This is a genomic window from Blastococcus sp. VKM Ac-2987 (genome assembly GCF_026967805.1).
GTDB lineage: Bacteria > Actinomycetota > Actinomycetes > Mycobacteriales > Geodermatophilaceae > Blastococcus.
Genome location: NZ_JAPVBG010000002.1, coordinates 942,238 through 999,045, shown reverse-complemented (window position 1 = coordinate 999,045; position 56,808 = coordinate 942,238). Strand labels below are relative to the sequence as shown.

The window sequence follows — 56,808 nt, the reverse complement described above, 5'->3', positions numbered from 1 at the left end:
GGTGGTGCAGGCGCCGATGGGCGTCCGCTTGTTCGTGCCGTGGTAGTCGCTGGACCCCGTCGTCAGCAGGTCCAGGTCCGCGGCCAGGGCCCGCAGGTGGGCGCGCTGCTCCGCGGTGTGGTCGGGGTGGTCGACCTCCAGGCCGAGCAGCCCGGCCCCGGCCATGGCGGCGATCGCGTCGTCGTCCACCACCCGGCCCCGTGCGGTCGCCAGGCCGTGGGCGAAGACCGGCACGCCCCCCGCCGCCCGGACGAGGGCGATGCCCTCGCGGACGTCGGTGTCGGCCTTGGCGACGTAGTAGCCGCCGCGGTGGTGCAGCAGGTCGGCGAACGCCTGCTCGACGGTGTCGACGACGCCGCCGCGCACCAGCGCCGTGGCCACGTGCGGCCGGCCGACGACGCCGCCGCCGGCCTGCGCCACTATCTCGTCCCACCGCACCGGGTAGCCGTCGGCGGCCAGCGCCGTGACGATCCGCTCGGCCCGGCTCAGCCGCTCGTCGCGCAGCCGCGCCCGCTCCGCGGCGAAGGCCGGGTGCAGCGGGTCGAACAGGTACCCGAGCAGGTGCACGCTGACCGGCGGCTCGTCGTCGGGGAACCAGCGGCAGGACAGCTCCATGCCGGGGACGACGGTGAGGCCCGGCGGCCGGGCCGCCTCCGCCGCCGCCCAGCCCGCCGTCGTGTCGTGGTCGGTGAGCGCGACGACGTCGAGGCCGGCACCGCGGGCGGCGGCGAGCAGCTCGGCGGGGCCGTCGGTGCCGTCGGACACCGAGGAGTGGGTGTGCAGGTCGATCCGCATCACCGGTCAGCCTGCCCCAGACCGCCGCGGTCCACCCGGCGGCCGTTCCGGCTCACGGCTCGCGCGGCGGGAGACCCGGGATCGGCTCGGTGTCCCGTCGCCCCCCGGTCGCGACGGGCCCACCGGACGACGACTCGGGGTTGCCCTCGTCGTCACCCCCGGACGCGGCGCCCCAGTCGCTGCCGAACAGCAGGCCGCTGACCTGCCGGTACATCGCGCCGGCGTGCGGCAGGAAGGTGATCTCCGACAGCCCCTGCTGCTGCCCCGCGGACTCGAAGCGGAACGTGCCGTAGCCCAGGATCTGGCCGAAGAAGGTCTCTTTCCACGTCAGGTCGGTGATCCGGCGCAGCGGGAGCAGCGTGACGGTGCGGACGATCACCCCGGACGTGAGCAGCACCCGGCGCCGGCTGACGATGAAGTGCCGCATCCACCACTCGCCGAAGCGCAGCGCGTAGTACACCAGCGCCCCGAGCGCGACGAGCATCCCGACCGTGCTGGTGACCCGGTTCGCCGGGTCCAGCACCAGCAGCCAGCCGCCGGCCAGGAAGACCGGCAGGAACTTGGCCGTCGGCACGACGAGCACCGCCCAGTGCCGGCGCGTGGCCACCACCGCGTCCTCGTCGTCGAGCAGGTACTTCTCGACGTCCTTGGCGGCGCGGGCCGGCAGCCCGGCGGGGGCGACCACCGGGGATCAGACGAGCGAGCCGACGAACTCGGACAGCGACGACGCCGCGGAGCCCAGGGCCTCACCGGCGTTGCGCACCAGCTCGGCCGACTTCTCCGGCTGCTGGATCACGTAGAAGAGCACGAAGGCGACGACCACCCAGGTGAGGACCTTCTTGAGGTTCACCGCCACCTCCGTGGTGCGCGTTGGGGCAGGCCCGCTTCACGGGCATGCACGGAAGCCCGCCGGGGTGCGGCGGACGCGTTCGTCCCATGAGTAACACAGGCCCCAGGGGCTACCCCTCCGACGCGCCGACCGCGACGGAGCCGGTCGGGTTCCGCAGGGGGCCGGTCAGCGCCCGGGCAGCAGGTGCTCCCCCGGCGGGCCGAGCGGCAGGTCGGGGTAGATGCGCTCGCGCAGGTCCAGCAGCTCCAGCCGCTCGACCAGCAGCCACGCGGCGTTCATCGGCCACATCACCAGCCAGAGCCAGACGCCGTAGGCCTCCCCCACGAAGGCGGCGCGGTCGTCGCTGGTCGGCACCGCCCACAGCGGGGCGTGCTGGCCGGCCGCCTCGACCTCGACCGAGCTGGGGCCGGAGATCACGTCCCCGGGGTCCAGCCCCGGCAGGCCGGCGTAGCCGCACCCGACGCCGGTGCCGGGCTCCTCGGCGACCAGCACCAGCTCGGCGGACCCGCCGAGGGGGGCCGGTCCGGCGCAGTCGACGACGATCGCGCGGGCCCCCGGCTCGCCACCCCACGCCAGCCCGGTGACCGCCCACCCCGGCGGCATGGGGTCGGGGACCCACGCCGGGACCCGGGCGTCGGCGGTGACCGCCGCGATCGCGTCGTGGGCCACCAGGGCGGTGTGGTGCAGCGGCGTGACGGCGCCGTGCAGGTGGCACCAGGCCTGCGCCTCGGAACCGTGGCGGACGACCAGCGGCTCACCGCAGCGCGGGCAGACCGGCGACGCACTCATCGGGGACACGGTCGCGGGAGCGGCCGGAATCGTCAAGCGCAGCGCAGCGCAGCGGGGCGGCTCGGCCGGGTGGCGCGGCCGGCCCCGGGCGGGCGGGTCGCGCCGTGCGTAGCCTGCGGGCGTGACCGCTGCCGAGCCGCCGGTGGTGCCCTGCGTCGGCGCGATCGTCCTCGACGGCGCCCGGCGCCTGCTGCTGGTCCGCCGGCGCAACGACCCGGGGCGCGGGCTGTGGTCGGTGCCCGGCGGCCGGGTGGAACCCGGGGAGACGGTCGCGGCCGCGGTGGAGCGCGAGGTGCTCGAGGAGACCGGCCTGCGGGTGCGCGCCGGCGCCGAGGTGGGCCGGATCCGGATCGACGGCGGCACCGTCGTCTACGACGTCGTGGACCTCGCCTGCTCCCTGCTGGACGCCGGGGCGCGACCGGTCGCCGGCGACGACGCGGCCGAGGTGCTCTTCGCGGACGCGGCGACGCTGGCCGGGCTGACCTGCACCCCGCGGCTGGTGGAGACGCTCGGCGGCTGGGGCGTGCTGCCCGGCTGACCGGCCGGCACGCCCCGCCGCGCGCGGCTCAGCCCCGGGGCGTGGGCTCCGGGCGACCGGGCTGCTCGCCGCCGCGGGCCTCGCCGTAGGAGCGCTTGGGCACCATGACCTTGCGGCGGAAGATGCAGACGACCGTGCCGTCCTGCTTGTAGCCGATGGTCTCCACGTGGACCACGCCGCGGTCGTCCTTGGACTTCGACGGGGTCTTGTCGAGCACGGTCGTCTCGCCGTAGATCGTGTCGCCGTGGAAGGTCGGGGCGACGTGCCGCAGCGACTCGATCTCCAGGTTCGCGATCGCCTTGCCCGAGACGTCCGGGACGCTCATGCCGAGCAGCAGCGAGTAGATGTAGTTCCCGACGACGACGTTCTTGCCGAAGTCGGTCGTCTTCCCGGCGTAGTTCACGTCCAGGTGCAGCGGGTGGTGGTTCATCGTGAGCAGGCAGAACAGGTGGTCGTCGTACTCGGTGACGGTCTTCCCGGGCCAGTGCTTGTAGACGGCCCCGACCTCGAACTCCTCGTAGTACCGACCGAACTGCATGTGCTCGCTCCCGACGTCGACGCTGACAGACGGGTCGTGATCCTACGGACGCCCGTGCCGACGCCTCCGCGGGCGGCCGGGTTCAGAGCAGCTCGAGGGCCGGGCCGATCTCCTGGGTCGCGTACCAGCCCAGCTCGTGGCCCTCGGCCTGGTCGACGACGAACTGCGCGTCCTCGCTGCCGAGATCGGCCTCGAGCACCACGTTCACCGCGGCCCGGACGTCCTCCTCGGCCTCGGCGGCGTCGATGTGCGCGCTGGCCACGTCGGCGAGCGCGATCTCGTGCGCCACCCGGGCGGCGCCCCGCTCGACGTGCGGGTCGTCCATCGGGGTCACCGCGTCGTCGGGCACGTCGGCGGCCAGCACCACCCGCCGGCGGATGGCTGCTGGGTCGACGTCGAGCAGCCGCAGGCTCGCCCGCGCGGCACCCAGCAGCGCCGCGTACTCCAGCTCCTCGGTGTCGGCCCCGGCGTCGCTGAGCGCGTAGAAGTCGCGCAGCTGCGGCGTCACCGCGAAGACGGTCTGCGGAGCGGACAGCCGCCCCTCCTCCACGAGCGTCCGCAGCACGGTCGTCGTCGCCGGCAGGTACACGCGCACCCGGCTGACCTCCTTCGTCGGTGGGAGGACGACGGTAGCCGCCCGCCCCGGCGCCGGCTCAGGCCGAGGCCTCGACGAGCTGCGCGACCTCCTGCTCGATGAGGTCGGCGAGGACCACGACGTCGCCGACGCTGTCCCGGTCGGCGTTGAGACCGAAGAACACCGTGCCGTCGTAGGACGTCATGCCGATCGACAGCCCCTGTCCGCGGGCCAGCGGCACGACCGGGAAGACCTGGAGCATGCGCCCACCGGCCGCGTAGAGCGGGACCTGCGGGCCGGGCACGTTGGTGACGACGAGGTTGAACAACCGCCGGGAGAGCCCCCGCGCGGCGCGGGCGCCGAGCGCGTGCAACGTGGAGGGGGCGAACCCGGACAACGCGATGAGGCTGTCCGCGCCGACCGACCGGGCGTGCTGGGTGACCCCGCGCATGGCGTAGGTCAGCCGGGCCAGCCGCACCCGCGGGTTGGGTTCGCCGACGGGCAGGTCCACCAGGTGGGAGGTGACCTGGCTGCCGGCCGACCCGTCCTCGTCCTGCACCGACACCGGGACGAGGGCGCGCACCGACGTCCCGCCGACCACCGGTTCACCCCGCGACAGCAGCCACTCGCGCAGCGCACCGGTGACGACGGTGAGCAGCACGTCGTTCACCGTCCCGCCGTGCGCCTTCCGGATCCGCTTGAGGTCGTCGAGGTCGGCGCAGGCCACCGCGACCCGCCGCTGCCGCCCGACCGGGGCGTTGAGCGGGCTGTTCGGCGCGGGCAGGATCGCCGAGCGCGCGGTGCGCACCAGGCCGCCGGCCACGCCGCCGATCCGCGCGGCGGTGGTGCGGGCGTCGGTCACCGCCGACCGGGCCACCTCCGCCAGCAGCGAGGGTCGCTGCCGGTAGTCCTCGAGCGCCGACCACACCAGCTCCACGCCCGAGGGGGCCCGGCGCGGCCGCCACTCCCCCGGCTCGGGTGCCGGCGCGTCGGGGGAGACGTCCAGCAGCACCTGCCCGATGTCCACGGCACCGAGCCCGTCGACCAGGGCGGGATGGGTCTTGGTGATCACCGCGACGCGGTTCCCGCTGAGCCCCTCGACCAGGTAGGCCTCCCAGAGCGGGCGGGTCCGGTCCAGCGGCCGCGAGGTCAGCCGGGACACCAGGTCGAGCAGCTGCTCCTCCGTGCCCGGCCGGGGCAGCCCGTTCCGCCGCAGGTGGTAGTCGAGGGCGAAGTCGGGGTCGTCCACCCAGACCGGGTTCGCCAGGTGGCCCGGCACCTCGGCGACCCGCTGCCGGTACCGCGGTACCAGGGACAGCCGGCCCTCGATCAACGCCGCCAACGCGTCCAGGCCACCGGGCGGGGTCTCCAGGACCAGCACCCCGCCGACGTGCATGGGGGTGCCCGGTTCCTCCAGGTAGAGGAACGATGCCTCCAGGGTGCTGAGCCGCTCCACCATCGTTCTCCTCACGGACCGGGGCCTCACGCTACGACGGTGGAGGGGGGATCGGACAGTCGGGCGCTCAGCCCGCCCGGCGGTTCCGCCACGTGCTGCGCCGTCCCGCGGCGGGGACGCCGGTGCCGGTCAGCTCGGCGGCCAGCGCCCGCAGGTCCGTGCGCAGCGCCGAACCCGGCGCCACCTCCGCGAGGGTCCGCCCGGCCGCCAGCGCGGCGTCGGTCGCCCGCCGGTCGGCGGGGAGGAACCACCGCGGGCGCCGGCCGGTGAAGCGCTCCAGCGCGTCCCCGACCTCCTGGCGCGGATCCCCCGGGACGGGGCCCCGGCGCACCTGGTTGACGACCAGCTCGGGCTCGACGCCGGGCAGCACGTCGCGCAGCTGGTCCAGCGCCCGCACGCACCGCTGGAGCCCGACCGGGTCGGCCCCGGAGACGCACAGCACGGTGTCGGCGTGCTCGAGCACGGCGAGGGTGGCGCCGTTGCGGCGCGGGGCGGCGGTGTCGAAGGAGAGCTCCTCGTCGTCCTCCACGCTGAACGCGCAGTCGACCACGGTCAGCTCCGCGACCCGGCGGGCCTCCTCCAGCACCGTGCGGACCGCGCCCGGCCGCAGCTCGGGCCAGCGGTCGGCGCGGGCCGGGCCGGGCAGCACGCGCAGCTGCGGGCGCACCGCCCACGCCAGCGCGACCAGCGACGGGCCGTCCAGCGCGCCGGCCCCGGCCTGCCGGGCCGCACCGGCGAGGCCGGGCGACTCGTCGAGCAGCCCCAGCACCTGGGCCACCACGCCGCCGTAGACGTCGGCGTCCACGAGCAGGGCGGAGGTCCCCAGCCGGGCGGCCTCGTCGGCCAGGCCGACGGCGACGGTCGTCCGGCCGGGTGCGCCGGTCGCACCCCACACGGCCACCACCCGCCCCGGACCGCCGGGAGGCCGCTCGGGCTCTCCCGGCGCGCTGGGCAGCGGCAGCGCCGCCCGCGGGTCGGCGACGTCGTGACCGGCCGCCGGCACGCCCGAGACAGCGTCCCGCAGCGCACGGGCGATGACCTCGGGGTCGGCGTCGGCCGGGAGCACCTGGACGACCCCGAGCCGGCGCAACCGCTGGGCGGCGGTCTCGTCCCCCGGCTCGACCAGCCCGACGACCGCGACGCCGGCCGCGTGCAGCCGGGCCACCGCGTCGCCGTCGAGACGGCGCAGCTCCGCCGACAGCAGTGCCGCCTGCCCGGTGCCGGTCGCGGCGGCGGCCAGCAGGTCGGAGACGTCGACGCAGCGGCGCACGACGGTGACCCCGTGGTCGTCCCGGTCCAGCGCCCCGACCAGCGCCGACTCCCACCCCGCGCCCGTGACGGCGGTGAAGACCTGCAGCGCCATCAGCCGGCCGGCCCCGCCGGCTCGGGCGCGGTCTCCGGCGCAGGCGCTGGTGCCGGTGCGGGGGCGGGCGCGCGCGAGGGCGCCGGTCCGGTCGTCGCGGTCGGGGTCGTGGTGGCGGGCGCTGCGGGGGTCGCCGAGGGGGTGGTCCGGGGCGGGGTCGCCGTCCGCTCCCCCGCGCCGGCCCCGGCGGGGTGGACGACGACCACGAGCGGCCGCCCGGCGATCGCGGCGAGCACGTCGGCCGCCTCGTCGGCCGCCACCCCGATCACCACCTGCACCGTCGTCGTCGAGGTGGACAGCACGCCGTCGGAGCCGCCAGACAGGGCCTGCACGGTGGCCGCGCCGACGACGAGGGTGACGCTGCCGACGGCGGGCCCGGTGACACCGGCCGCCGGATCGGCCACGGCGTACACATCGATCACCTGGCCCCGCCGCAGGCCGGGCGGGACGTAGCCCGCCTGGACCGGCAGCGCCAGCTGCACCAGGTCCGCCGGCTCCTCGAGCGCCGAGGCGGGCAGGAGCTCGCCGGCCCGCACCCCCCGGGCGAGGGTGCGTCCCTCCGGCCGGGTGCTCCCGGAGAGGTACGCGCCCGCCGCCCCGTCGAGGCGGACGTCGACCACCACGAGGTCCTCGGCGGTGAGCTCCGTGCCGGCCGCCAGGTCGTCGGCGGCGCTCCAGACCGGCACCGTCGCGTCTGCCGCGCTCACCACCCGTGCGCCGAGCAGGACCGAGGCCAGGACCAGCAGGACCCCCAGAACCAGGCGCAGGTCCAGCCAGCCCGGCGCCCGGACGCGCCGGGGCGCGGGGCCGGCCGGCAGCTCGGTGGTCGCCGGGGCGGGGCCCGGGGTGCGCACGGCGGTCACGCCACCTCTTCTCCTCCAGCACGTCGGACGCCGGTTCGGCGCGACGGCCTCCCGTTGCGGGCCGCTGACGGCGATCGGATGCAGATGATGCGGGACGATCCTGTTCTCGCGCACTCGTCATCCACACGAACGTGTGTGGATGCGCGCTCGGACCACCGGCTCGGCTGACAGACTGGGCGGCGAACGGATGGAGGACCGATGCCCACACCGCGTTTCCTGACCCTCGACGACGTCGCGGAGATCCTCAACGTCTCCTGGTCGCAGGCCTACGCGCTGGTGCGCCGCAAGGACCTGATCGCCATCCAGATCGGTGGGCGCGGCCAGTGGCGCATCGAGGTCGACGAGTTGGAGCGCTTCATCCAGCAGAAGTACGCCGAGGCCCGCGCCGGCACGGTGCCGCCGGAGCCCGCGGCCGGAGCTCCCACCGACGCCCCGGCGGAGAGCCCCGAGCAGCGCGTCTGAACGCTCAGTCCCAGCCGGGTGCCAGGGTCCGGACCACCGCCACCGCGTCGATGACCACCGCGTGCACCTGCCGCACCGCTCCCGGGCGGCGCGGCTCGTCCGCGTGGTGCTCGGCCAGCTCGACGTAGTCGGCGCCCACCCGGTCGATCGTCCCGATCAGCACCGTCCCGTCGTCGAGCAGCACCTGGACGACGCTCCGGTCGCGCGCCAGCCCGCGCAGCGCGCGCCGCAGGTCCAGCCGCGCCCGCACGGCGCCGTCCTCCCGCGCGGGCGCGGTCCACCGACCCAGCCCGGCGACGGCCCGGACCGCACCGGCCGCCACGAGCTGCTCCCGGTCGCGCTCACCGGCGAGCAGGAGCCAGTCGGCGCCGAGCTCGGTGAGCACCCCGGTGATGCGGCCCGCTCCCCTGCAGGTCACGACCAGCTGCGCGCCGACCGATCCACCGAGGCGGTCGACCAGCCGGACCGCGCCCGTCTCCGCACGCGCCCGCGACGCCCACTCGGCCCGCGACTCCGCCTCCTCCGCGGCCTCGAACTGCGCCTGCAGGTCCGCGAAGAGCTGCTGCCACCGCATGCCCCACCTCCGTGGACAGCCTAGATGGTGCACATGCTTGCGTTTGGTTGCGTTTGCTTGCTTTAGTAACACAACATCAACAGCGAGGAGGGTGCGCATGTCACCGCGACGGCTGGTCGGGACGACGCTCGGCATGACCGGCGTCGCCGGCGTGCTGGCGGCGTTGACGCCCGCCCTCCCCGACTCCCTCGCCGCGCTCGGCGCGGCACAGCGCACGGCCGACGCCGCCGGGGCCGACGTCCTGGTCCTGCACCTCGTCGGCCTGCTGGCCTGGCTGGTGTGGAGCTGGGGGGCGCTCGGGCTGCTGCTGACCGCGCTCTCCGCGGTACCCGGCGCGGCCGGCGCGGTCGCGGGCGGAGCCCTCCGCACACTGCTGCCCCGCGGCGCCCGCCACGCCGCCGCGCTGGCGCTCGGGGTGGGCCTCGGGCTCGCCCCACCCGTCCTCGGCGCCGCGGTGACCGTGCTCGCCGCGACGCCGGCCGCCGCCTCGCCCGCCGCCCCGTCGACGGAGGACGCCGCGCCCGACTGGCCGGCCGCTCCCCCGGCGTCCCCGTCGGCGGCGGAGAACGGGCACCGGGCCGGGGACCTCCTCCCCGACTGGCCCGCTGCGCCGCAGGCCGGCGAGCACGTCGTCGTCCGGGGCGACTGCCTGTGGCGCATCGCCGAGCGCCGCCTGACCGCCGATGCCGGGCACGCCCCGTCCCCCGCCGAGGTGGCCACCGCCGTCCAGGCGTGGTGGTCGGCGAACGCCGACGTCATCGGGCCCGACCCCGACCGGCTGCTGCCCGGTCAGGTGCTGCGCCCGCCGCTCCTGCCGGAACCCGCCCCTTCCCCAACCGACCGCACGCACCGGGAGACCCGATGACCGCACCGTCCAGCACCGCTCCGACCACCGGGCAGCCGGCCCTGCGCCTGACCGTCGTCCCGACGCCGCAGCCGCCCCTCGAGCCGCGCCCGGCGCTGCGCCTGGTCCACCCCGGAGGCGAGGTCCCCCGGCCGGCGCCGCAGCCCGGCCCCCGGCCACGCCTGCTGTCGACCGCCGCTCCGCGCGACGAGTTCGGGCCGGTCCTGTCCGGGCGGGCGGAGCTCCCGCCGGCGGCGGAGACGGCGCGGCGGCTGGTGACCACCGCCCTGGAGGTGCTGGCCGGACGCCGGCCGCTCGCGCAGGTGCGCCCCCTCACCACGGCCGGGGTCTACGCCGCCCTCTCCGCCGGCCGCCGGCCACGGTGGTGCGCCGAGGGCAGCGCCCCGGTGGTGATCGGCCGGGTGCGCGTGTGCGAGCCGGTGGACGGGGTCGCCGAGATCAGCGCCGTCGCCCACCGCGGCGGGCGCGCGCACGCCGTGGCCGCCCGGCTGGAGGGCATCGACGGCTCCTGGCGGTGCACCGCCCTGCAGATCGGCTGACGTCACCGTCCGGGCCGGGACGCGCGACGCCCCGCCGACCGTCCGGTCGGCGGGGCGTCGTCGTCGGAGCCGTCAGGCGCCGGCCGCTCCGTGGCACTGCTTGTACTTCCGGCCCGAGCCGCACGGGCAGGGCGCGTTGCGCGGGGTCTCCCTGGTGCCGGACACCGTCGCGGTCTTCGCGGCCTTGGCCCGGCCGGTCTCGGCCGGCGAGGCGTCGAGGCTGGGAGCCGAGTAGGTGAGGTTTTCCGCCCGGCGCGGCTCGTCGAGCCCCTTGACGTCCAGCGTCGGCGCGGGGGCCTCGGCCGGGGTGGCGGCCGCGGGAACGGCCTCCGCCGGTGCCTCCGGGACCGCCACCGGTGCCTCTGCCCCCGCCGCCGGTGCCTCCGCGGCTGCCGCCGGTGCCGCCTCCGCTACCGGGGCCGCCGGGGCAGCGGGCGCCGCCTCCGCGACGGGAGCCGTCGGAGCCGCGTTCGAGCGGCGGGCCGTCGCAGCCGCCGCGGTGCCGGTCGCCGTCTTCGCCGCCGCTGCCTGGCGGGCCAGCACCTTGGCGGTCCCGGCCTGGGCCGCGGCCAGCGCCTTGGCCTCCGCCTCGCTCTGCTTGGCCCTCGTCTCGGCTGCCTGCTCCTCCTTGGTCTTCACCTCGAGGTTGAACAGGAAGCCGACCGACTCCTCCTTGATGCCGTCGAGCATCGCCACGAACATGTCGTAGCCCTCGCGCTGGTACTCCACGACCGGGTCGCGGTTGGCCATCGCGCGCAGGTGGATGCCGGCCCGCAGGTAGTCCATCTCGTAGAGGTGCTCGCGCCACTTGCGGTCCAGCACCGAGAGCAGCACCCGCCGCTCCAGCTCGCGCATGACCTCCGCGCCGAGCGTCGTCTCCCGCTCCTCGTAGGCGCGGTGCACGTCGTCGAGCATCGTCCGCTTGAGGTCCTCGGCGGAGAGGTCGGACTGCTCGCCGTCGGCCTGCTGCGCGATCAGCTCGTCGACGGTGAGGCCGACCGGGTACAGCGCCTTGAGGCCGGTCCAGAGCTGGTCGAGGTCCCAGTCCTCGGCGTAGCCGGTCTCGGTCGCGCCGTCGACGTAGGCGCTGATGACGTCGTCCACCATGGTCCGGACCTGCTCGTGCAGGTCGGCGCCCTCGAGCACCCGGCGCCGCTCGTCGTAGATGACGGTGCGCTGCCGGTTGAGCACCTCGTCGTACTTGAGGACGTTCTTGCGGACCTCGTGGTTCTGCTGCTCGACCTGGGTCTGCGCCGAGAGGATCGCCCGGCTGACCATCTTCGACTCGATCGGCTGGTCGTCGGGCACCCGGAGGGTGTTCATCATCGACTCGAGCATCGGGCCGTTGAACCGGCGCATCAGGTCGTCACCGAGGGAGAGGTAGAACCGCGACTCCCCGGGGTCGCCCTGGCGGCCGGAGCGGCCGCGCAGCTGGTTGTCGATCCGGCGGCTCTCGTGCCGCTCGGTGCCCAGGACGTAGAGACCACCGGCCTCGGTGACCTCTTCGTGCTCGGCCTTGACCTGGGACTTCGCGACGTCGAGAGCCTCGTCCCAGGCGGCCTCGTACTCGTCGGGGGTGTCGGTGGGCGTCAGGCCCCGGGCCCTCAGCGCCTCGTCGGCGATGAACTCTGCGTTGCCGCCGAGCTGGATGTCGGTGCCGCGACCGGCCATGTTGGTGGCGACGGTGACCGCCCCGGGCCGCCCGGCCTGCGCGATGATCGACGCCTCACGGGCGTGGTTCTTGGCGTTGAGCACCTCGTGCGGGATGCCGCGCTGGAGCAGGTACTTCGCCAGCACCTCGGACTTCTCCACGCTGGCCGTGCCGACCAGCACCGGCTGGCCGGCCTCGTGCCGCTCGGCGATGTCGTCGACGACGGCGTCGAACTTCGCCCGCTCCGTCTTGTAGATGACGTCGGACCTGTCCTGCCGCACCATCGGCCGGTTGGTCGGGATCGGGACGACGCCCAGGGAGTAGGTCTGGTGGAGCTCCGCCGCCTCGGTCTGGGCGGTGCCGGTCATCCCGGAGAGCTTGTCGTAGAGCCGGAAGTAGTTCTGGAGGGTGATCGTGGCGAGGGTCTGGTTCTCGTCCTTGATCTTCACCTTCTCCTTGGCCTCGATGGCCTGGTGCATGCCCTCGTTGTAGCGGCGCCCGGCGAGCACGCGACCGGTGAACTCGTCGACGATGAGGACCTCGCCGTTGGTGACGATGTACTGGTGGTCCTTCTTGAACAGCTCCTTGGCCTTGAGGGCGTTGTTCAGGTAGCTGATCAGGGGCGTGTTCGCCGCCTCGTAGAGGTTCTCGATGCCGAGCTGGTCCTCGACGAACTCGACGCCGTCCTCGGTGACGGCGACGGTGCGCTTGTCCTCCTCCACCTCGTAGTGGACGTCGCGCCTCATCATCGGCACCAGCCGGGCGAACTCGCCGTACCACTTGGCGCTGGTCTCGGCCGGGCCGCTGATGATCAGCGGGGTGCGGGCCTCGTCGATGAGGATGGAGTCGACCTCGTCCACGATCGCGTAGAAGTGTCCGCGCTGCACGAGGTCGGCCTTGCTCCAGGCCATGTTGTCGCGCAGGTAGTCGAAGCCGAACTCGTTGTTCGTGCCGTAGGTGATGTCGGCGGCGTACTGCTCGCGCCGCACGGAGGGGGCCTGCCCGGACAGGATCGTGCCGACCGACAGGCCCATGAACCGGTGCACCCGGCCCATCCACTCGGCGTCGCGCTTGGCCAGGTAGTCGTTGACCGTGACGACGTGCACGCCCTCGCCGGTCAGCGCGTTCAGGTAGGCCGGCAGGACGCCGGTGAGCGTCTTGCCCTCACCGGTGCGCATCTCGGCGATGTTGCCCAGGTGCAGCGCGGCGCCGCCCATGAGCTGGACGCGGAAGTGCCGCTGACCGAGCGTGCGGGTCGCCGCCTCGCGGACCACCGCGAACGCCTCCGGCAGGAGGGCGTCGAGGGACTCGCCGTCGGCGTAGCGCCCCTTGAACTCGTCGGTCTTCGCGCGGAGTTCCGCGTCCGAGACGTCGGTGTAGTCGTCGGCGAGGGACTCGACCGCATCAGCGATCTTGCCCAGCCGTCGGACGAGCTTGCCCTCACCGGCACGGAGGATCTTCGAGAACACCACACCCCCAGCGTAGGCGGCGGCACCAGCACCGCGGTCCGCGACGCGGGCACCCCCTCCCCCGGCACCCGGCCTAACCTCCATCCGTGCCGCACGACCTGGACGACCTCGGCCCCGATCTGCTCGGCTTCCTCACCGAGCGCCACCTGGCGACACTGACCACGCTGCGCCGCGACGGGACGCCGCACGTCGTGCCGGTGGGCGTGACCTACGACGCCGCGACGCGGACGGCGCGCGTGATCACCTCCGGTGGCTCGGCGAAGGCGCGCCACGTGCGGGACGGGCAGGCGCGGGTCGCCGTCTGCCAGGTCGACGGCCGCCGCTGGGTCACCCTCGAGGGGACGGCGGTGGTGCGGGACGACGCCGCCTCGGTCGCCGACGCCGTCGCGCGCTACGCGGCCCGCTACCGGCAGCCCCGCGAGAACCCGGCGCGGGTGGTCGTCGAGATCTCGGTCGACCGGGTCCTCGGCAACGCGTGAGGATCGGGCGGTGACGCCCGACATCTCCGCCGTGGACCTGCCCACCGAGACGCTGCACTCCGAGCCGCTGGTGCTGCGGCCGTACCGCGCGACGGCAGCCGCGGCGACGCGGTCCTCTGCGGCCGGCTGCTGACCGGCCGAGCGGGTGGGGGCGCGGCCGGCCGCGCCCCCACCCAGGTCAGACGGCGGCCGAAGTGGCCACCGGCCGCCCGGCCGGCGCGCCGCTGTCCGAGGACACGGGGGCGAGCCGGATGAGGCCGTAGTCGTAGGCGTGCCGGCGGTAGACCACGGTCGGCACGCCGGTGTCGGCGCACTGGAACAGGAAGAAGTCGTGGCCGACCAGCTCCATCTCGTGGAGGGCCTGGTCGACGGTCATGGGAGTCGCGGGGTGGTACTTCTCCCGCACGATCTGGCCGGGCAGGTGCTCGTCCAGATCGGTGACGTGCGGCCCGGACGCGAGCTCGCGGTCGAGCTCGAGCTGCTGCTCGATGCCGAGCTCGGGGTGCCCGCCGTCGAGCGCCGCGCCGGTCAGGCGGACGCTGTCGGGGGTCCGGCGGCCGTGGTGCACCCGGCGGCGATCGGCCGCCCGGCGCAGCCGGTTGTCCAGTTTCGCGCTCGCCAGGTCGAGCGCGGCGTAGAAGTCGGGACCGGCCGCCTCCGCCCGGACGACGGGGCCCTTGCCGCGGAGGGTGATCTCCACGCGCTGGCAGCTGGCCGACTGGCGGGGGTTCTTCTCGTGGAAGAGCTCCACGTCGATGCGGGACAGCTTGGCGTCGAACCGCTCCAGCTGACCGACCTTGTCCTCGACGTGTTGCCGGTAGTGCTCGGGAACCTCGACGTTGCGACCACGGACCACGATCTCCATGAGACCTCCCGGTTGGGGCGGGCGTTGGTCGCTTCGACGCTAGTCCCTCCCCCGGGGCCGCGACAGTCGATCGAGGTCGTGCGGGGAGACGGTCCGGGGCCGGTACCACCCGGGACCGGAAGGCCCGCCCGGCGGATTCGCCGGTTCCCGCGGCGTCGCGGCCACCACCGCCGCGACGACGGTGAGCCCGGCCGCACCTGCCGCGGGCGCGAGCACCGCCGCCGCCTCGGTGAGGGTGGCGCCGGTGGTCACGACGTCGTCGACCAGGACCAGCAGCGCGCCCGCCGGCCGGGGCCGGCCGTCCAGCGCGAACGTGCCGGCGAGGTTGGCCCGCCGCTCGGTGGCGGACAGCCCGGCGGAGTCGCGGATCCGACCTCGCCGGCGCAGCGCCCGGCTCTCGGCGGCCGCCACGCCGGCCGCCCGCAACTCCGCCACCGCGCGGGTGGTCAGCTCCCGCACGTGGTCCCGGCCCCGGGCCCGGACGGCGGCCGGCGAGGTCGGCACGGGCACCAGCAGCACCGGTGGCTCCACGTCCACGCCCAGCCGGACGGCGGCGACGGCGAGGGCCAGCGCGGTGCCCAGCGGTGCGGCCAGCTCCGCCCGCCCCTGCTCCTTGAAGGCGTTGACCACCGGGCGGACCGGCCCCGCGTAGCCGCCGGCCGCGACCGTCGGCGGGAAGCCCGGCGGGAACCGCCGGGGCTGCGCCAGCCGGGGCGCGGCGAGCAACCGGGCGCAGCGGGGGCACAGCGCCCGGCCGGGCAGCCCGCAGCCCGCGCAGGTGCGGGGCAGCACCAGGTCGGCCAGCGCCGACAGCACCGGGATCCCCACCGGTCCAGACTGCCCGGCCGGCCGGCGATCGGGCGGCCCCCGGAGTCATCTGTGGACGAGCCGGCCCCGGCGGGTCAGAGCGGGTAGAACGGCGCCGTGCCGGGCAGCGGCTCGGCGCCGCGGACCAGGGTCACCCAGGTGCCCCCGGCCAGCTGCCAGACGGTGTCACCGGCGCTGACCAGCGGCTGGCGCAGCGGCGCGACACCCAGGGCGGTCGGCTGGCTGGGCAGGCCGGACGTCGGCACGAGGGTCAGGCCCCAGCCGTCGACCCCGACCGAGTACGGGACGATGCGGTCCTCCCCCTCGTCGCCGGCCAGGACCAGCAGGTTCCCGCTGTCCCGCCAGCCGACGTCGATGACCCCGGCCAGCGTGGGGGCCACGTTGCGCAGGTCGCGGAGCACCACCGCGCCGTCCTCGGAGCGGACCACGGTGCCCACGTGCAGCCGCCGGCCCTGCGGGCCGTCCACCACCACGGCGGCCCGGACGCCGTCCGGCGAGAGCTGCAGCACCTCGGTCCGGCCCAGGCCGGGCAGGGTCGGGGCGGCCACCGGCTGCGGCGGCCCGCCCTTGGGGATGCGCACGAGCTCGGCGCCGTCGCGCACCACCCACGCCTCGGTCCGGGTGGCCGCGACGGTGGGGGCGCTCAGCGTGCCGGCGCGCAGCACCTCGGTCAGCCCGCCGCCGTAGTCGCCGGCCAGGAGGGTGGCGCCGCCGGCGTCGGTGCGCACGCCGGTGAGGAAGGAGAGCTGCCCGCTGGCCGAGTCGGCCGCGATCGCCGCGCTGGTCAGCCCGTACTCGCCGGTGCCGGCCGGACCCGGGACCGGCTGCCCCTCGGCGACGGTCTTGACCGCGCCGGCGTCGATGTAGTGGCCCACGCCGTCGACCGGCGCGGCGTCCGGGTCGAAGGAGGCCCAGTCCTCCACGGTCTGCTGCACCGGCACCCCGGCCGGGGTCACCGGTTCCCCGTCCAGCAGCACGACGACGTTGCTGATCCGCGGCCGGTCCAGCTGCTGGAGGTTCCACACCAGCTGCGCGCTGATCTCGGCCAGCAGCGGTGCGGGCTCGGCCGGCAGGCCGGTGAGCTCCACGGTCGCCGTCTGCCCCTGGACGGTGACCCCGCGGACCAGCTCCGCCTCGCTCAGCGGGTTGCGCACCCCGGCCGCCAGCGGGGCCGACGGACCGGCGATCAGCCGCTCGACCAGCGCCGTGGGCTGCGAGTCGCCCCGGATCAGGTACCGCGGGTCCGGGACCACGCGCTGCCCGGTCCAGTCGAGGAAGTACGCCGCGACGCCGTCGTAGAGCCGGCGGAAGTCCGGCTCCAGCATGATCAGGCCGTCGGGCGGTGTGCTGATCCGCCACTCGCCGTCGACCTGCTGCAGGCTGAAGGTGCGGGTGAACAACCCCCGCTCGGCCGCGGTGAAGATGCCCCGGGGGTCGACCGTCCCGATCAGGTTGGCGGTCACCGTGACGGCGCCGGCGTCGGTGGTCACCACGGCGAGGTCGGTGCCGATGACGCTGATCCCGCTCTCGTCGGGATCCCATGCCTGGTCCGCCTCGGGCGTGAGGTACTGCCGGGCGACGGGGTGCCGGCGGACCGTGCTGGCCGCCGCGTTGATGAAGTCGCGGACGATCTCCTCGGCGCTGGCGCCGGCCTCCGGCGGCAGCGGCTCGATCCCGACCGCCTGCGGCACCCGCGCCGGCGCCTGGGTGATCTCCACGACCGGCGAGGCCGACGGCACGGTGGAGCACGAGGTCAGGGCCAGCAGGGCGGCCAGCAGCGCGACGGCGAGCGCCGTCGCCCGGCTCACCGGTGCGCCCCCGCCCGCCGCAGCTTGACCGGGCGCAGCGGGAGCGGGGAGCTGGTCAGGTCGTCGCCGGCGACCAGCGGCAGGGTGAGCCGGAACTGCGCGCCGGCGCCCGGCTGCCCCCACACCTGCAGCCACCCGCCGTGCAGCCGGGCGTCCTCGAGGCTGATCGACAGCCCCAGCCCGCTGCCGCCCACGGTGCGCACGCGGGACGGGTCGGCGCGCCAGAAGCGGTCGAAGACGTGCTGCGCCTCGCCGGAGCTGAGGCCGACCCCGTGGTCGCGGACGGTGACCGCGGCGGCGGAGCGGTTGGCCGCCAGGGTGATCTCCACCGGGTGCCCGGAGCCGTGCTCGATGGCGTTGCCGACGAGGTTGCGCAGGATGCGTTCGACCCGGCGGGCGTCGACCTCGGCCAGCACGCCGTCGGCCGGGCGGGTCACCTGGAGCTCGCACTCGTGCCGCTCGGCCAGCGAGGCCATCCCGTCCACGACCCGGGCGACCAGCACGCCCAGGTCGGTCGGCGTCGAGTCCAGCACGGCCGCGCCCGCGTCGTACCGGCTGATCTCCAGCAGGTCGGTCAGCAGCGCCTCGAACCGGTCCAGCTCCGCCCGCAGCAGCTCCGCGGAGCGGGCCACGTGGGCGGGGAAGTCGCCCCGCGCCTCGTGCAGCACCTCGGCGGCCATCTGCACCGTGGTCAGCGGGGTCCGCAGCTCGTGGGAGACGTCGGAGGTGAAGCGCTGCTGCAGCTGGGAGAGCCCCTCGAGCTGGGTGATCTGGCGCTGCAGGCTGTCGGCCATAGCGTTGAAGCTGGTCGCCAGCCGGGCCAGGTCGTCCTCGCCCCGGACCGCCATCCGCTCCTCGAGCTGCCCCTCGGCCAGCCGCTGGGCGGTGCCGGCCGCCTGCCGCACCGGGTCCACCACGAGCCGGGTGACCAGCACGCCGATGCCGACGACCAGCAGGGTGAGGGCGACGCCGCTGATCACCACGGTGCTGCGGATCAGCGAGAGGCTCTCCTGCTCCTGCTGGAGCGGGAAGACGTAGTACAGCTCGATCCGGTCGGGGCCGGTCGCGTCGCCGGAGACCGGCGCCCCCACCAGCAGGCTGGGCCGCAGCTCGCCGGAGGCGCCCGGGACCATGTCGTACTTGGACGCCTGGCTGCCGGCGTCGACGGTGGCCCGCAGGTCGTCGGGCAGCGCCGTGTACAGCGGGCGGCGGTTGGTGGCCGGGCGGTCGCGGTCGCCGGTGCGGTAGATCATCACCACGTCGAAGTCACCGGCCGCGCCACCGCGGTCGAGCAGCTGGTTGACGGTGCGGGCCAGGGTGGCGCGGACGCTGGCAGCGTCGCCGGTGGCGATGCCGGCCACCTCGCTCTGGGCGTAGACGACGCCGGCCTGGACCTGGTCGATGGCGGCCTGGCGCTTCACGTCCAGCAGCTGGTCCCGGATCTGGCTGAACAGCACCATGCTCACGATCAGCACGACCGTGCCGGCCAGCAGCATGGTGATCGCGCCGATGCGCACCTGCAGCGACGAGCGCCAGGTCCGCACACCCCGGGTGGCCAGTGCCCGGAGGGTCTTCCGCGCGCGGCGGCGGGCCCGCCCGGCCCGCCGGCGCAGCCCGCGCCGGATCCGGGCGAGCTCGGCGCGACCCCGCGGTCCGCGACCGCTCCCGGTCGGCGTCGACCGGTCGGCCGCGGTGCCCGGCTGGGGGGTCCGGGTCGCCGTCACCGGACCAGTGTCCCCCAGCCGGCGCGCCGCGCGGGGAACCCGTCCGGCGGCGTCGCCGGCCCGCTCACGGGCTTCTCTGGTTCGCTCCCGCGGCCGGCTCCGCTCCTCGCTCGTTCCTCGCTGCGATGCTCACCGACCTGTCCGCTCACGGGGGCCCGGCCTTGTACCCCACCCCGCGCACGGTCAGGACGACCTCGGGCTTCTCGGGGTCGCGCTCGACCTTGGCGCGCAGGCGCTGCACGTGCACGTTGACCAGCCGGGTGTCGGCGGCGTGCCGGTAGCCCCACACCTGCTCGAGCAGCAGCTCACGGGTGAACACCTGGCGCGGCTTGCGGGCCAGCGCCACGAGCAGGTCGAACTCCAGGGGGGTGAGCGCGATCGGCACGCCGTCCCGGGTGACCTGGTGCGCCGGGACGTCGATCTGCACGTCGCCGATGCTGAGGTTCTCCGCCTGGCCGGTCTCCCCCCGGCGCAGCTGGGCACGGACGCGCGCCACCAGCTCGACGGGCTTGAACGGCTTGGTGACGTAGTCGTCGGCGCCGGCCTCCAGCCCCTGGACGACGTCGATCGTGTCGCCCTTGGCAGTGAGCATGACGATCGGCACGGTCGACTGGGTCCGGATGTCCTGGCAGATCTGCAGGCCGTTGCGGCCGGGCAGCATCAGGTCCAGCAGGACCAGGTCGGGACGGGTCTGCTGGAAGACGCCGACGGCGCGGTTGCCGTCGGAGACGAACGCCGGCTCGTACCCCTCGCGGCGCAGCACGATGCCGAGCATCTCGGCGAGGGCGGCGTCGTCGTCGACGACCAGGACACGGCCGCGGCTGGGTCCGTTCTGCGGAGCGGTGGGGGGCACGCCGACCATTCTGCGCGACGTGCGCCGCAAAATGCTCCGCCCCGCCCGGGGAGATCCCCCGGGCGGGGCGGAACGTGCAGGTGAGCCTGCCGCTACGACGTGCTCAGTAGCGGTAGTGGTCGCTCTTGTACGGACCCTCGACCGGGACGCCGATGTAGTCGGCCTGCACCTTGGACAGCTCGGTCAGCTTCACGCCGAGGGCGTCGAGGTGCAGCCGGGCCACGTGCTCGTCGAGCTTCTTCGGCAGCACCGTGACGCCCGGGGTCCGGCCCTCGTAGGCGGCGCGGTTGTTCCACAGCTCGATCTGGGCCAGCACCTGGTTGGAGAACGAGGCGCTCATGACGAAGCTGGGGTGCCCGGTGGCGTTGCCCAGGTTCAGCAGCCGGCCCTCGGACAGCAGGATGATCGTGTGGCCGTCGGCGAACCGCCACTCGTCCACCTGCGGCTTGATCGTCGTCCGCTCGATCCCGGGCGTGCGGGCCAGCCCGGCCACGTCGATCTCGTTGTCGAAGTGCCCGATGTTGCCGATGATCGCCTGGTGCTTGGTCTGCCCGAGCTGCTCGGCGGAAATGATGTCCTTGTTGCCGGTCGCCGTGATGATGATGTCGGCCTTTCCGATGACCTCGTCGAGGGTGGTCACCTCGTAGCCGTGCATCGCCGCCTGGAGGGCGTTGATCGGGTCGATCTCGGTGACGATGACCCGCGCGCCCTGGCCGCGCAGCGACTCCGCGCAGCCCTTGCCGACGTCGCCGTACCCGCAGACGACGGCGACCTTGCCGCCGATCATCACGTCGGTGGCGCGGTTGATGCCGTCGATCAGCGAGTGCCGGCAGCCGTAGAGGTTGTCGAACTTGCTCTTGGTGACCGAGTCGTTGACGTTGATCGCCGGGAAGAGCAGCCGGCCGTCGCGGGCGAGCTCGTAGAGCCGCATGACGCCGGTGGTGGTCTCCTCGGTGACGCCGGTGATGCCCTGGCCGATGCGGGTCCAGTACCCGCCGTCCTCGGCGAGCGTGCCGCGCAGCACGTCGAGGATGACGCCGTACTCCTCGGAGTCGGCCTCGGTGGTGTCCGGGACGACGCCGTCGGCCTCGAACCGGGTGCCCAGGTGGATCAGCAGCGTGGCGTCACCACCGTCGTCGAGCAGCATGTTGGGGCCGACCACGTCGCCGGCCTCGTCGCGGAACTCGAACAGCCGCTGGGTGCACTCCCAGTACTCCGGCAGCGTCTCGCCCTTCCAGGCGAAGACGGGGACGCCGGCGGGCTGCTCCGGGGTGCCGTCGCCGACGACGATGGCCGCCGCGGCGTGGTCCTGGGTGGAGAAGATGTTGCAGCTGACCCAGCGGACGTCCGCGCCCAGGGCGGTCAGCGTCTCGATGAGGACGGCGGTCTGCACGGTCATGTGCAGCGACCCGGCGATGCGGGCCCCGGCCAGCGGCTGCGCGTCGCCGTACTCGGCGCGCAGCGCCATCAGGCCGGGCATCTCGTGCTCGGCGAGCCGGATCTCCTTGCGGCCGAAGCCGTGCAGGGAGAGGTCGGCGACCTTGAAGTCGGCCTCGCCGGTCGGGGTGGTCAGCGTGCGGGTGCCGGTGCTGGCGGTCATGGACGCTCCAGGTGTGCCCGGCGCGGCGGCCGGGCGATGCGGTCGGATGCAGGGTCGCTTCGATCCCCGGTACCGGGGAGAGCGAGCATGCCGAGGCTTCGGCGGGGCTCGTGCCGTCCCCCAGGATAGGCGGCGGCCGCAAGCCCGTCGCCCGTCGACCACCCGTGGGGGTCGGCGCGCTGCCGCCCCGGCCGGGCTGTCCGCCTCAGCGGGACTCGAACAACCGCGTCCAGGTCTGCCGGTCGGTGAGCTCGGGCAGGGCGGCACGCCAGCGGTCGCGAGCACCGCCGCCCTCCCGCGCCAGACGCACCAGCACCTTCGTGCCCTGGCGCGCCAGCCGGAGCATCTCGTCCCGGTCGAACCGCCGCAGCCGCACGCCCTCCTGCGACGGGTCGGTCACCACCGCGGTGTCGAACAGCGACACGTGCCACCAGTGCGCGTCGGCCGCGGTGATGGCGGCCGTCCCCCGGTTGCGGTTGCGCAGCTGCCAGACGATCCGCTTGGCCAGCACCATGCCCAGCATCGACGGCGCTCCGGCCGGCGCGGTCCGCTGCATGTCGACCGATGCCACCCCGGGAACCGACGACGCCGGGTGGTTGGCCGTCTCCGGGTGTTCGGCCCAGAGCTTGCGGATCTGCGCCGCCTTCTCCGTCCCGCCGTCGGCCAGCACCTCCGGGCCGCGGAGGAAGTCCTCCACCGCACGGATCAGGAGCGCGGCCAGGCCGTAGCGCATGGACACGACGGCGTCCACGAGCTGCTTGGCGAGGTGGTCGGTGATGCTCCGCCGGTCGAAGTCGCTGTGCAGCGCGCTGGTGATCAAGGAGTTCCGGTAGCTGAAGTAGCGCGACCAGTCGTCCCAGTTCTTCCACGCGAAGTCGGCGTGCCAGACGCCGGCACCGGGCAGCGTCACGGTCGGGAAGCCCGCCGCCCGGGCACGCAGCCCGAACTCGATGTCGTCCCACTGGAAGAAGACCGGCAACGGGTAGCCGATCGCCGAGACGACCTCCGACGGGATCAAACAGGTCCACCAAGCGTTGTAGTCGCCGTCGATCCGCAGGTCCTGCCGCTCCTCGGTGAGGTCTGCGTTCGTGAGGGCACCGGCCACCGGCTTGCCCGCCCGCAGGATCGACAGGTCGGCCGACTCGGCCCCGACGTGCAGCCGGTCGGGGTGCAGGAGGTTGAGCATCTGGCCGCCTACGAGCACCGGCTCGTCGGCGCGGTCGGCGAACGCCCGGAGCCGCACGACCGTGTCGGGCTCGAGCCGGATGTCGTCGTCCATGAGCAGCAGGTTGACCCGCTCGACGGTCTCGTTGCGCACCGCCTCGTAGATGCCGCGGGTGAAACCGCCGGCCCCGCCGAGATTGGGCTGCCGCACGTACCGCAGCGCCGAGCCGAGCGCGTCGCGGACGTCGGCGAACCCCGGCCGGCTCTCGACCGTGTCGGTGCCCTGGTCGACGACGTACACGGCCGCGAGCTCGCCGGCCACCGCACGGTCGGCCGCCAGCGTGCGCAGCGTCGCGAGGCAGTCGTCGGCCCGGTTGTAGGTGCAGATGACGACCGCCGTCGCCCGCCGCGGCCGGATGGTCGCGACCGACCACTGCACGTGGTCGACGACGAGGCCCTCGGTGTCGGTCTCGAGCTCGAGCCAGAACGCCCCGCCGTCCACGAACCGGTCGAGGGCGAGGGTGAGCGTGAGCGGCTGCTCCTGGGCGTCCCGGACCTGCTGGGTGGTCACGGTGCGGGGCGTGCCATCGCTGTCGGAGGCCATGACCCGGACCCGGCCGGAGCCGCTGACGACCGCGTGCAGGTCCACCGAGCGCGCGGACGTCCAGCGCTGCCAGTAGGAGGCGGGGAACCGGCCGAAGTAGGAGTTCGTGGACACGGTGGCGTGCCCGTCGAGGACCAGCCGGGTGCGTTCGCGCACCGCCACCCCGGTGACCGTCGTGCTGTAGAGCTCGGCCGAGACGTCCGGGGTGGGCCCGGCGAACAGCGTGCGCTGCGCGAGCAGGCGGCCTCGGCGCGGGGTCGACTCCGGAGCGGGAGCCGAGGCCTGGGCGGCCTCGGACTGGACGGCCATCACCAAGGTGTCTTCTCCGTTCGGGCGCCGACGCATGGAAGGGAACGTATCCGGCCCCGTGCCCGGGGACGCCGCCCATCTACCCATACGTGGGTCCGTTTCATGCAGTCGTGACTTTCGGTCACCAAGCCTGCGCGGACTGCTGACCGTCCCGGTGCGGCTACTCGCAGCCGACCCCGTCGCCGTCGCCGTCGAAGGACGGCCGCCAGCCGGGCTCGCCGGTCCGGATCGGGGCGACGCCCGCGGCCCGGACCGCGTCGCAGTCGGGGTAGGACACCTGGTCCGCGGCGGTCGCCCCGGGCTCCTGAGCGGCGGGAACCGCGGCGGGCAGCGGTTCGTCCGGGCAGGTGGCCAGGACGGTCGCCATGGCGTTCCGCTCCGCCTCGGTCACCCACAGCCCGTAGCCGGCCTTCACCGCCACCTGCCGGGCGACGTACGCGCAGCGGTACGACGTCGCCGGCGGCAGCCAGGTGGCGGCGTCGCCGTCGCCCTTCTGCATGTTCAGGGGTCCGTCGACGGCGAGCAGGTTGAGCGGGTCGTTGGCGAAGGCGGTCCGCTGCGCGGGGTCCCAGCGCTGCGCCCCCTTCTGCCAGGCATCCGAGAGCGCGACGACGTGGTCGATCTGGACGGCCTCGCTCGTGCCCTCTCCGCGCCGGAACTCGATGACCCGACCCGAGTAGGAGTCGGCGAGCGTGCCGGTGAGCACGACGCAGTCGCGTGTCCCCGGTCGGAACGTCTCGCCGGCCAGGTCGCGGGCCAGCACGTCGTTGCGGGTGTCGCAGCCGTTCCGGTCGGTGTCCACCCACCCGGCGCCGAAGAGGTCGCGGTCGTACCCGGTTCGCGGGGCGCGGCCCCTGACCTCCAGCGCGTCGACGGCGGCCAGCGCCGATCCCGGCGGCGCCGCGCCGACCGCCTCGTGCGCCGCGCCGTCCGGGAGGACCCCGGTCGGTGGGCGGCCGGCCTCGGAGGCGCCCGGCTCGCAGGCGGAGAGGCCGGCGACGAGCGCGACGACCGCCGCGGCCCGCAGCGCTCCGGCGCCGAGGCCACGCGACGGTACGAGCGCGGAGACGGTCACACCCCTCCCCGTGCGGAACCCACGCGCCGACGGTAGCGGCGCACCCATCCGCCCGGTGGTGCCACGCCGGGGTCAGCCGGCCGACGGCCGCCCGGGGTCGGTCAGGCGGACGACCACCTGCTCGTTGTTCGACGTGTAGGCCACGTACTCCGCCCGCGCGCCGGTCCGGTCCAGCCACTCCTGCCAGGCGCGGAACTCGTGCTCCTCCCAGCCCGGGAAGTTGAAGAACTCGTCGAAGACGAGGACGGAGCCCGCGGCCAGCCTCGGGCCGACCAGGTCCAGGACCGTCACCGCCGACGAGTACAGGTCGCCGTCGACGTGCACGAAGTCCACCGGCCCCGGGTGGGCGGCCAGGAAGCCGGGGAGGGTGTCCTCGAACCAGCCGACCACCAGTTCGGCGCCCAGCACGTCGGGCAGCGCACCGACCGCGAACGCGCCCGTGCGGACGTGCGGCCGGTAGTCCTCGGGCAGCCCCACGAAGGAGTCGAAGCCGTACACCCGCTGCCGTGCGCGCCGCTCCGCGATGACCTCCAGCGACCGGCCCTCGAAGACGCCGAACTCCAGCGCCAGCCCACCCTGCGGGGCGATCGCCAGACCGTGCTCGAGCGTGCTCGTCCGGTCGTGGAAGGCGCGGGCCGTCGGCATCGCGCGGGCGGCGAAGCGCGCCGAGCTGACCGCGGCATCCCGCTCCCCGGCCGCCAGCAGGTCGCGGCGCGAGCGGAACTCGACCTCGTGCAGGGCGCCGATCGCCCGGTCCACCTCGGCGGCGACGACGTCCGCGACCATCGGCGCCAGCAGGCGCTGGGCCGTCCCGGCCATCCTCCGCACCACCCGGTCCCGGACCGCCCGGCCCACTCCGCCCGGTCTCTCGTCCCGCCTGGCACGTGACATGCGACAACCACTCCCTCTCGCCGGCACCAGGGCCGACGCCGGGCCACGCAGGCGACCGTAGCGGCTACCGGCCGCGCAGTCGCCTGCGCCCGCGATGCCGCTGCCACGACCACAGCCCGGCCTGGACGAGCACGACCAGGGCCGCGCCGGCGGCGGCGAGGGCGCCCGCCCGCAGACCCGGCGGGGTGTAGTCGAGGACCAGGGTGTGCTCACCGGCCGGCACCGTCACGGCCACCAGGCCGGCCGGCCCGTCGATCACCGGGACCTCGTCGCCGTCGACGGTGGCCGAGTAACCGGGCCAGGCCAGCCGGGCGAAGAGGACCCGGCCGGCGTCGTCTGCGGTGTACCGGACGACCTCGCGCTCCTCCTCGGAGTCGTCCGCCAGCACCTCGATCCCGGGCGAGGTCCACGACACCCGGCCGTCGTCGGCGTACGGCTCGTCGCGGACCCAGACCGCCCGCACCGGCGACCGCTCCGCCACCTGCCAGCCGGGCGGCGGCTGCTGCCGGTCGACGACGTCGTCGCCGAGCAGATCGCGCTGGAGGACCAGCGTCGACACACGGAGGGCGTCGACCAGCGGCACCGGGTAGCCGGGGCCGGCGGGCTGCCACAGCCGGTCGAACGCCTCCGGGCAGGTGGCCCCGCGGTAGTCGAGACAGAGCTCGTCGGCGAACTCCTGGAACCCGATGCCGCTGTAGCTGGCCACCGTCGGGGTGCCGGTCGGCCGCACCAGGTTGCCGAAGGTGATCTCGCCGTCGCGCATCTGCTCGGTCGTGACCACGTCGTGCCGGGCCAGCTGCAGGACCGTCCCCTCGTACGAGGTCGTTCCCTCGGCCAGCGAGGCCAGGTCCGAGGCCGGTCGCAGGCCGAACCCACCCGGCCGGAACGGCAGGACGCTGGTCTGGAACGCGACGACGGCGACGGTGCCCGCGACGAGCACGGCGCCGAGCCCGGGCAGTCCCCACCGCCGGCCGGCCACCACGGCGAGCGCGGTGCCGGCGGCCACCAGCAGCAGTGCGGCGGCGTGCTCCTGGAGGAGACCGGCCGGCCGGACGGCCCACGCCAGGTAGGTGCCGCCGAGCACGATCGCGCCGCTGACCAGGGCCCGTCGGCGGGGCGCGTCGGTGGCCAGCCCGGCGGAGAGGACGACGGCGAAGAGGACGGCCACCGCCAGGTACAGGTACTCCACCAGCCGCACCGGCCAGCGGAACAGCCACAGGTTCGAGGGCGCCAGCGTGGCGAGCAGGTAGAAGCCGGCGATCCCGAGGAGCCCGGCCAGCGACCGGGCCCGGCGCCGCAGCCTGGACCAGCGCAGCCACGGCAGCAGCGGCAGGACGAACCAGGCGAGGTAGGTGGACGGCTGCGTCTCCAGCAGCGCGCCGCCCCAGTTGGTGATGGACGGCAGGTAGGTCGGTGAGCTCGCCGCGGCGAGGTCGCCCAGGTCGGGGACCAGGAAGGTGTCGTTGGCCAGGACGGCGAGGTCCTGCCGCAGCGAGACGTCCCCGGCGCCGAGCAGCGGCAGGTACACCGGCAGCGCCACCAGGCCGACGCAGGCGCCCATCACCACCAGGTGCAGCAGCCGGGTGAACCGGCGCCGCAGGAGGAGCTCGACGCCGAGCGCCGTCAGGACGACGACCATGCCCAGGGCCCCGTAGGGGTTGCCGGTGGTCATCACCAGGGCGCCGGCGAGGAAGGGGACGACCGGGTTGAGGCGGCCTCGCGCGTGCCTACGGGCCGCCCACCAGAACCAGGTCACCCAGGTGAAGGCCATCAGCCCCGCGGGCCACCCGGCGGCCTCGTACCAGAGGGTGAAGCCGGAGAACGGGACGGCGAGCGCGACGACCGCCGCCGGCCACCGGCGGGCACCGTGCTCGCGGGCCAGCAGGAAGGTGCCCATCGCGAGCAGGCCGAGGAACTCGACCATGACGACGGCCGCGGCGAGCGCGAGGTCGTCGAAGTAGGAGACCAGCACGAAGTTGGCGAGGCCGACCGGGTTCCAGATCCCGTTCAGCCCTTCGGCGGCGTAGTTCCCGCCCATCCAGGCGGCCGGGTCCATGGTGACCCACTCGCCGTTCCGCAGCCGCTGACCGAAGACGTGCCACAACGGGGCAAACTGCTCGTACTGGTCGCCGACGTAGTAGAAGAGCCGCTCCCGCCAGAACGGGATCGCGCCGATGACCCAGGCGGCCACGCCGACGCCGAGGGTGACCAGCCACTCGGGCGGCCGCCGCCGCGTGCGGGGCGGCGCTCCGTCGGCGGTCACCGGGGGATCCGCGGCGGGGTGGTCCGCCGGGGCCGGTGCCGTCGACGCCCGGTCGGCCGAGCCGATCGCGCTCGACCCGCTCACCGGGCCGCCCCTGGCGGAGCGGGGATGACCGCGCCGGGCTCGACCCCCTCCCCCGTCGCGGCAGCCGGCCTCCCCGTCAGCAGCCGTCGGGACAGCAGGAAGGTCACCGGGATCGCCGCCACCGCGGCGAGCAGCGGGGCCAGGCGCTCGTCCACCGCGAACCACTCCACGAGGACGACGACCCCGACCGTGGTCATCACGTAGTTCGTCGCGTTGGTCAGCGGGAACAGCGCCAGCTTCCGCCAGGTCGGGCGGGTGCGGAAGGTCCAGTAGCAGTTGAGCAGGAACGACCCGACCATCGCGACCAGGATCGCGCCGAGGTGCGCGACCAGGTAGTGGGTGACCAGGCTCAGCAGCAGGTACGTGCCGTAGTAGACCCCGGTGTTCACCACACCGACGACGGCGAACCGGACGGCGTGGCGCAGGGTGGTCCGGTCGACCCTCACCTCGTGGACCGGCGGTCCGCCGGGACCGGGGGGCGGACGTACCCCCTGTCCACGTCGGCCTGCGCCTCGGGGGCGACCCAGTTGCCCATCAGCACGGTGGTCCGCCGGGCGGGTGCCCGCCGGACCGCTTCCGCCCGCGACAGCTCGTCGCTGGCCGCCGCCACCAGGAAGTGCGGCCGGTGCTTGCTCTCGTAGTAGATCCGGCCGACGTACTCGCCGATGACGCCCAGGAACAGCAGCTGCAGCCCACCCAGCCCGATCACCGCGGCGACGAGCGTGACGTAGCCGGGCACCACGATGCCCCCGACGACCGCGGCGACGACGAGGTACCCCGCGTAGCCGAAGGCCAGCATGGTGACCACCAGCCCCACGTAGATGGCCAGCCGCAACGGCGCGTTGTTGAACGACATGACGCCGTCGATGCCGTAGTTGAGCAGCCGGCGCAGCGTCCACCGGCTGGCGTCCCCCCCGAACCGGGCCTCGTTGCGGTAGTCGATGGTGGCCGTGGGGAAGCCGATCCAGGCGAACAGCCCCTTGGAGAACCGGTTGTACTCACCCAGTTGCAGCAGGGCGTCGACCGCGCGCCGGCTCAGCAGCCGGAAGTCACCGACGCCGTCCTCGATGCGGACCTCGACGAGCGAGTTGACCAGCTTGTAGTAGACCCGGGCGAGCAGGCTCCGGCCGAAGGCGTCGCCCTCGCGGTCGCGGCGGGCCACCACCTGGTCGTGCCCCTGCTCGAAGAGCTCCAGCATCTGCTTGAGCAGCCGCGGCGGGTGCTGGAGGTCGGCGTCCATGATCACGACGGCGTCCCCGCGGGCATAGGCCAGGCCGGCCAGCATCGCCGACTCCTTGCCGAAGTTCCGGCTGAGCGAGACGTACCGGACCCGCGGGTCGCGCGCGTTGAGCTCCTGCAGGACCTGGACCGTCCGGTCGCGGCTGCCGTCGTCGACGAGCACGAACTCGAAGTCGGCCGGGATGTCCTGCATCACCGCCGTGACCTGGGCGACGAGTTCGGGCAGGACCCGCTCCTCGTCGTGGCACGGGACCACTACGGACAACAGCATGCAGGCGCCTCCTACCGGTACGTCCACCGCCCCGGGCGGTCCGACACGGGGTGGCACTCGATGTGCACTCCCCGCCATCCTGACGGACGCCGGGCTTCGCCGCAGCATGCTCGGCGCCGGCCGGCGCCTCGGCCGTGCGGGTCCACCCAGGCTACGTGCTGCGGGGGTCAGCCCAGGTTGGTCGTCACCCGGTAGAGGACGGCGGGTCCGCGGGCGGTGACCGGCGCCCCGGCCGGGACGAACGCCGAACGCCCCTTCTGCAGGGTCAGCTCGCCGTCGCCGGAGGCGAGCACGGCCGATCCCTCGGTGCAGAGGAGCAGCTGCGGCCCGCGGGTGGTCAGCGCGCCCGTCTGCTCGTCGAGCTGGCAGCGGGTCAGGTCGAAGTCTTCGACCGGCACCGGGTAGCGCAGCCCGCCCGGCCCGAGCACCGGGTGGATCACCGGCACCCGGCCGTCGGTGAAGTCGAGGACCTCGATCAGCGCCGCCAGGTCGACGTGCTTGGCGGTCAGGCCGCCGCGGAGCACGTTGTCCGAGCTGGCCATCACCTCGACGCCGGCGCCCGACAGGTAGGCGTGCAGGTTCCCCGCCGGGAGGAACACCGCCTCGCCGGGCGAGAGCTTCAGGTGGTTGCACATCAGCGAGATCACCACGCCGGGGTCGCCCGGGTAGGTCTCCGCGAGCGTGGCGGCCCAGCGGTAGGTGTTGATGAACTCCGGGTCGTGGGCGGCCACGAACCGGGCGGCCGCGGTGGCCACGGCCGACACCAGCTCGGTGCGCCGCTCGCCGGTCAGCGCCAGCAGCTGCGGGACGGCCGCGCGCAGGCCACCGCGGGCGAGGGCGGCGATGGTCGGCTTCAGCTCGGGCACCTGGAGCTTGGCCAGGCAGTGCAGTGACTCCTCCACCGGGCGGAACCCGCAGAGCGCCTCGAAGGTGGTCAGCGCGAGCAGCAGCTCCGGCTTGTGGAACGGGTCCTTGAACGTGCGCGTCGGGTCGTCGTGCGGGATGCCGGCGGCCTCCTCGGCGGCGTACCCGGCCCGGGCCTGCTCAGTCGTCGGGTGCGCCTGCAGCGACAGCGGGGTGTCCGCCGCGAGCACCTTCATCAGGAACGGCAGGCGGGGGCCGAAGCGCTCGTGCACCGGGTCGCCGAGCAGCGTCCCGGGGTCCTGGGTGATCGCCTTGTCCAGCGGGCGCCCGTCGTCGAGCGTGCTCGGCTCGTCCGGGTGCGCGCCCACCCACAGCTCCGCGTGCGGCCGGTCGGCGGGCACGGGCTTCCCCAGGAGCGCGGGGATGACGGTCCGGCTGCCCCAAGGGTAGAAGCGGACACCGTTGTTGAGCTGCCACATCGTCTGCGCAGGTTACGTCCCCCGCGCCGGCCCCGGCATGCCTCCCACCCCGCGGGGGGAGGCCGCTGCCGCGCCGGTGCCCCGCCGTCAGACGGCGGCACGCACGTCCGGCGCGCCGAGGCGGGCCGCGTCGGCGGTCCGGTCGTCCGGCATGCGCTGCGACTCGCGCTCGGCGTCGACGCGGGCCGCGTAGTGGGTGACCTCCCGGCCGGTCCGCTCCTCGTCCCAGCCCAGGACACCGGCCATGAGAGCCGCCACCTCCGGAGCCGACTCCACCCCGCGGTGCGGCGTCTCGATCGAGATCCGCATCCGCCGGGTGAGCACGTCGTCGAGGTGCAGCGCACCCTCGGCCGTCACCGCGTGCACCACCTCCGCCGCCAGGTGGCCGGGAGCGCCGGTCAGCGGGCGGCCCAGCGCGGGGTCGCGCCGCACCAGGCCCAGCACCGCCGTCACCTGGTCGCCGTGGCGCTCCAGCAACCGCTCGACGGCGTCCTGCGGGACCCCGTGCGCGGCGGCCAGCTCGGCCGCGCGGTCCCGCACCGCGGCCCAGCCGCGCGCCCCGACCAGCGGCAGCTCGGCCGTGCGCGAGCGCGGCGCACCCGGCAGCCCCTCGACCGCGGCGTCGACGGCGTCCGCGGCCATCACCCGGTACGTCGTGTACTTGCCCCCGGCGACGAGCACGAGCCCCGGCACGGGGGTGACGACGGCGTGCTCCCGGGACAGCCGGCTGGTGTCGTCGGACTCCCCCGCCAGCAGCGGCCGCAGTCCGGCGTACACACCGACCACGTCGTCGGCCGTCAGCGGCCGGGCCAGCACCCGGTTGACCTGGTCGAGCAGGTAGCCGATGTCGGCGCTGCTCGCGGCCGGGTGGTCGCGGTCGAGCCGCCAGGGCGTGTCGGTCGTGCCGACGATCCAGTGGTCCCGCCACGGGATCACGAACAGCACGCTCGTGGGCGTGCGCAGGATGAGCCCGTCGGGGTCGACGTCGGCGCCGCCGATCGCCGCCCGGGGCACCACCAGGTGCACGCCCTTGGAGGCCCGCACCTTCAGGCTCGGGGCCGAGGCACCGAGCATCGCCCCCACGTCGTCGCTCCACACCCCGGTGGCCGCGATGACGCTGCGGGCGCGGACGGCGAATGAGGAGCCGTCGGTCAGGTCGGCCACCCGGACGCCGACGACCGGGGCGCCGTCGTCGTCCCCGCCGTCGCGCAGCAGGCCGACCACCCGGGCGCTGGAGAGCGCGTGCGCGCCGTAGCCGGCCGCCGTCCGGACCACGGCGAGGGTGTGCCGGGCGTCGTCGACCTGGGCGTCCCAGTACCGGATCGCCCCCCGGACGGCGTCGCGGCGCAGCGCCGGGAATGCCTCCAACGTGGCCTGCCGGGACAGGTGCCGGTGGCGCGGGATGCTCCGGTCGCGGGCGAGGGCGGCGCCCAGCACGTCGTACAGCGCGACGCCCGCCCCGTAGTAGGCCCGCTGCCAGGCCGGGGCGGTCAGCGGCAGGAGGAACGGCAGCGGCCGCACCAGGTGCGGGGCGATGGTGCCCACCAGCCGGGCCCGCTCCTTGAGCGCCTCGCGCACCAGCGGGAAGGCCAGCTGCTCCAGGTAGCGCAGCCCCCCGTGGATGAGCTTGCTCGAGCGGCTGGAGGTGCCGGCCGCCCAGTCCCGGGCCTCCAGCAGCCCCACCGACAGCCCGCGGCTGGCGGCGTCCAGCGCGGCCCCGGCACCGGTCACCCCACCGCCGATGACGAGCACGTCGACGACGCCGTCGGCCAGCCGGGCGCGGTCCGCCCGCCGCCGCTCGGGTGAGAGCAGCGTGCGGTCGGTGTTCGCCGGATCCATGGCTCCTACTGTCCCCCCGCCGGCCGCCGCCCGGTCAGTGCGACGCGGCCCCCGCCTTCTTGCGGTGCACCGTCAGGTTCATGACCAGCACGATCAGCGCCCCGACGACGAGGCCGAGGACGGCGCTGCCCAACGTGTTGACCAGCCAGCCCACGACCCCGCCGAGCGCGCCGGTGGCGTCGTGCGCGGCCTCCTCCAGGTGGTGCACGAACTCGTAGAGCGGGTGGAAGCCGAGCTCGTCGGTGCCGAGCAGGATGATGTGCCCGCCGACCCACAGCATCGCGGCGGTGCCGACGACGGTGAGCGCGGTCAGCAGCTTCGGCATCCCCTTCACCAGCCCGCGGCCGAACGCGGCCAGGCCCTTCGAGGGCCGCTGGGACAGGCTCAGCCCGACGTCGTCCATCTTCACGATGACGCCGACGACGCCGTAGACCAGCACGGTGATGCCCAGGGCGACGACGACGAGGATGATCGCCCGGGACCAGAACGCCTCGCTGGCCACCTCGTTCAGCGAGATGACCATGATCTCGGCCGACAGGATGAAGTCGGTGCGCACCGCCCCGGAGACGATCGTGCTCTCGTCCGGGAGCGCGTCCTCCACCGTCGCGTGGGACTCCTGGTGGCCGCTGATCCGGTGCCAGATCTTCTCCGCGCCCTCGTAGCAGAGGTAGGCACCGCCGAGCATCAGGATCGGGGTGAGCAGCCATGGCAGGAACTGGCTGAGCAGCAGGATCGCCGGGAGGATGATCAGCAGCTTGTTGCGCAGCGAGCCCAGCGCGATCTTCCGGATGATCGGCAGCTCGCGCTCGGCGTTCAGGCCGTGCACGTACTGGGGCGTGACCGCGGTGTCGTCGACCACGACACCGGCCGCCTTCATGCTGGCCCGTCCGGCAGCTGCGCCGATGTCGTCGATCGAGGCGGCGGCGGCGCGCGCCAGCACCGCCACGTCGTCGAGCAGAGCCACGAGTCCACCCGCCACGGGAGATCCTTCCGATCGGTCAGCACCGGTGTGCTGTCGCCATGATGGTGGACCGTCCGCGGTCCACGCGCGTGCTCAGGGGCGCGGTACCCGCTCGGAGTCCAGCGCCAGGGCCAGGTAGACGGCGCTGAAGTCGGCGACGGCCAGCTGCCGCGCCAGCCGCGGCAGCCGCGCGTAGCGGGCCGGGTCGCCGTGCTCGGCCAGCCCGCTGACCGGCACGTTGTGCGCGGCGGCGGTCCGCAGCACCTGCTGCATCGCCTCCTCCGCCGAGCGCGGCTCCCGCTCCCCCGCGCCGTCGTGCCCGCCGGCGTCGGTGTCGCGGATGGTGATCAGCCGCAGCCGGCGGCCGGTGTCGTCGGCGCGGTCGCGGAAGAAGTCGTCGGCACCCTCCCGGGGCACCAGCGGCCCCCCGAGGACGGCGCACGCCGCGACCCGCTGGTCGGGCAAGCGGAAGCCGGTGGCCGGCAGCCCCGCCAGGGTGGCCAGCTGATCGGCCACGCGGGTCGCCGCCGCGCCGGCCAGCGGGCCCTCCGCCGCGATCACGGGGAGGGCGTCGAGGAGCTCCAGCGCAAGGGTCTTCGCCGGGTTGACGACCGACTCGCGGGCCGGCCCGCACTCCCCGGCCACCTCGTCGAGCGCGGCCGCCACCGCCTCGGGATCGGCCGCCCCCTCCGGGAGCAGCCGCAGGTCGGTGGCCAGCCGCAGCATCGGGGTGAGCAGCGACCACAGCGTGGTGTGCCGCACGCGGCTGCGCGGCAGCGCGACGTAGGGCGCCCGCGCGGTCGAGCAGGCGGCGCGCAGCGGGGCGTCCTCGGCACCGATGCCCACCAGGGAGACGCCCCGGCGGGCGGCCTCGTAGGCCGGCGCCACCGCGTACGCGCCCGCGCCCGTGCGGGTCACGACGACCGCGATGTCGCTCGGGCCGGTCCACACCGGCAGCGCCGGGCCCGGCACGACGTCGACGGTGACCGGGCTGGCGGGCCCGAGCAGGGCGCGCAGCACGGACGCGGCGACGGCGCCCTCCCGCCGGGCCACGATCACCAGGCCCCGGGGCCGGCCGCCCTCGGTGACCCGGCCGAGGCCCGCCTCCTCGGTCAGCCGGCCGGTCTCCCGCACCTGGGCGCCGGCGCCGGCCACCGCCGGCAGCAGGCCCCGCGGGTCCCGGGCGCGCAGCAGGTCGAGGTCGTCGAGGACCTCTTCGGCGAGCTCCGGCGAGGTCATGACGAGCGGTGCCGTGCCTCGTCCAGCAGCAGCACCGGGATGCCGTCACGGACGGGGAAGGCGCGGTCGCAGGTGCCGCAGACCAGCTCGCCGGCCGCCTCGTCGACGGTCAGCGGCGTGTGGTGGGTGTCGGGGCAGGCGAGGATCGACAGCAGGTCCGGGTCCAGCCCCAGGGGGCCGCTCGGGGCGCTGCTCCGCGGTGCGGTCACTTCTGCTCCTGTTCCGCGCGCACGGTGCCCAGCACCTGGTCGCGCAGCTCGGTCATGCGCGCCGCGTCCGGCGCCTCGACGTTGAGCCGCAGCAGCGGCTCGGTGTTGCTGGCCCGCAGGTTGAACCACGCGCCGTCGGGCAGCTCGACGGTCAGCCCGTCGAGCTCGTCGACCGTGACGCCCTCCTGCTCGGCGAAGGTCTCGCGGACCGCGGCCATCCGCTCGCCGGCATCGGCCACGGTGGAGTTGATCTCGCCGGAGGCGGCGTACCGGGAGTAGGCGGCGGTCAGCTCCGACAGCGGCCGCCCCTGCTCCCCCAGCGCGGCGAGCACGTGCATGGCCGCGAGCATGCCGGTGTCGGCCCGCCAGAAGTCGCGGAAGTAGTAGTGCGCGGAGTGCTCGCCGCCGAAGACGGCGTCGGTGCGGGCCATCTCGGCCTTGATGAACGAGTGCCCCACGCGGGTGCGCACCGGCTGGCCGCCGTGCTCGCGGACGATCTCGGGCACGGCCTTCGAGGTGATCAGGTTGTGGATGATCGTCGTCCCCCGGCCCTTGGCCAGCTCGCGGACCGCCACCAGCGCGGTGATCGCCGAGGGACTGACCGGCTCACCGCGCTCGTCGACCACGAACACCCGGTCGGCGTCACCGTCGAACGCCAGGCCGATCTCGGCCCCGTGCTCGACCACGGCCCGCTGCAGGTCGACCAGGTTGGCCGGGTCCAGCGGGTTGGCCTCGTGGTTGGGGAACGAGCCGTCGAGCTCGAAGTACATCGGCACGACGTCCAGGGGCAGGCCGGCGAGCACCACGGGCACGGTGTGCCCGCCCATGCCGTTGCCCGCGTCGACCACGACCCTCAGCGGCCGGATCGTGGACAGGTCGACCAGCGAGCGCAGGTGGGCGGCGTACCCGGCCAGCACGTCGCGCGCGCTCACCGTGCCCACCCGGTCCGGCGTGCGGTCGTAGGCGTCGCGCTCGGCCCACTCCCGGATGGTGACCAGCCCGGAGTCCTGCCCGATGGGGGCGGCCCCGGCCCGGCACAGCTTGATGCCGTTGTACTGCGCGGGGTTGTGGCTGGCCGTGAACATCGCCCCGGGCATGCCGAGCGAGCCGGCGGCGAAGTACAGCAGGTCGGTGGACCCGAGGCCGGCCTCGACGACGTCGACGCCCCGGGCGATCACGCCCTCGGCGAAGGCGCGCGAGAGCGGGACGGAGGACTCGCGCATGTCGTGCGCGGTGACCACGGCGGTCGCGCCGCTGTCGGCCAGCACGAACTCGGCGAACGCCGCGCCGATGGCCCGCGCGACGTCCTCGTCCCACTGGTCGGGGACCAGACCCCGGACGTCGTAGGCCTTGATCAGCGCCGAGAGATCGGACAACGCAGCCCATCCTCGCAGTCGGGACTGCCGCGGCCGGGTGACGGCGGCGTGGCCGACACTAACGGCGGGACCCCCACCTCAGCGCGGAGGGCGCCTCAGGGCAGGTCGGGGAGGATGCGCAGGTGCCCGCGGCGGATGCCGCTGCCGTCGTCGGCCGGGTCGCGCACCGGCTCGGGCCGGGCGGCCTCGCGGACGGCGTCGGCCAGGGCCAGCAGGTCGTCGCCGGTCGGGCCGACGTCGTCGAGGTCGATCTCGTGCCGGACGACCTCCCAGCCACGCGGCACCGTCAGCCGCTCGCCGTGGAACTCGCACAGGTCGTAGCTGTGCGGTTCGGAGAACGTCGCCAACGGCCCGACAACGGCCGTCGACTCCGCGTACACGTAGGTCAATGTCGCCGCTGCCGGTTGCGCGCAGCCGCTGCGCGAGCAGCGACGTGACTGCCTCACCACCGGTTCCTCACGCAAGGCACAGTAACTGCGCCCGGCGGTGCGCGACAGCAGGCACACCGGGAATCCTGCTGCGACGCACCATCCTGCACGATGACCCCGTGGGCACCGTCACCGGTCGGGCGCGGGCCCCGCGCGGTCGGGCCGCGACACCGGGAACGGGCCGGCGAGCCGTTCCCGGAGCCGGCGGGTCGCACCTCGCCGTACCCTTCGACCCGTCATGAGCCACCCTCCCCGCCGCCGCGCCCGTTCCCGCCGCGACCGCCACGGCCGTGGCCTGCGCGGGCGCCTGGTGCCCGTGCAGGTGCCGCTCTCGCGCAGCCGCGCAGAGCAGTTCGACGACCTGGTGCTCGACGCGGTCGAGGACCTGGAGCGCCGCTGGGAACGGGAGCTGGCCGGCGTGGAGTTCGCCGTCGAGGACGTGCCGTGGGTCGAGCAGACCGACCCGGACGAGGCGCTGCTCGACTCCGACGTGCTCGACGACGCGGGCGTCCCGCTGGCCCGGCTGCTGCCCGCCCGCCGGGAGCAGGGGCAGGACGTCCCCCCGCGCATCGTCGTCTACCGGCGTCCCCTGGAGCTGCGCGCGCACGACCGGGAGGACCTCGCCGACCTGGTCCGCGACGTCGTGGTCGACCAGGTCGCCACCCTTCTGGGGCGCGATCCCGAGGAGATCGACCCCACCGGCTGACCGCGTGCGGCCGGGCGACCGCTCCCGGCTGAGATGCTGAGCGGGATGGACGTCCCCACCGCCGCCGCCTGGCTGGTCGTCGGCGTGGTCCTGGTCGTGCTGGCGGTGGGCGCCGTGGCCGCCGGTGCGGCCGCCGTCCGCCGCCGGGGGAACGGCGGCGGGCCGGCCGGCGCGCCCGCCGAGCGGGTCGACGACCTCGCCGACTTCCTCGCACACCCGCCCGGCACGCGGCCGGAGCGGCCGGCCCCCGCGGGCTGGGCGACGCTGGCCCCCGCACCCCCGGCGGCGGCCGGGCCGCGCGCCGCGGCCCGCCGGCGCACGCACGCCCCGCTGGCCGCCCTCTGCGTCGCCGCCCTGGCGCTGGTCGGCACCGCTGCCGCCGTCGCCGCCGGCAGCGGGTCCGGTGGGGAGGCCGCACAGCCGGCTCCGGGTACCGGGGAGGCCGCACCTCCGTCCGGGGACGCCGCACCTCCGGCCGGAGGTGCCGCCCCGGGCGGCCTCGTCGCGGACCTGGCGGTCGCCGGGCTGGTCCTGGAACCCCGGGCGGTGGGCATCACCGCGGCCTATCCCGAGCTGCTGCTGACCAGCCAGGACGGCGCGGCGCGGCTGGAGCTGCGGCTGCCCACCTACAACTGCCTCACCGCCGGGGCACCGCGGGACCCGGTCGCCGCCGGCTGCGTCGCGGCACCGGTCGAGCACGCCACCCTCGGCCCGGAGCAGCTGCGGGTGCAGCGCGACGGCGACCGGCTGACCGTGCGCGGGGAGGCCGCCACCGCCACCCGTCCGGCCGGGTCACCGGCGGAGCCGACCGGCCGGGTCTACGACGTCGAGCTCACCGTGCTGCCCGAGGGCGGCCGCGCCCCCGACGGGTGGCGGCCGGCCACCGGCGAGCTGCGGCTGGGCACCGGCACCGCCCCGCTCCTGGCCGACCGCAGCCGGATCCGACCGGCGGGCTGACGCCGGCCTCAGCGGGGCCAGCGGCGCGCCGGCGCCGACAGGGACACGACCGGGGCGCCTTGCTCGGCACCCACCCCGCCGAACCCCCACCACGGCCAGCGGTCGGCGCCGTCCAGCAGGGTGAGCAGGCCGGCCCGCACCCGGTCCCCGTCGGTCACCACGGCGACCTCGACGCGGCCGACGGCCGCGTGCAGCCGGGCCGCGGCGCGCAGGAAGGCCCGCGACCGGCGGTCGCGCTCGGCGGCCAGCAGCCCGGGCAGCCGGCCTTCCAGGAACTGCTGCCCGGTGCTGCGCTCGACGGGGCCGAGGTCGGCCAGCGCGTCGACCAGCCGGGTGCTGCGGGCGTTGGCCAGCACCGCCGTGGGCAGCGCCGCGGCCAGGGCGCGCGCCGTGGGGTCGCCGAGGGGCAGGCCGGTCAGGCGCAGCGTCCAGGGGCCGCGCAGCGAGCCCAGGAGGTCCAGCACGCCCGCCGCGAGCGTCCCGGCGGCCGCCTCGTCCCGGGCCAGCAGCCGTGCGGTGGGGCGGCCGGGCGGCAGCGGCGGGCGGTCCTGCCCGAGCAGGGAGACGACGGTGCGCGGTCCCCGGCGGCGCAGCGAGAGGAAGGCCGCGGCCCGCGGCGGCTCGTCGGGCGCACCGTCCACGACGACGGCCGCGGGGCGGGCGAGAGTGCGCCGCGCGGCGCCGTCGTCGAGCACGGCGGTCAGCCACGGTGCGCGGGCCGTCAGCGGTGCCGCGATCGCGACCGCGAGGGGCTCGGCGGCCCGGACCTCGCGCACCACCCGTGCGCGACCGACGGTGACACGGGCGACCACGCCCTGAACCGAACCACAGCCGCCGCCCGGGGTGGTCGGCGGCCGGGGGTGGGGTCCGGCTAGACGGCGCGACGGCGCAGCCGGCGCCGCTCGCGCTCGGAGAGGCCGCCCCAGATGCCGAAGCGCTCGTCGTTGGCCAGCGCGTACTCGAGGCACTCGGCCTTGACCTCGCAGCCGGTGCAGATCTTCTTCGCCTCGCGGGTGGAGCCGCCCTTCTCCGGGAAGAACGCCTCCGGGTCGGTCTCGGCGCACAGCGCCTGCTCCTGCCACGACTGCGCGTCGGGCTCCAGGCCGAACCCGAGGAAGCCGACGAACGGCTGCCCGGTGCCCTGGCCCCCGGCCTGTCCCGCACCCTGACCCGTGCCGTGGCCGGCGGCCCCCAGACGGTCGGCCGACCGCTCGGAACCGTTCACGTAATCGCTCAACCACGACACCTCAGCCATGACGGTGCGTCCCCTCTCGCTCTCGTCCCGGTGCGCGGCCGGCAGGAGGTTCCCGGGCCGCTCAGCACTCGTTGACACCGCCGGAATTACACGCGTGTCGTTGCCCGGCCGTCAACTTCGCCCGGTGTAAGCGACACGCCACACGGGCCCCATCCGTCCCACCGGTTTGTCAGATCTCGTGGCACCCCTCGACACGCCCGGCGAACAGTGCACAAGTGCTCATCCGGCACGATGCGTTTCGTGCAGATCGTCGTGCTGGCTGGTGGGACCGGAGGGGCTCGATTCCTGCGCGGTGTCCGCGCGGCGGCCCCCGGTGCGGAGATCACGGCCGTGGTCAACACCGGCGACGACGTGACGATGCACGGGCTGCGCATCTGCCCGGACCTCGACACGGTCGTCTACACCCTCGGCGGCGGCATCGACGAGGAGCGCGGCTGGGGCCGGGCCGCGGAGTCGTGGACGGTCAAGGAGGAGCTGGCCGCCTACGGCGCCGACCCGGCGTGGTTCGGCCTGGGCGACCGCGACCTCGCCACCCACCTGATCCGGACCCGGATGCTCGACGCCGGCTACCCGCTCTCCCAGGTGACCGCGGCGCTGGCCGACCGCTGGCAGCCCGGCGTCACCGTGCTCCCCATGAGCGACCAGCGGGTCGAGACGCACGTCGTGGTCGCCGATCCCGACGACGGCCGCCCGCGCGCCATCCACTTCCAGGAGTGGTGGGTGCGCCACCGGGCCGCTCTCGACGCGTCGGCGTTCGTGCAGGTGGGCGTGGACTCCGCGCGCCCGGCGCCGGGCGTCGTCGAGGCGTTCGCCGCCGCCGACGCGGTCCTGCTGGCCCCGTCGAACCCGGTGGTGTCGATCGGGACGATCCTGGGCGTGCCCGGCGTGCGCGACGCGCTGCTCGCCTCCCCCGCCCGGATCGTGGGCGTCTCCCCGATCGTCGGCGGCGCCGTCGTGCGCGGGATGGCCGACCGCTGCCTGCCGGTGCTCGGCATCGAGGTGAGCGCCCAGGGCGTCGGCCGGCACTACGGCGCCCGCGCCGACGGCGGGCTGCTCGACGCCTGGCTGGTGGCCGAGGACGACGCCGCCGAGGTCCCCGGGGTGGACGTGCGCCGGGTGCCGCTGCTCATGTCCTCCCCCGAGGCCACGACCGCGATGGCCCGCGCCGCGCTCGACGCCGGTGCCTGAGCTCCCGGCCGGCCTCTCGGTGCTGCCCGTCGCCGGGCTGCCGGAGTTCGGCCCCGGGGACGACCTGGCCGCGGCCGTCGCGGCCGCCGCGCCCTGGCTGGCCGACGACGACGTCGTCGTCGTCACCTCCAAGGTGGTCTCCAAGGTCGAGGGCCGCCTGGTGCGGATCGCGCCCGGCACCGACCGGGAGGCCGCCCGGCAGCGGGCGATCGACGGCGAGACGGTGCGCACGGTGGCCCGCCGGGGGCCGCTGAAGATCGTGCAGACGCCGCAGGGCTGGGTGGTGGCCGCGGCGGGCATCGACGCCTCCAACGTCGCCTCCGACACCCTCGTCCTGCTGCCCGAGGACGGCGACGCCTCCGCCCGCCGGCTGCGCACGCGGCTGCGGGAGCTGGCCGGGGTGGACGTCGCCGTGGTGGTGAGCGACACCTTCGGCCGCACCTGGCGTGAGGGGCTCACCGACGTCGCGGTCGGCTCGGCCGGCATCGCGGCCCTCGACGACCACCGCGGCGCGGTCGACGCGCACGGCAACCGGCTGGAGACGACCCGGGTGGCGGTGGTCGACGAGCTGGCGTCGGCGGCCGACCTGGTGAAGGGCAAGCTGGCCGGCGTCCCGGTCGCGGTCGTGCGGGGCCTGCCGCCGCGGCGCCCGGCGGAGGACGCCGACGACGGCACCCGGCCGCTGGTGCGCCTGCCGGCCGACGACCTGTTCCCCTACGGCACGCGGGACCTGGTCGGCTCCCGGGCGCCCGCGGCCGGTCTGGTGCCGCGCCGCGGGGAGCGGGAGGCGGCGGCCGCGGCGTTCCGGGTGGCCAGCACGGCGCTGCCGGAGTTCCCCGTGGTGCTGCGGCACGGGGGCGAGGGGGACGGCGTCGTCGACGTCCACCTGCCCGACGCGGTGACGACGACGAGCGCGCTCAACGCCGGGGCGCTGGTCGGCGCGGCGATCGTGCAGCTGCACGCGGAGGGCTGGGCCACCCGCTGGGAGCCGGTCGCCACCGCCGGCGGCACCTCACTCGTCGGGAGGCTGTGGCTCGGCCGACCGGGGTCCTGAGCCGCCCGGCATCGGTAGGGTCGCCGATCATGCGCGGGATCATCCTGGCCGGTGGCACGGGGAGCCGTCTGTTCCCCATCACGCAGGCCGTGAGCAAGCAGCTCATGCCGGTCTACGACAAACCGATGATCTACTACCCGCTCTCCACGCTGATGATGGCCGGCGTCCGCGAGGTGCTGGTCATCACCACCCCCGGCGACAGCGCCGCCTTCCAGCACCTGCTCGGCGACGGCAGCCGGCTCGGGATGCGGATCGACTACGCCGTCCAGCCGCGGCCCGAGGGGCTGGCGCAGGCGTTCCTCATCGCGGCCGAATTCCTCGGCGGCGAGGCCGCGGCCCTGGTGCTCGGCGACAACATCTTCTACGGCGCGGGGCTGGGCACCGCCCTCTCCCGGCTGCCCGAGCCCGACGGCGGGCACGTCTTCGCCTACCACGTGGCCAACCCGCGCGACTACGGCGTCGTGGAGTTCGACGCGGACGGCCGGGTCATCTCCATCGAGGAGAAGCCGGCCACCCCGAAGAGCTCCTACGCGGTGCCCGGGCTGTACTTCTACGCCGGCGACGTCGTCGAGGTGGCGCGCGGCATCACGCCCAGCGCCCGCGGCGAGCTGGAGATCACCGCGGTCAACGAGCACTACCTGCGGCAGGGCCGGCTCACCGTCACCGCCCTGGACCGGGGCACCGCGTGGCTGGATACCGGGACGTTCGCCTCGCTGCGCCAGGCCACGGAGTTCGTCTCCGTGGTCGAGGAGCGCCAGGGCCTGAAGATCGGCTGCATCGAGGAGGTCGCCTGGCGCAACGGCTGGCTGGACGACGACGGCCTGGTGCGCGCGGCCGGGCCGCTGGGCAAGAGCGGCTACGGCGACTATCTGCTCGGCCTGCTCACCGACCGCTGAGGCGGCGTCAGATCCGCCGGTTGTCGACCGGGGCGAAGCGCGGTCCGCGGCGCGGCCGGCGCGGGCCGCCGGCGAGGATCAGCCGCACCACGCGCTGCCGGTGCCCGCGCCACGGCTCGAGCAGCTCCAGCATCCCGGCGTCGTCGGTGTCCCGGCGCCCGGTGAGCGCGAAGCCCACGGTGTTCTTCAGGTGGTAGTCGCCGACGCTGACCGCGTCGGGGTCGCCGCACGCCCGCTGCACGACCTCGGCCGCGGTCCACACCCCGATGCCGGGGATCGAGCAGAGCCGCCGCTGCAGCACCGCGGAGTCGCAGTCCTCGCCGGGCTCGAGCCGGTGGGCCACGGTGGCCACCGCGCGCAGCGCGCGCCGGCGGGCGCCGTCGAGCCCGCACCGGTGCCACTCCCAGTCCGTGACCTCCAGCACCCGGCGCGCCGACGGGACGACCCGCATGCCCGCGGGCGCGGGCCCGGGTGCAGGCTCCCCCGCGAGGCGGCACAGCTCGCGGAAGACCCGGTAGGCCTCCGCCGTCGTCACCTTCTGCTCCAGGACGGCGGGCAGGAGCGCGTCCCAGGCCCGACCGGTGCGCCCCAGCCGAAGCCCCGGGTGGGTGCGGTGCAGCTCGGTCACCAGCGGGTGGGCGTCCCCGGGGCGGAACTCCTCCGGCCGGTCGTCGGCGCCGAGCCAGCCGGGCACCGCGGCGCCGGCGCACCCCGCCCCGGGGCCCCACGCCTCGATCCGGACCGCCCCGGACTGCCGGGTGATCCGCACGGTCGCCGGGCCGTCCGCGGTGCTCGTCGTCCGCCACAGCGCGCCGTCGGAGACGCACATCGCGGGATCGGCCGATCCCCGCCGGTGCGGCGCCAGCGCCCGGGCCAGGTCCAGGTCCAGGTCCCACCCGGGCACCCACGACGTCGCGTGGTCGGCGGCCCGGGTGCCCGGTGTGGTCGTGCTCGTGCTCAGGAGGTGCTCCCGGAAAAGGTCAGCGGGGGGCCATGCGCAGCGCGCCGTCCATCCGGATGACCTCGCCGTTGAGGTAGCCGTGCTCGACGACGGCCAGCGCCAGCTGGGCGAAGTCGTCGGGACGTCCGAGCCGCTTGGGGAAGGGTATGCCCGCCGAGAGCGCCTGCCGCGCCTCCTCGGGCAACCCGCCCAGCAGCGGCGTGTCCACCAGACCCGGCGCGATCGTGCAGACCCGCACGCCGACGCTGGAGAGGTCGCGGGCGGCGGGCAGCGTCATGCCCACGATGCCGCCCTTGGAGGCGGCGTAGGCGACCTGGCCGATCTGGCCGTCGTAGGCGGCGATCGAGGCGGTGTTCACCACGACGCCGCGCTCGCCGTCCTCGGCCGGCTCGGTGGTCGCCATCGCCGCGGCGGCCAGCCGGAGCACGTTGAAGGTGCCCACCAGGTTCACCGTGACCGTGCGGGTGAAGGCACCGAGGTCGTGCGGCTGCCCGTCGCGGCCGACCGTGCGCTGGGCCCAGCCGATGCCGGCGCAGTTGATCGCCACGCGAAGGGGGCGGTCCTTGCCGGCCGCCTCGGCGATCGCGGCCTGCACCGATGCCTCGTCGGTGACGTCGGTGCGCACGAACGTGGTGTGCCCGCCGAGCTCGGCGGCCAGTGCGGCGCCCTTCTCCTCCTGGAGGTCCAGGATCGTGACGGCGGCCCCGCGGGCGGCCAGGGCTCGGGTGGTCGCCTCGCCGAGCCCGGAGGCTCCTCCGGAGACCACGGCTGCGACGTCGAAGCTCTTCATGCCCGGAGGCTATCCAGCCGGTTCACCCGAAACGGGACCCGTGCCGCTCCGCCACGGCGGCGAGCAGCTGCTTGACCCGCTCCGCCTCGCCGACCGGGCAGACCATCGTGACGTCGGCGGTGTGCACCACCACGCTGTCGCGGACCCCGACGAGCGCGACCAGGTGGTCGGGGTCGTCGCTGAACACGATGTTGCCCGAGCCGTCGAGCACGACCGCGAGCCCGTGGACGGCGTTGCCCGCACCGTCGCCGACCAGGGTGTGCGCCAGCGCCGGCCAGGACCCGACGTCCAGCCAGTCCACGTCCAGGTCGACGACGAGCACCCGGCCCGGCTCGGTGGCGGCCGGCTCGAGGACGGCGTAGTCGACGCTGATCTTCGGCAGGGTCGGGAACACCTCCGCCAGGACGGCGTCCCGCTGCGGCCCGGCCGGGACGGCGGTGATGCGGGTCAGCCCCTCGGCCGAGGCGGGCAGGTGGTCGGCGAGCGCGTCCAGCACGGTGCGGGCCCGCCACACGAACATGCCGGAGTTCCACAGGTACTCCCCCGACGCCAGGTACCGCTCGGCGGTGGCCCGGTCGGGCTTCTCCCGGAACGAGGCGGCCTCGGCCACGCCGGGCCGGCCGGTGGGCGCGCCGCGCTGCACGTAGCCGAACCCGGTGGCCGGCGAGGTGGGGGTGATGCCCAGGGTGATCAGCGAGCGGGGGCGGTCGGCGAGGGCGTCGTACGCGGCGCGCAGCGCGTCGGCGAAGCGGGCGACCGGCCGGATGACGTGGTCGGCGCTGACCACGGCCAGCTCGGCGTCGGGGTCGACGTCGGCGACCAGCGCCGCGGTGAGGCCGACGGCGTTGGCGGTGTCCCGGGCCACCGGCTCGAGCACCAGCCGGTCGGGGCGCAGCTCCGGCAGGGCGGCGCGGACCTGGTCGGCGTAGCGGGCCGCGGTGCAGACCCAGATGCCCTCGGCGGGCAGCACCGCGCGCAGCCGGTCCCAGGCCTCGGCGAGCAGGCTGTGCGGGGCGCCGTCCCCGCCGGCGACCACGTCGAGCAGCTGCTTGGGCCGGCCGGCGCGCGACAGCGGCCACAGCCGTGTGCCGGAGCCGCCGGCCATGATCACCGCGTGGCGCACGTCAGCCCTCCCGTCCGGTGCCGGTCGGGTCGGGCACCGCGGCCAGCTCCCTGGCCCGCCGCTGGAACCGGGCACCGGCGGCCACCCGCCCGCTGACGTACGAGAGCAGCATCCGCCCGCCCAGCCCGGCGCGGAAGGCGCCCCGGAGAGGTGCGTTCCGGCGCCCCTGGTACTGGCCGGAGAGGTACCGCAGCGCGCTGGTGTGGTGCACCCGCTGCATCCGGTGCGGCTCCCGCCGGGTGGCGTGCCCGCCCTCGTGCTCCACGACGGCGGTGGGGACGTACACGTGCAGGTAGCCGCGGCGGGTCAGCCGCTCGGCGAGGTCGACGTCCTCGAAGTACATGAAGTAGCCGGGGTCGAAGCCGCCGACCGACCAGAACGCCTCCAGGTCGACCAGCAGGCACGAGCCGCTCAGCCAGCCGGCCGGACGCTCCCGCGGCGCCTCCCGCTCCCGCCGGTACCGCGCCGTCCACGGGTTGCCCGGCCACGCCCAGCCCAGCAGCGCGTGACCGGCGCCGGTCGACAACCGGGGCAGGTCGCGGGCCGAGGGGTACAGCTCCCCCTGCGGCGTCATGATCGCCGGCCCGAGCGTGGCCGCCCGGGGCCAGCGGTCGGCGGCGGCGAGCAGCTCGTCCACCGACCCCGGGGAGAAGCGGAGGTCGGGGTTGGCGATCAGCGCCCGCCCGGTCCGCAGGTCGGCCAGGCCGGCGTTGGCCGCCGCGCCGTACCCGATGTTCCCGCCGGTCGGCAGCACCCGGACGTGCGGGTGCCGGGCGGCGGACCGCTCCGGGACGCCGTCGGTGGAGCCGTTGTCGGCGAGGACGACGTCCACCGGCCGGACCGTGGCCTGCGCCAGCGAGTCGACGAAGCTCTCCAGAGCCGCACCGGGCGAGTAGGTCACCGCGACGACGCGCAGCGGTGGGGAGTCGGTCGGAGTGTCCACGACCGAACCCTAGGCAGTGCCGCACCACCGCGCGGAGGGTCCCATGGGTAACCGCTGAGGTTGATGTGACGGAACGGGTCGCCACGCGCCGACGAACCCGCGCGGTGGTCGTGCGGGCACCCGGTGACAGGTACCGTCGGCGCCCGTGACTGCCTCAGGACCTGACCTCGTCGTCGTCGGCTCGGGCTTCTTCGGCCTGACCGTCGCCGAGCGCGTCGCGACGGAGCTCGGCAAGCGGGTGCTCGTCCTCGACCGCCGCGACCACATCGGTGGGAACGCCTACTCGGCACCCGAGCCGGAGACCGGCATCGAGGTGCACGTGTACGGCGCGCACCTGTTCCACACGTCCAACGAACGGGTCTGGCAGTACGTCAACCGGTTCACCGAGTTCACGAAGTACCAGCACAAGGTCTACTCCGTCTACGCGGGCAAGACCTACTCCCTGCCGATCAACCTGGCGACGATCTGCCAGTACTTCGACAGGAGCTTCTCCCCCACCGAGGCGCGCGAACTGGTCGCCGAGCAGGCCGGCGAGATCGACACCGCCGAGGCGCAGAACCTCGAGGAGAAGGCGATCTCGCTGATCGGCCGACCGCTCTACGAGGCGTTCATCCGGGGCTACACGAAGAAGCAGTGGCAGACCGAGCCGACCGAGCTGCCGGCCGCGGTCATCGCGCGGCTGCCGGTGCGCTACACGTTCGACAACCGGTACTTCAACGACACCTACGAGGGTCTGCCGAAGGACGGCTACACCGCGTGGCTGCAGCGGATGGCCGACCACCCCAACATCGAGGTGCGGCTGTCCACGGACTACTTCGACGTGCGGGACGAGCTGCCCTCGGACGTGCCCACGGTCTTCACCGGGCCGATCGACAAGTACTTCGGCTACGAGGCCGGAGAGCTCGGCTGGCGGACCCTGGACTTCGAGACCGAGGTCCTCCCGATCGGGGACTTCCAGGGCACCTCGGTCATGAACTACGCGGACGAGGACGTCCCCTTCACCCGCATCCACGAGTTCCGGCACTTCCACCCGGAGCGGGACTACCCGACCGACAAGACCGTCGTCGTGCGCGAGTACTCGCGCTTCGCCGAGAGCGGCGACGAGCCGTACTACCCGATCAACACCCCGGAGGACCGCGCCAAGCTGGAGCGGTACCGGGAGCTGGCCACGCGCGAGGCCGAGGAGAAGCGCGTCCTCTTCGGCGGGCGTCTGGGCACCTACAAGTACCTGGACATGCACATGGCCATCGGCTCGGCGCTGAGCATGTTCGACAACCGCATCCGACCCTTCTTCGACCAGGGCGAGTCGCTCGACGGCCGCCTGGAGGACTGACCGCAGATGACGACCGCCCCCCTCTCCGGCGGCCGACGTGCCGAGGAGCGCAACCGGTGACCGATCCGCACGACCAGACCGGTGCCCACCGGGTGTTCGAGATCCTGCACGAGCCCGACTGGTTCTCCGGGCTCTCCAAGCGGGAGGCCCGGCTGCTCGACGGGGCACTCGCCTTCCACTGCCTCTCCCGGCCGGGCGAGCGGATCCGCGCCACGGTCCTCCGGACCGAGGGCAGGCACTTCCCCTCACTGACCGACCACCGCACCTCGACGATCGAGTGGCCCGACGACCGCACCGTGGTGGGGACGATCGAGGCCCACGCGACCGGCCACCCGGTGTCGCCCACGGGCGTCGTCGACGTGGTGCTCGACCTCGGCGGGTCGCCCCAGGCGCTGATGCGCAACGAGCAGCCCCCCGGTCGCGTCCACGCGGCCCGGGACGCCGTGCGCCGCCGCGCGCCGGTCGCCTTCGACGCCCTCCGCCAGCACCGGACCGACCGCCTGGAGAACCGGCGGATGTCCCAGCCGATCCCGCGGGTGGGCCGGCTGCACGACACGAGCGTCGGCTCCTCGCGCGGCTCCACGAAGGCCGTCCTCTTCGGGCTGCACTGGCTGGAGCTCGGCGGCGCCGAGAAGTGGGCCGCCGAGACGATCAACCTGGCCCGCGAGTCGGGGTTGCTGCCGATCGTCCTCAGCGACCGGCCCTCCGGGCACCCCGACATCGTCCGCCCCACGTTCGACGACGCCCTGGTCATCCCGCTCACCCACCCGATGAGCGGGCCGCAGGAGTCGCGTGTCCTGAGCCAGCTGTTCGAGCGGTTCGACATCCGCGGGGTGCACATCCACCACTGCAGCTGGCTCTACCAGCGCCTGCCGTGGATCAAGGCGCAGTACCCCGGGACCGAGCTCGTCGACTCGCTGCACGTGCTCGAGTGGCGCACCGGCGGCTTCGTCGACATCGCACTGCGGCTGTCCAACGTCATGGACGCCCACCACGTCATCTCCCCCCAGCTCCGCGACTACCTGGTCGACCGGCAGGGGCTCCCGCGGGAGAAGGTCCAGCTGGCGACGCTGGCCGACCTCACTGTCGACGCGTCGGCGGTGGCGGCAGGGCCGGCCCCCGCGCCCACCCGGAAGGCCGGCGACCCGATCACGGTCGCCTTCGTGGGCCGGTTCACCCAGCAGAAGCGTCCCTACCTGTTCCTGCGGCTGGCCGCGCGGCTGCGCGACAGCCTCGGCGACCGGGTCCGCTTCGTGATGCACGGCGACGGCGAGCTCGCCGCCGAGGTGCGCGCCGACCTGTCGCGGCTGCGGCTGGACGGCGTCGTGGAACTCCGCGGCGCGGACCGGCCCGTCTCCCGGACGCTCGAGGAGGCCGACGTCCTGGTCATCAGCTCCGACAACGAGGGGGTCACGCTGACCTCCTTCGAGGCCGACGCCCACGGCGCGCTCGTGGTCAGCGCCGACGTCGGGTCCCAGGCCTCCGTGGTCGTGCCCGAGCTGGTGCTGCCGCGCGCTCCCCTCGCGTTCCTGAAGGACGCCGAGACCACCATCACCAGCCTGCTGGAGGACCCGGACCGGGCCGCCGCACTGCTGGCCCGGCAGCGCCAGCAGGTCGCCGCCTTCGCCGCTCTGCCCCGCGCCCGGGACTGGACCCGGGAGCTCTACGAAAGGTGGGCTTCGTGACCCAGACCAACGTGGCCGCCGTCATCGTCACCTACAACCGGGCTGACAAGCTCGGCAAGGTGATCGAGCAGGTCCTGAGCCAGAACCGGCCGGCCGACCAGATCATCGTCGTGGACAACGCGTCCACCGACGACACCGGCGTCGTGCTCGACGCCTACCAGGACCGTGCCACCGTCCACATCGAGCGGCTGACCGAGAACACCGGCGGCGCCGGTGGCTTCGCGCACGGCATGTCGGTCGCCTACGAGCGCGGCGCCGACTACATCTGGATCATGGACGACGACTGCTACGCCGACTCCGACGCGCTGCGGAACCTGCTGGACGGGCAGGCCGCGGCCGAGGCGAGCATGGGCATGCGGCTGCCGTTCTCCTGCTCGGTCGTGCGCTGGACCAACGGCGACGTCTGCGAGATGAACAACCCCGAGCCGACCTGGGACTGGGGCAAGCTCCTGGCCCGCGGCGAGCAGAGCGTGCTGGTGAACTCCTGCTCGTTCGTGTCGGTGATGTTCCCGCGCTGGGTGCTCACGCAGTTCGGCCTGCCGCTGTCCGAGTACTTCATCTGGTTCGACGACCAGGAGTACACCCGTCGGATCACCGCCGCGGGCCCCGGCATCCAGGTGCTGAGCAGCACGGTCACCCACGACCTGGCCGTCAACCGCGGCGTGAACTTCGGCGACGTGAACGACGCCAACTTGTGGAAGTTCACCTACGGCGTCCGCAACGAGGCGTCCTACCGCTGGCACCACGAGGACCCGTTCGCCGCCCTGCGGTTCGCGCAGCGGCTCTACACCGGTCTCAAGGGCGGCAACGTGCCGTGGCGGCTGCGTCGCCGGCTGGCGAAGAAGTTCATCGAGGGCGTGCGCTTCGACCCGAAGCCGGCGTTCCCGCGCACGGTGCTCTGACGCGGGCCGACCGGTAGCACCGGACGGAGCCCCTCCCCGGCCGGGGAGGGGCTCCGTCCGTCTTTCCGGGCGCCGGTGCGAGCGGTGGCTCAGCTGCCCCGTCCGGGCATGGCGAACCGCTCCCGGCGCCCGGCGCGCGTGAGCGCCAGCCAGTCGCGCAGGCCGCGGACGTCCCGCCGGCTGAGGAAGAAGTAGCCGAACCGGACGAGCTCGAGCGGGAACAGCCAGCGCATGCCCGGCTGGGCCATGAGGTAGCCGCGGTTGCGGTAGGTGAAGAAGCGCTTGACCTCGTCACCCGGGTACTGGGCCGACAGCCGGCCGCCCAGGATCGGGACGAACTCGTCGCCCCCCTGGGGGTGCAGGTACGCGGCGCGCAGGGTGGTGCCGAAACGCAGCCCGGAGCGCTGCAGCCGCCGATGGATCTCCGTCTCGTCGCCGCGCAGGAACAGCCGCAGGTCCGGCACCCCGATGGCCCGGAACGCCGAGGCGCGGAAGAGCGCGCCGTTGAACAGCGACGCGTACGACGGCAGGAACTCGTCGGGCCCGAAGGCGTCGACCGTGCCGGACCAGCGCAGCCCGCGGCGCAGCGGGAACGCCAGCCGCCGCGGGTCCGCCTCGTCGACGACCGCGGGCGACACCTCGGCGAGCTCCCGGCGGCCGGCCTCCTCCAGCAGGATCTCCAGGACGTCCCGGCTTCCCGGCCGGCCGTCGTCGTCCGCGCACCAGACCCAGTCGGCGCCCAGGGAGAGCGCGGTCAGCAGCCCCAGCGCGAACCCACCGGCACCGCCGAGGTTGGTGCGCGAGGGCAGGTAGACGGTCCGCACATCGCAGGCCCCGACCACCGCCTCGGTCTCGGCGTCGGCCCCGTTGTCGACGACGACGATCGCCCCGACCGGGCGGCTCTGCGCCGCGATGGCCCGCAGGCTCTGCCGGAGGAGCTCGGCGCGGTCGCGGGTGACGACGACGGCGACGACGAGCTCGTCAGCGGCCGGCGGCACCGCGGTCACGCAGCACCGTGCCCCTCGTCGAGGACCGCCTCCGGACCCTTGTACGCCCGCAGGACGGCCTTCAGCGGGCCCTGCTGCTTGATCTGGCCGTGCTCCATCCAGATGGCGCTGGTGCACAGCCGCTTGAGGAACTCGTCGGAGTGCGAGGCGAACACCAGCAGCCCGGCGCGGTCGACCAGGTCGCTGAGGCGGTCGCGCGCCTTCTCCAGGAAAGCCGCGTCGACGGCGCCGATGCCCTCGTCCAGCAGCAGGATCTCGGGGTCGATGCTGGTCACGACGCCGAGCGCCAACCGGACGCGCATGCCCGTGGAGTAGGTGCGCAGCGGCATCGACAGGAAGTCGCCGAGCTCGGTGAAGTCGGCGATGTCGTCGACCCGCTTCTCCATCTGCTTCCGCGTCATGCCGAGGAACAGCCCGCGGATCATGATGTTCTCGTAGCCGGAGATCTCCGGGTCCATCCCGACGCCCAGGTCGAAGACCGGGGCGACGCGGCCCTCCACCACGGCTGTGCCGCGGGTGGGCTCGTAGATCCCGGCGAGCAGTCGCAGCAGCGTCGACTTGCCGGCGCCGTTGTGCCCCACCAGGCCGACGCGCGCGCCGTGCTGGAGGTCCACGTTGATGTCGCGGAGCGCCTCGATGATGGGCACCTTGGTGTCGCTGCTGATGTTGCCGCCGACGACCCCCAGCACGGCCTTCTTCAGCGATCTGCTCTTCGCGTCGAAGATGGGGAAGTCGACCGACGCGTCGCGCGTCGTGATGCTGACCATGAAGATGTGCCTCTTTCTCTCTGCCGGCCGGGTCAGACCCAGTAGGCGACGCGTGCCCGGTACCGGCGCATCACCACGAGGGTCAGGATCCAGCCCACGACGGTGATCACGAGGACCACCACCCAGTGCCGCACCAGCTGGTCGTTGCCCAGCATCGGGGCACGGACGATCTCCACGAAGTGGAGGAACGGGTTGAACTCGGCGAGCCGGGCCCGCTCGGCGACCGCCGGATTGGGGCTGTTGATCAGGTCGTCGTAGATCCAGACGATCGGCGTCAGGAAGAACATGAGCTGGACGATGCTCTGGGTGATCGGCGTGAGGTCGCGGAAGCGCGTGCTCACGATCCCGGCCAGGAGCGCCACCCAGGCCCCGTTGACCATCAGCAGCAGGACGGCGGGGATCGCCGCCAGCGCCGTCCACTTGAGCGGCTGCGGGAACACGATCAGCATCACCGCGTAGACGATGAGGTTGTGCGCGAAGAACAGGATGTGGCGCCAGACCAGCCGGTACACGTGCACGCTGATCGGTGAGGGCAGGTGCTTGATCAGCCCCTCGTTGGCGATGAACACCTCGGAGCCCTCGTTGATGCAGCCGCTGATGAAGGCCCAGACGATGAAGCCCACGAGGACGTGCGGCAGCAGCGTCTCCAGCGGGACGCCGAACAGCCCCGCGTAGAGGATGCCGAGCGCCACGGCGGTGACGGCCATGCTGATCGTGATCCAGACCGGGCCGAGCACCGAGCGCCGGTAGCGCTGGCGGATGTCCTGCCAGCCCAGGTGCCCCCAGAGCTCGCGTTGCCGCCAGCCCCCCGACAAGTCCGCCAGCGTCTTCCGCATGGGGGAGTCGGGCACGGTCGTTGCTGCAGTCACGCGGTCGACGCTACCTGCGCCGCCCCCGCCGGGCCCGCAGGCACGGTTGTGACGGACGCCCCCGTACCCCTCACGACACGGTGACCACAACCTGCCCACCCGTCGTGACCAGAACGGTGCCGCGCTCGAAGTCCATCTGCCGGCCACGGCCGGTCGTGTACTCACCGCTGGCCGGGAAGCCCAGCCGGCCGCCCTCGTACCCGTTCACCGCCCAGGCGTCGTAGAAGGCGCCGCGGATGGCATGCGCGCCGGTCGTCGGTGACCAGTAGACCGCCCCGCCCTGGAACACGTTGTAGGCGCCGTTCGGCACGTGCCTCTCGTCGGACAGCGGGAAGCCGAGGAAGCCCTGCTCCCAGCCGGTCGCCGCCCAGGCGCGGTAGATGGCGCCCTTGACCACGGCCGTGCCGGTCTCGCGGGAGGAGTAGATCGAGCCGCCCTGGAAGTGCTGCACCCGGCCGTCGGTGCCCCGCGGGAGGGACGTGACGTCGGTACCCGGGAGGCCCAGGTCGCCCGTCGCGCCTCCCCACCGGAGCCACGTCGACTCGATGGCGCCGGTGACCGCGTGCGCCCCGGTCGCCGGCGACCAGAGGATCGAGCCGCGCTGGAAGGTGGTGACCGTGCCGGCGCCCCCGGGCAGCTCGACCGCGTCCGCGGTCGGGTAGCCCAGCGGCCCGTTCTCCCACCCAGCAGCCGCGAAGGCCCGGTAGGTGGGCCCGGAGGCGGCGTGCGCACCGGTCGACGACGACCAGTAGAGGGAGCCACCCTGGAAGTGCGCGACCGCACCCCGCGTCGCGGTGGCCGCCTGGTCGGTGGCCGGGAAGCCGAGCGCTCCGGTCGCACCGCCCCGCGCGGCGTACTCGCGGGCGAGCTCAGCGGTGAGGGCGCGGGCCCCGGTCGCCGGTGACCAGTAGATGCCGCCCCGCTCGAACAGGCTGTAGGTGCCGCCGGGCACGCTCTGCTCGTCCGCCACCGGGTAGCCCAGCGGACCGCCTTCGTACCCCGAGCGCGCCCAGCGCTGCTGGATCGCGCCCTTCACGAAGTGCAGGCCGGTGCCTGCGGAGCGGTAGAGCGCACCCCCGGCGAACGCGACGTAGCTGCCCGTCCCGGTGGACCGCTCCCGCGAGTGCGGGAAACCGAGCACGCCCGCGTACCCGCCGAGCTGCATCCAGCGGTCGTGGAAGGCGCCGGTCAGGGCGTGCGCCCCGCCGGCCGGCGACCAGTAGACGCGCCCGCCGGTGAACTCGCTGTACGCGCCGCCGGGCACGTGCACCTCGTCGGTCTTCGGGAAGCCCAGCGGGCCGGCCTCGTAACCGGTCCGCGCCCACTCGGTCCAGATGTCGCCCTTGACGTAGTGCGTGCCGGTGGCCGGTGACCAGTAGAACGCGCCGCCCTCGAAGGTGCTGTAGGTCCCGCCGGGCACGTCGGTCTCGTCCCTGGTCGGGTAGCCCAGGAAGCCGCCCTCGTACCCGGTCCGGGCCCACTGCGTCCAGATGTCGCCCTTGACGAAGTGGGCGCCGGTCCCGGGTGACCAGTACAGACCGCCGTTGCGGAACAGCTGGTAGCAGCCGCCGCGCACCAGGGTGCAGTTCGCCGTGGACGTGGCGTCGCCGAGGATGCCGGTGGCCCCGCCCATCGACGCCCACTTGTCGGCGAGCGCCGCGCCGCCGGGGCTCTGCGTCGACCCGAACCAGTCGGTGTAGTAGAGCCAGAAGTTGCGGTTCCCGTACGCGGAGCACCCGTCACCGGCGGAGTAGCCGGCGGCCAGCGCCGCGGCGTTGGGCTGGTAGGGCGTGTAGTTGTAGAGGCCGGCGGTCGCCACGTTCTGGATGTAGACCTGCGAGGAGCCGCACGCGGCCGTGGGGTGGAACCGGACGGCCTGCGTCCGGCCCGCCTTGTGGTTGTAGTTGTCGGGATGGGCGGCGTAGACGCGGAACTTCCGCGCGGCGCTGTAGACCTGCAGCGACAGGCCCTTGTACGACGGGTCGCAGGGCGCGGTGTCCGGGCAGCCGAACCCCAGCGCCTCTTCGTACCGCCGCGGGTTGAGGCTGTAGCGACCGTCGGGCAGCTTGGTGGCGCCGCCCCGCATGGTCACCAGGGACTGCTCCTTCTGCAGCATCACCAGCAGCACGCGGGGGTTGATCCCGCACGCGCGGCCGGCCTTGACCAGGATCTGCGCCGCCGTCTCGGCGGGGGCGCCCTGGTAGGCGGCGCAGTAGGCGTCCGCGGCGCGGGTGCCGGTGTCCTGCCGGTAGTCCTTCAGGCACGGGGTGCCATCCGGCGCCGGGGTGCAGTTGGCGCCCTTCTGGTCGAGGAAGGTCTGCACCTGGCCGACGTCCATGCTGCCGCCGTCGTAGAACAACGCGTCGGAGATGATGTTGCCGGCCGGGTACTGCCGGGCGTCGGCGGCAGCGGCGACCGGCGCGGGGCCGACCACCAGCAGCGGGCAGGCGACGACGGCGGCCAGCAGGGTGGCGAGGACCCGGCCCAGGGCCGGAGAGACGGGCCGAATCACGGGACGTCCAGGGACGTCTCGTCCGACACCGCCGCGGTCGTGGACGAGCGATAACTGAGAGTTGCCGTCCATGTACCTGAGGTTACCTGTGCATCGTTGATCTCCAGCCAGCCGCAGGCCGTCGTGGTCGCGTCGGCCGTCGCCGGCCGGGACACCTCGACCCGGACGTCGTCCCGCTCCAGCGTGGCCGTGCACTCCCCTCCGGACTCCACGATCCCGCTGACGTAGCCGGCGACCTCGGCGCCGGACCCCGGGGTCCATCCGGCAGCGGTCACCACCACCTCCACGGCCGCGGGGAGGCGCTCGGCATCGCCGAAGGCCACCGGCGTGTCGGAGCCGCGGTCGCGGACCACCAGCAGCACGACCGCCGCGACCAGGACACCGGCCAGGACCGCGGCGGCGACGACGAGCCGACGTCCGCCGTACCGGGACCTGCTCGTGCTGCGCATGGGTGTGCCTGTCCTCTCCAGATCGATCCGCGGCCGCCCGTCCGGGCGCCCGACGGACCGGTCAGCGGGTGGTGACCGTGGCCCGGCCGAGCGCGTCCACCGTGATGGACCCGCGCTGGAACTCGGTGCGCGTGCCCCCGGAGTACGCCTGTGCCTCCGAGGTCGGGAAGCCGAGCGCCCCGCGCTCGGCGCCGATGCTCAGGTACGTCGTGTACGTCGCGCCGGTCACCGCCCGGGCGCCGGTGGCCGGCGACCAGTAGATGGACCCGCCGGTGAACCGGCTGGACGTCCCACCCGTGGTGTTCGTCTCGTCGCTGGTCGGGAAGCCGAGCATGCCGGTCTCGTAGCCGCTGAGGGCCCAGCGGTCGTAGATCGCACCCTTGACGTAGTGCGCTCCCGAGGCCGGCGACCAGTAGACGGCGCCGCCCTGGAACAGGCTGAACGTGCCGCCCCGGACGTTGGTCTCGTTCCGCGTCGGGAACCCGAGGAACCCGCCCTCGTACCCGCTCCGCGCCCAGGTGTCGTAGATCGCGCCCTTGACGTAGTGCGCGCCGGTGGCCGGCGACCAGTAGACGGCGCCGCCCTGGAACAGGCTGAACGTGCCGCCCCGGACGTTGGTCTCGTTCCGCGTCG

56 protein-coding genes (1 of these 56 only partly in view) are annotated in these 56,808 nt (G+C 74.5%); 14 read left to right on the top strand and 42 right to left on the bottom strand.

All coding sequences use genetic code 11. From position 1 onward, the window contains the following. From O2W17_RS13750 to O2W17_RS13735, 4 genes are all read right to left on the bottom strand, one after another. On the bottom strand, window positions 1-795 hold the 5' portion of the coding sequence (locus O2W17_RS13750) for a PHP domain-containing protein (RefSeq protein WP_269192984.1). The gene continues 63 nt to the left of window position 1, outside the view; the window shows 795 of its 858 coding nt (coding positions 1-795); it begins with the start codon at window positions 793-795; its stop codon lies beyond the left edge, outside the window. 52 nt (window positions 796-847) lie between these two features. Further along, complete coding sequence (locus tag O2W17_RS13745) at window positions 848-1,480, bottom strand: PH domain-containing protein (protein ID WP_269192983.1); 633 nt, start codon at window positions 1,478-1,480, stop codon at window positions 848-850. A 6-nt stretch (window positions 1,481-1,486) separates the two neighbouring features. Further along, on the bottom strand, window positions 1,487-1,645 hold the full coding sequence (locus O2W17_RS13740) for a hypothetical protein (RefSeq protein ID WP_269192982.1): 159 nt from the start codon (window positions 1,643-1,645) through the stop codon (window positions 1,487-1,489). Between the two features lie 165 nt (window positions 1,646-1,810). Further along, entirely contained in the window at window positions 1,811-2,434 is a 624-nt protein-coding gene (locus O2W17_RS13735; protein WP_269192981.1) for a DUF6758 family protein, read from the bottom strand. Window positions 2,435-2,555: 121 nt separating this feature from the next. Here O2W17_RS13735 and O2W17_RS13730 point away from each other — a divergent pair, with 121 nt between their 5' ends. Then, the gene (locus O2W17_RS13730) at window positions 2,556-2,972 is read left to right on the top strand and encodes an NUDIX domain-containing protein (RefSeq protein ID WP_269192980.1); all 417 of its coding nucleotides are present in this window, start codon (window positions 2,556-2,558) and stop codon (window positions 2,970-2,972) included. 28 nt (window positions 2,973-3,000) lie between these two features. Here the strand turns inward: O2W17_RS13730 and O2W17_RS13725 are convergent, their stop codons facing one another. The 5 genes from O2W17_RS13725 to O2W17_RS13705 all read right to left on the bottom strand — a co-directional run bounded on the left by O2W17_RS13725 (window position 3,001) and on the right by O2W17_RS13705 (window position 7,766). Next, window positions 3,001-3,510 carry a MaoC family dehydratase gene (locus tag O2W17_RS13725; RefSeq protein ID WP_269192979.1) on the bottom strand — a complete coding sequence of 170 codons (510 nt, stop codon included), beginning with the start codon at window positions 3,508-3,510 and terminating at the stop codon, window positions 3,001-3,003. Between the two features lie 82 nt (window positions 3,511-3,592). Beyond that, window positions 3,593-4,105, bottom strand: coding sequence for a DUF6912 family protein (locus tag O2W17_RS13720; protein ID WP_269192978.1), 513 nt, complete (start codon window positions 4,103-4,105; stop codon window positions 3,593-3,595). 58 nt (window positions 4,106-4,163) lie between these two features. Continuing rightward, a complete protein-coding gene (locus O2W17_RS13715; RefSeq protein WP_269192977.1) occupies window positions 4,164-5,543 on the bottom strand; it encodes a WS/DGAT/MGAT family O-acyltransferase in 1,380 nt (459 codons plus the stop codon). Between the two features lie 64 nt (window positions 5,544-5,607). After that, on the bottom strand, window positions 5,608-6,903 hold the full coding sequence (locus O2W17_RS13710; protein WP_269192976.1) for an AAA family ATPase: 1,296 nt from the start codon (window positions 6,901-6,903) through the stop codon (window positions 5,608-5,610). After that, on the bottom strand, window positions 6,903-7,766 hold the full coding sequence (locus O2W17_RS13705; protein ID WP_269192975.1) for an SAF domain-containing protein: 864 nt from the start codon (window positions 7,764-7,766) through the stop codon (window positions 6,903-6,905). The genes O2W17_RS13710 and O2W17_RS13705 overlap by 1 nt, the downstream gene beginning before the upstream one ends. A 198-nt stretch (window positions 7,767-7,964) precedes the next feature. Here O2W17_RS13705 and O2W17_RS13700 point away from each other — a divergent pair, with 198 nt between their 5' ends. After that, a complete protein-coding gene (locus tag O2W17_RS13700; RefSeq protein ID WP_269192974.1) occupies window positions 7,965-8,228 on the top strand; it encodes a helix-turn-helix domain-containing protein in 264 nt (87 codons plus the stop codon). A gap of 4 nt (window positions 8,229-8,232) precedes the next feature. Here the strand turns inward: O2W17_RS13700 and O2W17_RS13695 are convergent, their stop codons facing one another. Next, window positions 8,233-8,802, bottom strand: a complete 570-nt coding sequence (locus O2W17_RS13695) for a hypothetical protein (RefSeq protein ID WP_269192973.1) — start codon at window positions 8,800-8,802, stop codon at window positions 8,233-8,235. A gap of 97 nt (window positions 8,803-8,899) precedes the next feature. On the opposite strand from O2W17_RS13695, the gene O2W17_RS13690 reads away from it, so the two are divergent. Both O2W17_RS13690 and O2W17_RS13685 read left to right on the top strand, forming a co-directional pair. Next, entirely contained in the window at window positions 8,900-9,667 is a 768-nt protein-coding gene (locus O2W17_RS13690; RefSeq protein ID WP_269192972.1) for a LysM peptidoglycan-binding domain-containing protein, read from the top strand. After that, window positions 9,664-10,206 carry an Rv3235 family protein gene (locus tag O2W17_RS13685; protein ID WP_269192971.1) on the top strand — a complete coding sequence of 181 codons (543 nt, stop codon included), beginning with the start codon at window positions 9,664-9,666 and terminating at the stop codon, window positions 10,204-10,206. Before O2W17_RS13690 ends, O2W17_RS13685 begins: the two co-directional genes overlap by 4 nt. A gap of 72 nt (window positions 10,207-10,278) precedes the next feature. Here O2W17_RS13685 and secA read toward each other — a convergent pair whose 3' ends face one another. After that, entirely contained in the window at window positions 10,279-13,329 is a 3,051-nt protein-coding gene (gene secA, locus O2W17_RS13680; protein ID WP_269192970.1) for a preprotein translocase subunit SecA, read from the bottom strand. 83 nt (window positions 13,330-13,412) lie between these two features. On the opposite strand from secA, the gene O2W17_RS13675 reads away from it, so the two are divergent. Beyond that, window positions 13,413-13,805 carry a pyridoxamine 5'-phosphate oxidase family protein gene (locus O2W17_RS13675; protein ID WP_269192969.1) on the top strand — a complete coding sequence of 131 codons (393 nt, stop codon included), beginning with the start codon at window positions 13,413-13,415 and terminating at the stop codon, window positions 13,803-13,805. Window positions 13,806-13,815: 10 nt separating this feature from the next. Then, a complete protein-coding gene (locus tag O2W17_RS13670) occupies window positions 13,816-13,938 on the top strand; it encodes a hypothetical protein (RefSeq protein WP_269192968.1) in 123 nt (40 codons plus the stop codon). A 45-nt stretch (window positions 13,939-13,983) separates the two neighbouring features. Here the strand turns inward: O2W17_RS13670 and hpf are convergent, their stop codons facing one another. The 19 genes from hpf to O2W17_RS13575 form a co-directional block, all read right to left on the bottom strand. Further along, the gene (gene hpf, locus O2W17_RS13665; protein WP_269192967.1) at window positions 13,984-14,670 is read right to left on the bottom strand and encodes a ribosome hibernation-promoting factor, HPF/YfiA family; all 687 of its coding nucleotides are present in this window, start codon (window positions 14,668-14,670) and stop codon (window positions 13,984-13,986) included. Window positions 14,671-14,709: 39 nt separating this feature from the next. Continuing rightward, the gene (locus tag O2W17_RS13660; RefSeq protein WP_269192966.1) at window positions 14,710-15,498 is read right to left on the bottom strand and encodes a ComF family protein; all 789 of its coding nucleotides are present in this window, start codon (window positions 15,496-15,498) and stop codon (window positions 14,710-14,712) included. A 74-nt stretch (window positions 15,499-15,572) separates the two neighbouring features. Then, window positions 15,573-17,306 carry an LpqB family beta-propeller domain-containing protein gene (locus O2W17_RS13655; RefSeq protein ID WP_269192965.1) on the bottom strand — a complete coding sequence of 578 codons (1,734 nt, stop codon included), beginning with the start codon at window positions 17,304-17,306 and terminating at the stop codon, window positions 15,573-15,575. Beyond that, window positions 17,303-19,030, bottom strand: a complete 1,728-nt coding sequence (mtrB, locus tag O2W17_RS13650; protein ID WP_269192964.1) for an MtrAB system histidine kinase MtrB — start codon at window positions 19,028-19,030, stop codon at window positions 17,303-17,305. Before mtrB ends, O2W17_RS13655 begins: the two co-directional genes overlap by 4 nt. A gap of 145 nt (window positions 19,031-19,175) precedes the next feature. Beyond that, on the bottom strand, window positions 19,176-19,892 hold the full coding sequence (gene mtrA, locus O2W17_RS13645) for an MtrAB system response regulator MtrA (RefSeq protein WP_269192963.1): 717 nt from the start codon (window positions 19,890-19,892) through the stop codon (window positions 19,176-19,178). 94 nt (window positions 19,893-19,986) lie between these two features. Continuing rightward, window positions 19,987-21,483 (bottom strand): adenosylhomocysteinase, encoded by a 1,497-nt coding sequence (ahcY, locus tag O2W17_RS13640; protein ID WP_269192962.1) that lies wholly within the window; start codon window positions 21,481-21,483, stop codon window positions 19,987-19,989. Between the two features lie 205 nt (window positions 21,484-21,688). Next, on the bottom strand, window positions 21,689-23,596 hold the full coding sequence (locus tag O2W17_RS13635; RefSeq protein WP_269192961.1) for a glycosyltransferase: 1,908 nt from the start codon (window positions 23,594-23,596) through the stop codon (window positions 21,689-21,691). A gap of 124 nt (window positions 23,597-23,720) precedes the next feature. Next, window positions 23,721-24,635 (bottom strand): GmrSD restriction endonuclease domain-containing protein, encoded by a 915-nt coding sequence (locus O2W17_RS13630; protein ID WP_269192960.1) that lies wholly within the window; start codon window positions 24,633-24,635, stop codon window positions 23,721-23,723. 72 nt (window positions 24,636-24,707) lie between these two features. Continuing rightward, window positions 24,708-25,454 carry a class I SAM-dependent methyltransferase gene (locus tag O2W17_RS13625; protein WP_269192959.1) on the bottom strand — a complete coding sequence of 249 codons (747 nt, stop codon included), beginning with the start codon at window positions 25,452-25,454 and terminating at the stop codon, window positions 24,708-24,710. Between the two features lie 136 nt (window positions 25,455-25,590). Further along, window positions 25,591-27,789, bottom strand: a complete 2,199-nt coding sequence (locus tag O2W17_RS13620) for a hypothetical protein (protein ID WP_269192958.1) — start codon at window positions 27,787-27,789, stop codon at window positions 25,591-25,593. Window positions 27,790-27,869: 80 nt separating this feature from the next. Beyond that, complete coding sequence (locus O2W17_RS13615; protein WP_269192957.1) at window positions 27,870-28,319, bottom strand: GtrA family protein; 450 nt, start codon at window positions 28,317-28,319, stop codon at window positions 27,870-27,872. After that, window positions 28,316-29,383, bottom strand: coding sequence for a glycosyltransferase family 2 protein (locus O2W17_RS13610; protein WP_269192956.1), 1,068 nt, complete (start codon window positions 29,381-29,383; stop codon window positions 28,316-28,318). Before O2W17_RS13610 ends, O2W17_RS13615 begins: the two co-directional genes overlap by 4 nt. A 167-nt stretch (window positions 29,384-29,550) precedes the next feature. Next, on the bottom strand, window positions 29,551-30,726 hold the full coding sequence (gene manA / locus O2W17_RS13605) for a mannose-6-phosphate isomerase, class I (protein WP_269192955.1): 1,176 nt from the start codon (window positions 30,724-30,726) through the stop codon (window positions 29,551-29,553). Between the two features lie 87 nt (window positions 30,727-30,813). Further along, complete coding sequence (locus O2W17_RS13600) at window positions 30,814-32,565, bottom strand: glycerol-3-phosphate dehydrogenase/oxidase (protein WP_269192954.1); 1,752 nt, start codon at window positions 32,563-32,565, stop codon at window positions 30,814-30,816. A 34-nt stretch (window positions 32,566-32,599) separates the two neighbouring features. Then, window positions 32,600-33,544: a DUF808 domain-containing protein gene (locus O2W17_RS13595; protein WP_269192953.1), complete on the bottom strand. Its 945-nt coding sequence runs from the start codon at window positions 33,542-33,544 to the stop codon at window positions 32,600-32,602. A gap of 75 nt (window positions 33,545-33,619) precedes the next feature. Beyond that, entirely contained in the window at window positions 33,620-34,765 is a 1,146-nt protein-coding gene (locus O2W17_RS13590) for an SIS domain-containing protein (protein ID WP_269192952.1), read from the bottom strand. Then, entirely contained in the window at window positions 34,762-34,974 is a 213-nt protein-coding gene (locus O2W17_RS13585; protein WP_269192951.1) for a Trm112 family protein, read from the bottom strand. Before O2W17_RS13585 ends, O2W17_RS13590 begins: the two co-directional genes overlap by 4 nt. Next, on the bottom strand, window positions 34,971-36,350 hold the full coding sequence (locus O2W17_RS13580; protein WP_269192950.1) for a phosphomannomutase/phosphoglucomutase: 1,380 nt from the start codon (window positions 36,348-36,350) through the stop codon (window positions 34,971-34,973). Before O2W17_RS13580 ends, O2W17_RS13585 begins: the two co-directional genes overlap by 4 nt. 95 nt (window positions 36,351-36,445) lie before the next feature. After that, window positions 36,446-36,796, bottom strand: coding sequence for a DUF3499 domain-containing protein (locus tag O2W17_RS13575; RefSeq protein WP_269192949.1), 351 nt, complete (start codon window positions 36,794-36,796; stop codon window positions 36,446-36,448). A 220-nt stretch (window positions 36,797-37,016) separates the two neighbouring features. On the opposite strand from O2W17_RS13575, the gene O2W17_RS13570 reads away from it, so the two are divergent. Continuing rightward, window positions 37,017-37,484 (top strand): metallopeptidase family protein, encoded by a 468-nt coding sequence (locus O2W17_RS13570; protein ID WP_269192948.1) that lies wholly within the window; start codon window positions 37,017-37,019, stop codon window positions 37,482-37,484. Window positions 37,485-37,529: 45 nt separating this feature from the next. Further along, window positions 37,530-38,441 carry a hypothetical protein gene (locus tag O2W17_RS13565; protein ID WP_269192947.1) on the top strand — a complete coding sequence of 304 codons (912 nt, stop codon included), beginning with the start codon at window positions 37,530-37,532 and terminating at the stop codon, window positions 38,439-38,441. An 8-nt stretch (window positions 38,442-38,449) separates the two neighbouring features. On the opposite strand, the gene O2W17_RS13560 is transcribed toward O2W17_RS13565, so the two are convergent. Further along, the gene (locus O2W17_RS13560) at window positions 38,450-39,253 is read right to left on the bottom strand and encodes a GNAT family N-acetyltransferase (protein WP_269192946.1); all 804 of its coding nucleotides are present in this window, start codon (window positions 39,251-39,253) and stop codon (window positions 38,450-38,452) included. Between the two features lie 59 nt (window positions 39,254-39,312). Further along, on the bottom strand, window positions 39,313-39,543 hold the full coding sequence (locus O2W17_RS22210; RefSeq protein WP_331254309.1) for a WhiB family transcriptional regulator: 231 nt from the start codon (window positions 39,541-39,543) through the stop codon (window positions 39,313-39,315). A 393-nt stretch (window positions 39,544-39,936) separates the two neighbouring features. On the opposite strand from O2W17_RS22210, the gene cofD reads away from it, so the two are divergent. The 3 genes from cofD to rfbA are packed head-to-tail and all read left to right on the top strand — an operon-like array spanning window position 39,937 to window position 42,834. Then, complete coding sequence (gene cofD, locus O2W17_RS13550; protein ID WP_269192944.1) at window positions 39,937-40,884, top strand: 2-phospho-L-lactate transferase; 948 nt, start codon at window positions 39,937-39,939, stop codon at window positions 40,882-40,884. After that, on the top strand, window positions 40,877-41,938 hold the full coding sequence (locus tag O2W17_RS13545) for a coenzyme F420-0:L-glutamate ligase (RefSeq protein WP_269192943.1): 1,062 nt from the start codon (window positions 40,877-40,879) through the stop codon (window positions 41,936-41,938). Before cofD ends, O2W17_RS13545 begins: the two co-directional genes overlap by 8 nt. A gap of 29 nt (window positions 41,939-41,967) precedes the next feature. Continuing rightward, the gene (gene rfbA / locus O2W17_RS13540) at window positions 41,968-42,834 is read left to right on the top strand and encodes a glucose-1-phosphate thymidylyltransferase RfbA (protein WP_269192942.1); all 867 of its coding nucleotides are present in this window, start codon (window positions 41,968-41,970) and stop codon (window positions 42,832-42,834) included. Between the two features lie 7 nt (window positions 42,835-42,841). Here rfbA and O2W17_RS13535 read toward each other — a convergent pair whose 3' ends face one another. From O2W17_RS13535 to O2W17_RS13520, 4 genes are all read right to left on the bottom strand, one after another. Then, window positions 42,842-43,738 carry a DNA-3-methyladenine glycosylase family protein gene (locus O2W17_RS13535; protein ID WP_269192941.1) on the bottom strand — a complete coding sequence of 299 codons (897 nt, stop codon included), beginning with the start codon at window positions 43,736-43,738 and terminating at the stop codon, window positions 42,842-42,844. Between the two features lie 76 nt (window positions 43,739-43,814). Further along, window positions 43,815-44,585: an SDR family NAD(P)-dependent oxidoreductase gene (locus O2W17_RS13530; RefSeq protein ID WP_269192940.1), complete on the bottom strand. Its 771-nt coding sequence runs from the start codon at window positions 44,583-44,585 to the stop codon at window positions 43,815-43,817. 22 nt (window positions 44,586-44,607) lie between these two features. Continuing rightward, entirely contained in the window at window positions 44,608-45,708 is a 1,101-nt protein-coding gene (locus tag O2W17_RS13525) for a mannose-1-phosphate guanylyltransferase (RefSeq protein ID WP_269192939.1), read from the bottom strand. Between the two features lies 1 nt (window position 45,709). Next, window positions 45,710-46,651, bottom strand: coding sequence for a glycosyltransferase family 2 protein (locus O2W17_RS13520; protein ID WP_269192938.1), 942 nt, complete (start codon window positions 46,649-46,651; stop codon window positions 45,710-45,712). Window positions 46,652-46,796: 145 nt separating this feature from the next. Between O2W17_RS13520 and glf the strand changes: the two genes are divergently transcribed. Genes glf through O2W17_RS13505 form a run of 3 tightly spaced genes read left to right on the top strand, consistent with a single transcriptional unit; the run spans window position 46,797 to window position 50,571 of the window. After that, a complete protein-coding gene (gene glf / locus O2W17_RS13515; RefSeq protein ID WP_269192937.1) occupies window positions 46,797-47,984 on the top strand; it encodes a UDP-galactopyranose mutase in 1,188 nt (395 codons plus the stop codon). A gap of 56 nt (window positions 47,985-48,040) precedes the next feature. Further along, window positions 48,041-49,669, top strand: coding sequence for a glycosyltransferase (locus tag O2W17_RS13510; RefSeq protein WP_269192936.1), 1,629 nt, complete (start codon window positions 48,041-48,043; stop codon window positions 49,667-49,669). Then, window positions 49,666-50,571 carry a glycosyltransferase family 2 protein gene (locus tag O2W17_RS13505; RefSeq protein ID WP_269192935.1) on the top strand — a complete coding sequence of 302 codons (906 nt, stop codon included), beginning with the start codon at window positions 49,666-49,668 and terminating at the stop codon, window positions 50,569-50,571. Before O2W17_RS13510 ends, O2W17_RS13505 begins: the two co-directional genes overlap by 4 nt. An 89-nt stretch (window positions 50,572-50,660) precedes the next feature. Here the strand turns inward: O2W17_RS13505 and glfT1 are convergent, their stop codons facing one another. From glfT1 to O2W17_RS13475, 6 genes are all read right to left on the bottom strand, one after another. After that, a complete protein-coding gene (gene glfT1, locus O2W17_RS13500) occupies window positions 50,661-51,578 on the bottom strand; it encodes a galactofuranosyltransferase GlfT1 (RefSeq protein ID WP_269192934.1) in 918 nt (305 codons plus the stop codon). Then, window positions 51,575-52,345: a galactan export ABC transporter ATP-binding subunit Wzt/RfbE gene (gene wzt, locus O2W17_RS13495; protein WP_269192933.1), complete on the bottom strand. Its 771-nt coding sequence runs from the start codon at window positions 52,343-52,345 to the stop codon at window positions 51,575-51,577. Before wzt ends, glfT1 begins: the two co-directional genes overlap by 4 nt. Window positions 52,346-52,377: 32 nt before the next feature. After that, complete coding sequence (gene wzm / locus O2W17_RS13490) at window positions 52,378-53,214, bottom strand: galactan export ABC transporter permease subunit Wzm/RfbD (RefSeq protein WP_269192932.1); 837 nt, start codon at window positions 53,212-53,214, stop codon at window positions 52,378-52,380. A 70-nt stretch (window positions 53,215-53,284) separates the two neighbouring features. Continuing rightward, on the bottom strand, window positions 53,285-55,726 hold the full coding sequence (locus O2W17_RS13485; protein ID WP_269192931.1) for an LGFP repeat-containing protein: 2,442 nt from the start codon (window positions 55,724-55,726) through the stop codon (window positions 53,285-53,287). Then, on the bottom strand, window positions 55,723-56,175 hold the full coding sequence (locus O2W17_RS13480) for a hypothetical protein (RefSeq protein WP_269192930.1): 453 nt from the start codon (window positions 56,173-56,175) through the stop codon (window positions 55,723-55,725). Before O2W17_RS13480 ends, O2W17_RS13485 begins: the two co-directional genes overlap by 4 nt. A 61-nt stretch (window positions 56,176-56,236) precedes the next feature. Further along, window positions 56,237-56,808 (bottom strand): LGFP repeat-containing protein (locus tag O2W17_RS13475; RefSeq protein WP_442864578.1); only part of this gene is annotated, 572 nt, incomplete at its 5' end.

Coding starts and splice junctions, on each gene's coding strand:
- O2W17_RS13735 (WP_269192981.1), bottom strand. CDS start 2,434: ATGAGTGCGTCGCCGGTCTGCCCGCGCTGCGGTGAGCCGCTGGTCGTC.
- O2W17_RS13725 (WP_269192979.1), bottom strand. CDS start 3,510: ATGCAGTTCGGTCGGTACTACGAGGAGTTCGAGGTCGGGGCCGTCTAC.
- O2W17_RS13715 (WP_269192977.1), bottom strand. CDS start 5,543: ATGGTGGAGCGGCTCAGCACCCTGGAGGCATCGTTCCTCTACCTGGAG.
- O2W17_RS13710 (WP_269192976.1), bottom strand. CDS start 6,903: ATGGCGCTGCAGGTCTTCACCGCCGTCACGGGCGCGGGGTGGGAGTCG.
- O2W17_RS13700 (WP_269192974.1), top strand. CDS start 7,965: ATGCCCACACCGCGTTTCCTGACCCTCGACGACGTCGCGGAGATCCTC.
- O2W17_RS13695 (WP_269192973.1), bottom strand. CDS start 8,802: ATGCGGTGGCAGCAGCTCTTCGCGGACCTGCAGGCGCAGTTCGAGGCC.
- O2W17_RS13690 (WP_269192972.1), top strand. CDS start 8,900: ATGTCACCGCGACGGCTGGTCGGGACGACGCTCGGCATGACCGGCGTC.
- O2W17_RS13685 (WP_269192971.1), top strand. CDS start 9,664: ATGACCGCACCGTCCAGCACCGCTCCGACCACCGGGCAGCCGGCCCTG.
- hpf (WP_269192967.1), bottom strand. CDS start 14,670: ATGGAGATCGTGGTCCGTGGTCGCAACGTCGAGGTTCCCGAGCACTAC.
- mtrA (WP_269192963.1), bottom strand. CDS start 19,892: ATGGTCGGCGTGCCCCCCACCGCTCCGCAGAACGGACCCAGCCGCGGC.
- ahcY (WP_269192962.1), bottom strand. CDS start 21,483: ATGACCGCCAGCACCGGCACCCGCACGCTGACCACCCCGACCGGCGAG.
- O2W17_RS13635 (WP_269192961.1), bottom strand. CDS start 23,596: ATGCGTCGGCGCCCGAACGGAGAAGACACCTTGGTGATGGCCGTCCAG.
- O2W17_RS13625 (WP_269192959.1), bottom strand. CDS start 25,454: ATGGCCGGGACGGCCCAGCGCCTGCTGGCGCCGATGGTCGCGGACGTC.
- O2W17_RS13610 (WP_269192956.1), bottom strand. CDS start 29,383: ATGCTGTTGTCCGTAGTGGTCCCGTGCCACGACGAGGAGCGGGTCCTG.
- manA (WP_269192955.1), bottom strand. CDS start 30,726: ATGTGGCAGCTCAACAACGGTGTCCGCTTCTACCCTTGGGGCAGCCGG.
- O2W17_RS13600 (WP_269192954.1), bottom strand. CDS start 32,565: ATGGATCCGGCGAACACCGACCGCACGCTGCTCTCACCCGAGCGGCGG.
- O2W17_RS13590 (WP_269192952.1), bottom strand. CDS start 34,765: ATGACCTCGCCGGAGCTCGCCGAAGAGGTCCTCGACGACCTCGACCTG.
- O2W17_RS13570 (WP_269192948.1), top strand. CDS start 37,017: ATGAGCCACCCTCCCCGCCGCCGCGCCCGTTCCCGCCGCGACCGCCAC.
- O2W17_RS13565 (WP_269192947.1), top strand. CDS start 37,530: ATGGACGTCCCCACCGCCGCCGCCTGGCTGGTCGTCGGCGTGGTCCTG.
- rfbA (WP_269192942.1), top strand. CDS start 41,968: ATGCGCGGGATCATCCTGGCCGGTGGCACGGGGAGCCGTCTGTTCCCC.
- O2W17_RS13530 (WP_269192940.1), bottom strand. CDS start 44,585: ATGAAGAGCTTCGACGTCGCAGCCGTGGTCTCCGGAGGAGCCTCCGGG.
- wzt (WP_269192933.1), bottom strand. CDS start 52,345: ATGGTCAGCATCACGACGCGCGACGCGTCGGTCGACTTCCCCATCTTC.
- O2W17_RS13480 (WP_269192930.1), bottom strand. CDS start 56,175: ATGCGCAGCACGAGCAGGTCCCGGTACGGCGGACGTCGGCTCGTCGTC.